Below are 57,671 nucleotides of genomic sequence, written 5' to 3'. Positions count from 1 at the left end.
ACCTATTAAACGGTTAAGATCTCGTTTTGGTATTTTATTATTGAATTATTCTAAGTTTTGCAAATTTAAGCAACAATTGTTTCTGCCCCAACTCTTTAAAGAAAATAGTTGCTTTTATATCTCCTTTGTTTCCTTCGAGGTTGACAACCTTACCAAATCCAAAGCGTTCATGTTCAACTTCCATGCCGACCTGAAGATTTGATGTGTCAGAAGGAGCAAAACCCGCAGTAGGTTTGTGGGCTTTTGGCAGTATCGACGTTGTTTTGACCATTGGCTTAGGCTTAGGTTTCGAAAACACATCGTCACTATCCTTTTGTTGCCATGCAATTCGTTCGCCCTGAAAACTGCCGGCTGAGGCGGAAGTTTGTCGTGGTTTAAAATCCAATGCAAGACAAGCAGGATTCAATTCATCCAAAAAACGACTGGGTTCGCAATTATTCAACGTTCCCCAACGATATCGCGAAGTAGCATACGAAAGTAGTAATTTTTTTTCAGCTCTGGTAACAGCAACGTAAAAAAGTCTTCTTTCTTCTTCCAATTCCGATCTGGAATTCAATGACAACTGAGAGGGAAACAAGTTTTCTTCAAGACCTACAATAAATACGATTGGAAACTCAAGTCCCTTGGAAGAGTGTATTGTCATCAAGGAAACCGTATCTGCATTTGGATCTTTATCGTTGTCATCATTGGTCAACAAAGCAATATCCTGCATGTATACATCAAGACCACGCTCTTCAATATCCTCGCGTTCCGAAAACTCCTTAATACCATTAAGTAGCTCCTGAATATTTTCATAACGCGCTAATCCTTCGACAGATTTATCTTCGTATAGTTCTTTCAATATACCACAATGCTGTGCGATATGCATGGCGGTATCAAATGCATTGTTATTTTTAGCCAATGCCTGAAAACTCTGTATCATCTGCGCAAAACCACCTACTGAGGTCGCACTACGACCATCCAGAAAATGCGCTGAATTGGCAACAACATCCCATATACGATATTGATTTTGATCTGCAGCAATCATAATCTTCTCTATGGTTGTATCTCCAATCCCCCGACGTGGGTAATTGATAACACGTTTCAGGGCCTCCTCGTCATTGGGATTAAAAGTAAGACGGAAATAAGCAATCAGGTCTTTAATCTCTTTTCTTTGGTAGAAAGATGTCCCGCCATAGATTTTATAAGGTATATTGATCTTCCGCAGGGCCTCCTCCATCGCCCTTGACTGCGCATTGGTCCGATAAAGAATCGCAAAATCTTTGTAATTGAGTCCCTTCAGAGATTTCTCTTCAATGATTTGGTCCGCAACGATTTTCCCCTCTTCGTTATCAGAGAAGGCGCGTGAAACCTTAATTTTCTCTCCTTCTTCATTATCCGAAAAAACATTTTTTTCCAGCTGGTTCTGATTATTAGCAATTACCGAATTGGCTGCATTAACGATCATTTTGGTGGATCTATAATTTTGTTCCAATTTAAAGATCTTCACATCTGGATAATCTTTCTGGAAATTCAGAATATTCTGGATATTTGCTCCCCGAAAGGCATATATAGACTGTGCATCGTCACCGACAACGCAGATATTTTCATTGACGGCCGCCAGTCGTTTTACAATCAGGTACTGGGAAAAGTTCGTATCCTGATACTCATCGACCATGAGGTAACGGAATTGATGCTGGTATTTGTGCAATACCTCAGGATGTTTGTTCAATAAAACATTTGTCTTGAACAGGAGATCATCAAAATCCATGGCACCTGCACGGTAACAACGCTGTGCATAGGTCATGTAAATCTGTCCCAATTGACCACGTCCATTCGAAATATCCTCAGCTAATATAGCTTCGTTCTTATTGTACTCCTGTGGCGAGATCAAGTTATTCTTGGCTTGGGATATCCGACCGTAAACATGATTGACATTATATAATTTGTCATCCAGGTTCATTTCCTTTAGGATCGCACGTAGCAGACTTTTGGTATCATCGGTATCGTAGATGGTAAAATTTCGGGGATATCCAATTAGTTCGGCTTCTACGCGAAGTATCTTTGCGAATACGGAGTGAAATGTTCCCATCCAAATATTTTTTGCTTCGCTTCCCACGACAGAAACAATACGCGCCCGCATTTCCTTGGCTGCTTTATTCGTAAATGTCAAGACCAAGATATTGAATGGATCAATTCCTTTTTGAATCAAATGTGCGACACGATAAGTAATTACCCGTGTTTTTCCTGAACCAGCTCCTGCAACAATCATGACAGGGCCTTCTGTTTGCTCTACGGCTCCTCGTTGTGAAGGGTTTAAACCCGCTAAATAATCCAAATTAACTCCTTAAATTTTAAAACCTGAGAATAGGGTATAAAAGTACAAATTTCCCCGCGATCACTGGAGCTATCTTGCTAATATTTTTACACAAAAAAACCTGATAATGCAAATTATCAGGTTTTATATAAATAAAGCCCAGTTTAGCCTCTGCTATTATAGTTAGGAGCTTCTTTTGTAATCGAGATATTATGTGGATGAGATTCTCTCAAACCGGCACCTGTAATACGGACAAATTGTGCTTCCTGTAGTTTTTCAATTGTTGCGGCACCACAATAACCCATTGAAGCGCGCAACCCACCGATATACTGATATACGACCTCAGCCAATGTACCTTTATAAGGAACACGACCAACAATACCCTCTGGAACCAGCTTTTTGATATCATCTTCCACATCCTGAAAGTAACGATCTTTAGAACCTTTTTCCATTGCTTCGATAGATCCCATACCACGGTAGGATTTAAATTTACGTCCTTCGTAGATAATAGTTTCTCCTGGAGCTTCCTCTACGCCGGCAAATAGCGATCCAGCCATAATGGTGCTCGCCCCTGCAGCAATCGCTTTTGCGATATCACCGGTTTGTTTGATCCCCCCATCAGCGATCAATGGTACTCCAGTACCTTTTAGCGCTTTAGCGACTTCGTAAACAGCGTATAATTGGGGAACACCAACACCTGCAATAATACGGGTTGTACAGATCGAGCCTGGTCCGATACCTACTTTTACAGCATCCGCGCCAGCTTCAGCTAATGCTGTTGCAGCCGCTCCTGTTGCAATATTTCCGACGATCACCTGTAGTTCTGGGAACTTGGATTTCACCAATTTCAATTTGTCAATTACACCTTTAGAGTGTCCGTGCGCAGTATCAATGGTTACTACGTCCACACCTGCCTTTACCAAAGCTTCAACCCGGTCCAATGTATCTGGGGTAACACCGACAGCAGCACCTACTAATAGACGACCATGGCTATCTTTAGCAGCATTTGGATAGTGCTTATATTTTTGTATATCCTTAAAAGTGATCAAACCTTTCAGGATACCTTCCTTATTCACAACAGGAAGTTTCTCGATTTTTTCGTTCTGGAGAATTTCTTCAGCTTTCACCAAATCCGTTCCTTCGGGGGCAACGACAAGATTATCTTTCGTCATCAGCTCATTGATCGGACGGCGCATATCTTTTTGAAAACGAAGGTCACGATTAGTGACGATACCCACTAACTGCCCTTTTTCGTTAACCACTGGAATTCCCCCAATTTTATGTTCTTTCATAATATTGAAGGCGTCGCCAACAGTTGCAGTAGCCAATAATGTTACCGGATCTTGGATCATGCCGCTTTCAGAACGCTTTACTTTACGCACCTCAGCAGCTTGCTCTGCAATAGTCATGTTTTTATGTAACATACCAATACCGCCCGCCTGTGCGATCGCAATTGCTAAATCAGCACCCGTTACTGTATCCATTGCCGCAGAAACCAATGGAATATTTAATTTGATTTTTTTTGTCAGCGAGGTACTCGTATCGACGTCACGGGGTAAAATTTCAGAATAAGCTGGAATTAATAAGACGTCATCGTAAGTGAGACCTTCTGCTACGAATTTTTGTGGATCTAATTGCATGGCAAATATGTATTGGGTTTTCTATTTGCCAGGCAAATTTAAGAAAAATAAGCAATATAAAAAAATAAAATAAACAAATTACAATCGTTAGACAAATTAGAACGGTTATGAATTGATACAAAAGGTTATTTCCCACCGTTACTTCTTTTTTTGGCAAGCTATTTGCTTTTGCTTACACGAAAAGTAATTTTAATTAATTGAAAATATAAGTAAAGATAATTATGAAAAAGACCTTACTCTCATTAGCTGCTGTTGCAGCATTAGCATTTGGTGCACAAGAAGCAAAAGCTCAATCTCCGCAACGTGCTGCTATCGGTGTTGTTTTCGATGGTTCAGGCGGTGACCTTTGGGGTGTTCAATACAAACAATCTATGGGCGGCGCCAATAATGGTCAGGCACAGGTGATGTTTGATGACAACGTTGTAGCTGTAGGTGCGGATTATCAATACGCTAGACCATTCCGTGGTGTAAACGGTTTGGGTTGGTATGCAGGTGTTGGTGCGCAGTTGACATTTGTTGATGCAGGTGACAACGTCACTTTCGTAGGTTTAAGACCACAATTGGGTCTAGAATTTAAAATCCCAGCTGCTCCTATCGGATTTCATGCTGACTGGAAACCAAACTGGACATTAAACCACGGTTCTGACTTTGACGCATCAACTTTCTCTTTCGGTATTAAATATACATTGAGATAGTATTAAAAAAAGATAAAAAGGCCCTGATCAAGTTAGATCAGGGCCTTTTTTTTATAAAATAAATGCGTTAAATATTTCTTTTTTTCCGCAATTATTCTAATTTTATGCCTTTGACCTAAATGGCATAAATAAAGCTTTTCATTCTACAAAAATTTTATACCTTTGCCATTCTTGGTAAAGTGTGATTAAACAAGAACTAATTATCAATTACATAAACAGTATTTAACATTAAAATTAATACAATTAATAACAGACGATGCAAGGTAAAGGGCTGATTAAACTTTTAGTGATAGTGGTGTCATTAGCGTGTCTATACTCCCTATCATTTACTTGGGTGACCCGCAAGGTGGAGCGAGATGCAGATAATTTTGCCAAAGGAGATTTGGTAAAGGAGAAACGCTATCTAGACTCAATGGCAGGTGAAGTAGTGTACAATTTAGGTTTTGCGAAATACACCTATCGGGAAGCAAAAGCAAATGAACTGGCTTTAGGATTGGATTTGAAAGGTGGTATGAACGTTACCATGGAGATCTCATTGGATGAATTGATCCGTAATCTGGCCAACAATCCAAAAGATGAGAAATTCAACAAAGCGCTGGAACAGGCGGTAGCAAAAAGCAAAACCAGTCAGAAAACGGTCGTAGCTTTATTCATGGAAGAATACAAATCCCTTGGAGCTTCTACCCCACTTTCGACATTCTTTTCAACAAAAGACAATGCTTCTTTGATTAAACCGGGTGATTCCGATTCAAAAGTTGAATCGTTCCTTCAAAAAGAAGCTGACAACGCCATTCAAAATTCATACAAAGTACTACGTACACGTATTGATAAATTTGGTGTTGCTTCACCGAACATCCAGATTCAACAAGGTACAAACCGTATCTTAATTGAGTTACCAGGTGTAAAGGACGAAAGCCGTGTACGTAATCTTCTTCAAGGTTCAGCTAAATTGGAGTTTTATGAAACTTTCACCAATCAAGAAGTTTATCCGTTATTAGAAAATATTGACAGAACATTAGCAAGCACTTTAAAAGCTGCTCCGGCGGCGAACAACAATGCTCCTGCTGACACAACGAAAAAGTCAGACGATTTACTTTCTAACCTAACCGGTGGTCAAAAAGACAATAAAGCTAAAAAAGACAGTGCGGCACTTAATCTAGGTCAGAAAAATCCATTATTTGAAGTATTACGTCCAACAGTTTATATGGGCGAAAACCAGCAAATGGCCCTTATGCCAGGCGCTATGGTTGGTAATGCTGCCTTAAAAGATACGTCCAAAGTAAACGCTTACTTGCAACGTCCAGAAGTAAAATCAATTCTTCCGGGCAACCTGAAGCTTTTATGGGCTGTAAAACCTGAGCAAAAGACACCAGAACAACTTTCTCTATATGCCATCAAAGCAGTAGGCCCGGATAATGGCGCCGTATTGACCGGTGATGTGATCACAGATGCTAACTCCAACTTTGATGAGAAAAACCAGCCTGTTGTTGGTATGCAAATGAACAGTGAAGGTGCACGTGAGTGGAAAAAAATCACGGCAAAAGCTGCTCAAAATAGAGATGCAATTGCTATCGTATTGGATAATGTGGTTTATTCTGCCCCTTCTGTTAACGGTGAAATTCCAAACGGAAGTTCATCTATCTCCGGTTCATTTACGGTAGAGGACACAAAAGATTTAGCAAACGTTTTAAAAGCTGGTCGTCTTCCAACTACGGCTAAAATCGTTGAAGAAGCGATTGTAGGCCCTACTTTGGGACAAGCAGCTATTGATGCTGGTATCAACTCAGCGGTAATCGGTATTATCGTGGTCATGATCTTCATGATTGCATATTACAACACTGCAGGTATTGTGGCTAACATTGCTGTATTGTTGAACGTATTTATTATCATGGGGGTATTAGCCTCACTCAATGCTGTACTGACCTTGCCTGGTATTGCCGGTATCGTATTGACAATGGGTACGGCCGTCGACGCCAACGTACTGATCTATGAACGTATCCGTGAGGAACTTGGCTTAGGAAAATCAATTCGTCAGGCAGTTGCGGATGGTTATAAACATGCTTTACCATCGATCTTAGATTCTCAGATTACGACATTCTTAATCGGTATTATCTTATTCTTATTTGGTAGTGGTCCGATCTTAGGTTTTGCTACTACATTGATGGTGGGTATCATTACATCATTGTTTACAGCAATACTTGTAACACGCGTTATTATCGAATGGATGCTGGAAAAAGATATTAAAATCAAAGTATCTTTCCCATGGTCTGCAAATACCTTGCATAATGCAAACTTCAAATTCGTTCAAAAACGTAAAGTATTCTATGCAATCTCTGTTGTAGCGGTCTTAATTTCCGCAGCCTCAATTTTCACAAAAGGTTTCAGCTTAGGTGTGGATTTCCAAGGTGGACGTACCTATACTGTTCGTTTCGATAAAACGGTTGATCCCGAAGCTGTTCGTACCAGTTTGGATGATATTTTCCAAAAAACAACGGAAGTAAAAGTATTTGGTGCATCAAACCAACTTCGCGTTACGACCACATATCATATTGAAGAAACTTCCGATGCAGCCGATAAAGAAGTATTGGATAAATTAAATCAAGGACTAGCTAAGGTAGATGCCTCCAACAAACATGAGATCCTGTCGTCACAAAAAGTAGGACCTAGTATCGCATCAGACATCAAGTCTAGAGCGACTAGCTCAGCAATCTTCTCCATTATCATCGTAGCGGCTTATATCTTAATCCGTTTCCGCAAATGGGAATACTCTGTGGGTGCAGCTATTGCAACCATCCACGATGCGATTATTCTATTGGGTTTATTCTCTATATTAGATGGTATTGTACCATTCTCCTTGGACATTGACCAACACTTTGTAGCAGCCATCTTAACGGTAATCGCATACTCGGTGAATGATACGGTTGTTGTATTTGACCGCTTAAGAGAGTTCGTAACAAAACCTAATGCGCATAATGAAGATCTTGGCGAAGTTGTTAATCACGCAATCAACTCAACATTGAGTAGAACAATCATTACTTCATTGACGATTATTTTCGTTCTTGCGGTCTTGTTCATCTTTGGTGGTGAGGTAATCCGTGGATTCTCTTTCGCGATCTTAATCGGTGTGATTGTAGGTACCTATTCTTCCATTATCTTAGCAGCACCTTCCGTATACGACTTACGTAAAGGAAAGCACCTAGCTGAAGGTAATACAGCAAAAAAAGCTGAAGTAGTAAGACCATAATCGATTTTAAAATATCGTAAAAAGGCGTTCAAAAATTTGAACGCCTTTTTTATTGCATTCAAATTACTTGTCACACTAAATATTTTAAATATATTTGTCATACTAAATATTTGTATGCTAAACGAAAAATTTGACCGTTATTCTTTTATCCTGGATCAAACAGCCAGGAAGGTAAAACAATTTGCTCAATCATCTTTTTCTGAAAAGGGATTTGACATTACAGTGGATCAATGGGCTGTCTTAAAGGCACTGTATGAAACCGAACAACTGTCTCAGAAAGAATTAGCCAAGCGCTGCGGCAAAGACCAACCCACCCTAACCCGTATCGTGGATATCTTATTGAAGAAAGGTTTGGCTGAACGTGTTATTGATGAGACAGATCGACGAAGCCTCTATCTTCATTTGACGGAAGAAGGTAAGCTTAAGGTTGCTTCCCTATCCCCCCTCGTCGCGGAGATCCGCATGAAAGCCTGGGAGAAATTAACGGAAAAAGATTTCGAGGATTTTACAAGAATATTAAATACGATTTACAACAATTTAAATGTATAATCACTATGATAAATACTGACATTTGTATCATCGGTGCTGGACCAGTAGGGTTGTTTGCTGTTTTCGAAGCCGGCCTTCTAAAAATGAGATGCCATCTGATTGATGTTTTACCTCAGGTGGGCGGACAGTTATCTGAAATATATCCACACAAACCGATTTATGATATACCGGGCTATCCGAGCATTACAGCACAGGAGCTTATCGATAATCAACTCGAGCAAATAAAACCTTTTGCACCCACTTTTACACTGGGTGAACGCGTAGAACAGATCGAAAAACAGGATGATGGTTCCTTTATCATCGCCACAAGTGATGATACCAAAGTGCATGCACAGGTTATTGTGATCGCCGGCGGGCTCGGTTGTTTTGAACCGCGTAAGCCAGAGATCCAAAATCTGCATCTATTTGAGGGGAAGGGCGTGGATTATATGGTAAAAGATCCTGCAAAATATGCTGGCAAACGGATTGTGATTGCCGGGGGTGGTGACTCAGCGCTGGATTGGACTTACCATTTAGCTGATATTGCACAACAGGTTACACTCATTCATCGCAGTGATTCTTTTCGCGGAGCGCCCGATTCAGCGGAAAAGGTCTTCAAACTGGCTCAACAAGGCAAAATCAATTTACTGTTATCCCATAACCTAAGCAGCATACACGGAAATGGTATCCTTACAGCTGTCGAGACGGTAAATAAAGAAAAGGAAACTATTACGATTGAAGCAGACTATTTCATTCCGCTATATGGTCTGACACCAAAACTGGGCCCTATCGCGGACTGGGGATTAAATATTGATAAAAATGCAATTGAAGTCAATACTTTTGATTATTCGACCAACGTCGAACGTATCTATGCCATTGGCGATATCAATACCTATCCTGGCAAACTAAAGTTGATTCTCTGCGGCTACCATGAAGCTGCACTGATGTGCCAAAGTGCATTCAAATTTGTTTACCCGGATCAAAAGCTAACATTTAAATATACAACCGTCAACGGTATAAATACCTTTTAGTCATGGAAGACAATTTGATACAATTAACTGTCGTGGATCGCGATGGCGCGGAAAATACAATCGAGATACCTACGGATATCAATCTCTCGTTAATGGAAATTCTGAAAGCGTCCGAATACGATATACTGGCCACCTGCGGTGGCATGGCGCTATGTGCTACATGCCATATTGAAGTTCTCGAAGGCCTGGAAAGTCTTTCCGAAGCCAGTGATCAGGAATTGGATATGCTGGACACATTGCCAAATGCAGATGGACAAAGCCGGCTCGCTTGTCAGCTCCACCTGCACCCAAATAACAATGGGATGAAAATCAAGCTCAAAGGTTCGTTGCAATAGCAAGGTCATTGTGTATTTTATACACAATGACCTTGCTGTCCATGCAAGTTTTTTTTAACCCCTTTTCGGGCCATAAAAGACTTAAAACCAAAACACTACAAAATATTTTATCAAAAGAATTGGCCTTATAACGATAAATTTCACAATGTATTGCCATAATAAATAAATATTTTTTAGCTTTTTGGTTCAAAATTTAAGATATTTGCAGCTTAATTCGATTGTACGAATTTTTACAACAAACTATTAAAAATATGCCAAGCAATAGTTCAAATAGAAAATTCCCAAGAGTAATCATTATTGGTGCTGGATTTGGAGGAATTGAAGTTGCTAAAAAGCTTAAAAATAAGGAAGTTGAAGTTCTCTTATTAGATAGAAACAACTTTCACACCTTTCAACCACTCATGTACCAAGTTGCTACCGGTACGCTTTCGGCGGACTCTATTTCCTTCCCTGTCCGTAAAATGTTCAAAAATCAGGATAACTTCCATTTTCGACTTGCCGATGTAAAAAGCATCGACAACGAGGCCAAAATAGTTAAAACTGATATTGGAGATTTTGACTACGATTATTTGGTTGTTGCCACTGGTGCCACGACAAATTTCTTTGGCAATCAGCAGATCACAAAATATGCCTTGCCAATGAAAAACATCCAGGAGGCACTCAATATACGAAGTTATGTTCTTCAAAACCTTGAAGAAGCCGTAATGATACCGAATCCCGAAGATCGTAAGCCACACCTGAACTTTGTGATCGTTGGAGGTGGTCCTACTGGAGTAGAACTTTCTGGTGCTATTGCAGAAATCAAAAATAACGTGCTGGAAAAAGACTATCCTGAATTGAAGAAATCAGAGATGTCTGTATACCTGGTAGAAGGCTTACCAAAGGTTCTGGCCAACCTATCAGAGAAAGCATCAAAAAATTCCGAGAAGTATTTAAAAGATTTGGGTGTTGAAGTACTATTGAATGTACAGGTAACCGGATATGATGGTAAATCGATCACCTTCGCCGATGGCAGAAGCATAGAAACCAAAACGGTAATCTGGGGCGCAGGTGTCGCAGGTCAATATCCGGATGGATTCAAAAAAGAAGTTATCCAGCGCGGTAACCGTATACAAACGGATGATCAATGTCGTGTCATCGACATGCCTGGTGTCTACGCGATTGGCGACGTATCTGCCTTTATTACAGATGATTTACCTCGTGGTTTACCCGGAGTTGCTCCAGTAGCACAACAACAAGGAGGTTATGTTGCCAAACACATCCTTCAAACGATGTCTAACCAGCCTACCGAAAAATTCAGCTATTTTGACAAGGGCTCAATGGCTACGGTAGGACGTAATAAAGCCGTCGTTGACATGGGCAAAATTCACTTCAGTGGTTTCTTCGGATGGATGACCTGGATGTTTGTTCACCTGATGTCTATTTATGGGTTTAGAAATAAGTTGATCACATTTGTCAACTGGTCGCTGAAGTTTTTTACCAAAAACAGTGGTGTTCGTTTAATTTTCCATAAATATGACGAGCCTAAGCCCGAAGAACAAACAACAACTGCTCAATAGAATTGATAACAAATAATTTAAGTGAAACAAGGAAGCCTGTTTCTTCAATCAAAAAAAGAATGCCGTTATTTTAGTATATAACGGCATTCTTTTTTTCCTGCCAACCTAAAACCACGTGGAATCAAGTTCTAAAAAATTCTCTGGCATAACATCCTCCCCATCCTTTATAAAATTATCGAAACTACAATTTCATTCTTATCAGCCCTTCTACGTATAAAAAAGATCTCAAAAGCAATTTTTTAACACCTACTTGGTATTGTATCCAATAAAAAATAAGTTGCTGCTGGACGTAACAATTGCAGATTATATTCGTTAAATTTAAAGACAGTTTTTTCCAGATAGAATTTACTTGCAGAATATAGTTTTTTTTGATGTAGAACCTCAAAAAGATTAATTTTTTTTGTGTAGGTTTGCATATTATTTTAAAATAGCTTAAGGATTAGCAAATGGGCTTATTTAATTGGTTTACGCAAGAAGTTGCGATTGACTTGGGTACTGCGAACACCCTGATAATTCATAATGACAAAGTAGTAGTGGATGAGCCTTCTATTGTTGCATTTGACCGCACCACAAACAAAGTGATTGCTATTGGTCGTCAGGCCATGCAAATGGAAGGTAAAACACACGATAATATAAAAACAGTACGACCTTTACGTGATGGTGTAATTGCTGATTTTACAGCGGCTGAACACCTGATCAGAGGGATGGTAAAATTGGTCAACAATGGTAAAAGTTGGTTTTTCCCATCCTTGCGCATGGTTGTGTGTATTCCGTCAGGCATCACCGAGGTGGAGAAGAGAGCGGTGCGCGATTCTGCAGAAATTGCAGGCGCGAAAGAAGTTTATCTGATCCATGAACCCATGGCTGCTGCCGTAGGTATCGGTATCGATGTGGAAGAGCCAATGGGTAACATGATTATTGATATTGGTGGTGGTACGACAGAAATTGCCGTTATCGCATTATCTGGTATCGTATGTGACCAGTCTATTCGTGTAGCGGGTGACAATTTTGACTCTGATATTGTTCAATACATCCGTAGACAGCATAATATCATGATCGGTGAACGTACAGCGGAGAAGATTAAGATTGAGGTAGGTGCTGCACTTCCTGAATTACAGGAGCCACCGGCAGATTTTGCGGTACAGGGCCGTGACCTGATGACGGGTATTCCTAAACAGATTACTGTTTCTTATACCGAAATCGCCCATTGTCTGGATAAATCAATTTCCAAAATCGAAGAAGCAATCCTAAAAGCGCTTGAAATCACGCCGCCTGAACTTTCGGCTGATATCTATCAAACCGGTATCTATCTGACTGGTGGTGGCGCCTTGTTACGTGGTTTGGACCGTCGTATTCAGGCAAAAACAAAACTTCCGGTGCACATTGCCGAGGATCCTCTTCGTGCTGTTGTTAGAGGTACTGGTATCGCGCTTAAAAACATTGGTCGATTCAAATTCTTGATGCAATAATTAGCGTTCGATAATTAACAAGATTTTATTAAAGAGCGATATAATATGCAAAATTATTATATCGCTTGCTTATTAAATACCCACAATAAAAGATGAGAAACCTTTGGTTATTCCTGAGACGATATAATGCATTCTTTTGGTTTATCCTATTTTTTGGATTCTCGTTATTTTTGGTCATTACGAATAACTCATTTCAACGCAACTCGGTCCTAAATTCTTCCAATAGCGTAATCGGAAGTCTCTATGCAAAAGTCAACTCCTGGAAAAGCTACTTACATCTCGGGGAGACAAATGATGCTCTAGCTAAAGAGAATGCGCAATTACGGAAAGACCTTCAATCCTATAAGTCAACAGATAGTATCAAGATCGGCCCCGTACCGGCCATCGACAGCAGCGAATTCGGACGTTACCAATTTCTTATTGCGAATGTAATCAACAATAGCATCCATCAAAAAGCGAATACGATCACATTGGATAAAGGCAGTAAAGACGGTATTGAAAAAGGAATGGGCGTCATCGCTCCAAATGGAGTTGTGGGTATTGTATTGAATGTATCACCTAATTTTTCTACTGTACAATCCTTATTACACCCCGACACACGTATATCTGTAACTTTGGGCCGCAGTGAAGTCTTTGGCTCATTGGTCTGGGGCAACAACATTGATTATCGGGCTGCAACAGTTAAGGAAATTCCGAATCATATCAAAGTAAATAAAGGCGACAAAGTCTATACCTCAGGATATTCGGGACATTTTCCAAAAGGCATTTTTGTAGGAACAGTGATTCAAACCGGTATCTCCTCGGGTGACGCGTTCCTTGATCTGCGCATTCTTTTAAGTACCAATTTCTCTAATCTACAACATGTATACGTCGTAAAGGATTTATTAAGTAATGAATTAAAAACATTGGAGGAATCGACAAAGGACAATGGCTAGGATTTTAATATTTAATTTTATTCGATTTATCGTCTTGATTGGAATGCAGGTATTTTTGTTCCAAAATATTGGCTATTACAATTTGGTTGCAGCGTTCCCCTATATTTTATTTATCTTTTTGCTCCCGACCGGAACACCTAATTTTTTGGTTTACCTAATCGCTTTTCTAACAGGACTGACCGTTGATTCTTTTTACGATACACTTGGGGTCAATACTGCTGCTTGTGTTGCATTAGCCGCCTTCCGTATTTTCTTTATGAAGATCACACTCGAAGTTGAGGAACGGGATTCTTTTCTTACACCAATGCTAGGATTGATGAATGTGAGATGGTTTTTTTCCTATATCTTTTTTGGCACGTTGATTCATCATACATTCCTATATCTACTGGAATCTTTCTCCTTCCAACATATTCAATACACACTGCTCAGTATTGTTTTAAGTTGTATATTTACGGTAATTATCATGCTGTTGTTTAGCATATTATTCTACAAAAAGAAAGATCGGTTGTAGTAGATCGGTGGATAGAAATTTATTTCTATGAATAGTTTTTTTGCTCGCAAGTACGTCGTTTCCGGAATTTTTGTTGCCATAGTTTTGACTTTGGTTGCCCGCTTATTTTATTTACAGATCATCGACGATTCCTATATACATTCAGCCAATAGCAATGTCATGCGCAAGGTCATTGTCTACCCTGCAAGGGGTGTTATTTTGGACCGAAAGGGAAAAGTATTGGTACAAAATGAGCCGGTTTATGATCTGATGGTCACACCGCGCGAAGTCAAAGAGATTGACACGGCCTTATTTTGTAAATTAATTGACATTGACAAAGAAGGTTTTATTAAACGCATGGCTAAAGCCCGTGCACATTCTCCGTATAGGGCATCGATTTTTGAGAAACAATTATCCGTCCGAACTTGGGCGCAATATCAGGAATATCAATATCAGTTTCGTGGATTTTATGTACAAAAGCGAACAATCAGAAGCTATCCCGATAGTATCGCGGCCCAATTCTTAGGTTATGTCAGTGAGGTAAACGACAAAGATATCGAACGATCCAATGGGTTTTATCGAAGCGGTGATTATATCGGAAGAAGTGGAGTCGAACGTTCCTATGAAGATCTCATTCGCGGTAAAAGAGGCGTTAATAATTTAATGGTGGATGCACTGAATCGTCCAAAGGGTATATTTATGGAAGGCAAGTACGACACCCTTGCCGTTGCTGGAGAGGGACTGGTCTCTTCCTTAGATAAGGATCTTCAAATATTAGGGGAAAACCTCATGAAAAATAAGCTAGGTTCTATTGTTGCCATTGAACCGGCAACGGGAGAAATATTAGCCTATGTAAGCAGCCCGAGCTACAACCCCAATCTTATGGTAGGTCGCCAAGTCGGCAATAATTACATGAAGTTGCTGAACGATGAGACCAAACCACTTTTCAATCGTCCTATTCAAGCATCATACCCCCCGGGATCTGTCTTTAAGGTTGTTTCAGCCCTTACAGCACAACAAGCTGGTGTCATTGACCGAAATACCGTATTTTTCTGTCCACATGGTTATAGCTATGGTGGCGGACGTGGCTGGATGGGATGTACCCACTACCACGGTTCTACCACATTACAGCGTTCTGTAGCAGTTTCCTGTAATACCTATTATGGATTTACCTATGCCAAAATGATTGATGGACGTGGCCTCTCAGGACCAAAAGCCTACGACTTATGGCGCAATGCAACCACAAAGTTCGGAATCGGTCACAAATTGGGTATAGACCTGCCTGGAGAAAAACCAGGATTATTGCCTACCTCGGAATTTTATACAAAACGATATGGTAATGACAAATGGCGTTCAAGTTTCAATATCTCCTTATCCATTGGTCAGGGAGAGATGGGGATAACACCATTACAAATGGCCAATATCATGGCTATTGTAGCCAATAAAGGTTTTTATTATAGACCGCATCTCATCAAAGGAATCGGAGCTCAAAAAATCGCCAAAAAGGAATTTACAGAAAAGATCAGTGCTGGCGTAGATGAAAAATATTATCCTGTAGTCATTCAGGGAATGAGCGATGCCGTGAATACACCCGAAGGAACTGCTTGGGCAAATCGTATTCCCGGTATTGAAATGTGTGGAAAGACAGGTACAGCCCAAAACCCGCACGGAGAAAATCACGCCGTATTTTTTGCTTTTGCCCCAAGAGAAAACCCGAAAATTGCAATTGCTGTATTTGTGGAAAATGCAGGTTATGGTGGTACATGGGCCGGGCCAATAGCCAGTATGATGGTCGAGAAATATCTTAAGGATACCATTACAACCCCAAAATATATTCAGGATCGGATCTATAAAGCGAACTTTCTCCCTGCACCAAAGAAAGTAATAGATCCCAAAACTAAAGAGGTCAAGAAAGCGGATTCGATCAAATCAAAAACAGACACTGTTAAATCAAAACGACAATTGGCTGCATTGGTAAAACCAAAAGAAACAATTGTTCACCATAGTGAGGTAAAAAGAAGATATGAATAATCAAAAAAATAGTTTCTTTGGAAAAATAGATTGGTTAACAATCATACTCTGGCTCTCACTCTGTCTGATCGGTCTGTTCAATATCCGTGCTGCCGTATTTAATCCGGAAATGCCCAGTTTTTTTACCTTAGGCACCAACTATGGAAAACAGTCTTTGTATCTGATTTCGGCAATTATACTAGGCATATCCATTTTGATTATAGATGCCAAATTTTTCAGTTCCGCTTCACCGATATTCTATGGAATAACAGCGATCCTGCTTGTTATTGTTTTGGTTGTCGGGCGAAATGTAGGCGGAAATCAGGCCTGGATTGATTTGGGATTTTTCAGGCTACAGCCTTCTGAGTTTGCCAAGCTATCCACCTGCTTGTTGCTGGCCAACTTTCTTAGTGCCCAGAGCAATAAAGCTCCTACCATGCAGACCCTGGCCATGGGCGCAGGTATTGTTCTATTCCCTGTATTCCTGGTGATGCTGCAGCCTGACACCGGTTCTGCATTGGCTTTCTTTTCCCTGATTTTTGTTTTTTATCGTGAGGGTTATGTAAACAACGAATTATTGATATTCGGTGGTCTCTGTATCTTACTTTTCGTCTTAGCGCTGTTATTCAATCCATGGATTCTTATTTTAGTCCTAGCGGCTATTATTGGATTTTTTATGTGGAGCTTCCGAAAAAAGAGAAAATATATCATTAATCTAAGTATCCTTTTTGCGGCCTGTTCTGCATTTATATTATGCGTAGACTTGGTTTACGACCATGTGCTGCAACCGCATCAACGGGATCGGATTGATATTATTCTGGGTAAAACACAAGATCTTAAAGATAAGGGATATAATCTAAACCAGTCTAAAATTGCTATTGGATCCGGGCAATTCTGGGGGAAGGGATATCTGCAGGGAACCCAGACAAAATATAACTTTGTCCCCGAACAGAGTACAGACTTTATTTTCTGTACAGTGGGAGAAGAATGGGGCTTTGTCGGTTCGGTAACTTTGCTCGCTATTTATCTGACGCTACTCCTGCGTATCATTCACATAGCAGAACGACAGCGCTCAGCTTTCGCCAGGATATATGCTTATGGCGTGGCTTCCATTTTGTTTTTTCACCTATTTATCAATATTGGAATGACCATAGGTATTGTTCCCGTTATTGGAATTCCATTGCCCTTTGTCAGCTATGGTGGATCTTCACTTTGGAGTTTCACGATACTACTCTTTATTATGCTCAAATTTGACTCCAATAGAAAAGGAGTTGTTTAATGCATATTGGTACCGGGGAGATTTTTCTAAATTCTTTCCAGCACCAGTTGAATAGCTTTTTCCACGACTGCTTCAGGATTCGGTGAAAATTTCCCCGCTACCCTACTCGCTAAAATGGCATTTATGGATAAGGCCTGGTGGCCAAACATTTTCGCCAAAGCATAGATACCCGCTGTTTCCATTTCCAGATTGGTCAACCGCAAATTGTCACATCGAAATGAATTTATCAGGGGAATCAAATCCGGAATCGTATTATCTGACCGCAGACAACGCCCTTGTGGTGCGTAGAATCCCGGTGCCGTCAAGGTCATCCCTTTGGGTAAATCAAATGCAATGCGGTCTAATAGACGCTCGCCAGCCTGTGCTACATAGGGTCTTAAACTCAATTGCGGAAAATACCGAATTAACGCCTGCTGGATATTCAGTTCAATCTCATCGTCAGGTTTTTGATAGAACTGCATCAGCGCATCAAAACCGACCCCATATTCCGAGGCCAATATAGTTCCCATTTCGACATCGGTCTGTACAGCACCGGAAGTACCGATACGCACGATATCCAAAGAGGTCAGCTCGCTTTTTACTTCCTTATGCTGAAAATCGATATTCACCAATGCATCCAGTTCATTCAACACAATATCAATATTATCTGTACCTATCCCTGTAGAGATCACGCTTAGCCGTTTAGTACCAATATATCCTGTATGGGTGACAAACTCACGCTTCCCTTTTTTGAGTTCGATACGGTCAAAATATTTCGACACCTTGGCGACACGATCCGGATCTCCTACCGTAATAATCGTATCGGCTAAATCCTCTGGCAATAAATTCAAATGATAAATACTTCCATCTGAATTTAAAATGAGTTCTGAATTGTTTATCATATCGTTCTTAAATAATTCAATTGACAACCTTCAATTTTTGAGAAACGTTCTACGACACGGTTTACCTGCATTTTACGCACCTCAAATTCCAGATAACAATTATTATCAAATTCCTGCTTTTCGATTTCCAGTCCTTCTTCCTTAATAATACGCATAACATCATTCATATTTAGATAGTCAAAAGTCAACCCATAGCTATCGTTAACTGTACGTTCGATGATCTGAGCTTGGTCCAATGCATCCTGTGTAGCCGATTTATAAGCATTAATCAAGCCCGGTACCCCCAGCAAGGTCCCGCCGAAATAACGGACAACAACGACGATTATATTGGTAATGTCTGCCGAAAGCAAAGCATTTAAAATAGGACGCCCCGCGGTGCCAGAGGGTTCACCATCATCGTTTATCCGAAATACATTTCGATCCGGAGTCAGCCGATAAGCCCAGCAGTGGTGTCTTGCTTTCGGATGTAGGGATTTCACCTCCTGTAGAACATCTTTTAATTTCTCCTCAGATTTAAAAGGAAATGCATAGGCAATAAATTTGCTCCCTTTATCTCTAAAAATTCCCTCATAGTTTGCATCGATCGTTCGATAAGTATCTTCAAATAAACTCACTGATATGCGATAATTAAAACTGAAACAATAGAAAGGACTATCCCCAGGTAATTCAACCATGAGAGTCTTTCTTTAAAAAATAATACACCCACCAAAGCGCCCAACGAGATAACACCAATATTCATTCCAGTAAATACGACGGAAGGGTTCTCGGGTAATGCCCGATGAGCTTTCATATAAAATAATATATTACAAAAATTGAAAGCGCCTAAAATCAGGCCATAGACGACAGCTTTACCTGAAAAGTTCTGCTTTTCAACAAAGATAAAATAGCCTAGTAAAGCAAATGCAATCAGCATGGCCATAACAAAGATTATAAACATCGAACTGACATAAGGTATCGTCACATGCAATGCCACCTGTTTAAAAAGGATATCAATAATCCCCATGCCAATAAAAACAAGCAATGGATAGAGACTATTTTTATAGCCTGTGTTTGACAGGGTTACTGTAGGGAGAGATTTTCGCCAACCGATGGAACATATTATCGCCAATAGACCTACCACTATTCCCAATAGTTTATTTCCCTGTAGCTTTTCGTGGAATAAAAAAAACGCCGCCAGCAAGGGAATAAATAAAGACAGTCGTTGGGCTACCTCCGTTTTTACCAAACCGCTATAACGGATAGATAATGCAATAAATACAAACATCCCCGGTAATAGTACGGCCAGAGCCAAATACAGCGGGAATGGTAAGGCATCCCAGCTTATTTCTTTTACTTCGGGCCGTAACATAAAGTAGGTCAAAGCAACCGCCATAGGATAATTCCAGACAATCACTTGTTTTGTTTCTACTCCATGCTGTTTTGCCATTTTTAACAATACAGCTACAGTGACACTACAGATAACACTTATAAGGACATAAATCATTGTTCTATTTATTACTAAATTAGTTCCAAAGCCCACAAATTACTTCCAAAGGCCACGCTTTGCCTGACGGGCCTGTCGTTCTAATTTTACAAAAAAATCAGCATACTGAACATTTGGGGCCAAGGTGTAGGTCATCGCATAGCCCTGCTCAATCAGCTCCGCGTTAACAAATTTCTCCCTAAGATACACATAAGCAAGAAGTCTTCCATAACGATCCTTTTTACCAACATCAAAGACTAGCTTTACATTTTTTCCAGTCAACATAGCTTGTAGGTATTCCTTTGCCTCCAGGCCATAGTAACCAACTTCCTTTCGTGCCGTTCTCCTTGTTTCGGGAGCATCAATCCCAATCAAGCGTACCCGCTCGCCTTTTTTACTACCATTTTCAATCACAAAGGTGTCTCCATCTATTACCCGCCGTACTTTTACATACCGTTCCTCCCCTTTATAAGAAAAACCTAAAAACAAGAAACAGATGATAATGGTACTCACCAAAAAATTAAATCGCTTTAGCATAAAAATCAAATTTGCGCAAAGGTAATAAAATACTTTTTCAGCAAACAGTGTATAAAACACAGCATATTTCAACAAAAAAAATCACTATTTCCAACATAAAAAACACCTAAAAAAACAGCCATTTTCAATATGTTTTTTATGTTAAAAAATCATTAAAAAAATAGATTCGTAAAAGACAATAAAAACCATAAAACTCTACACAAAAGAATATTACAAAAATAAAATCTTTAATAAAAGCTGCAAAAAGCACTTATTTTTGTCATAAAAAAATCAATAAAAACACAGAAAAAAAAACACTTATTATTGATAGATTTTTTATAAAAAAAATTATTTTTTCTTTGATATTTAAAAAACATTCGTACATTTGAAATGTCAAACAACACAAGGATGAACAGATCATATACATATTTCTATTTTAACTTCTTTTATTTTAAAAATAAGAGCCGGGATTAGATTGTGTATACATTAAAATATAACAAGAAAGAGTCCCGGTTTAGATCATCGGGACTCTTTCTTGTTTAAAGGCAAAATAGCAACAAAAAAATGAGTTTAAAAATTGCGATACAAGGAGCAAAAGCTTCATTTCACGAGGAAGCAGCATTTAAATATTTTGGACGCGAAGTCGAGATTGTTGAATGCGATTCATTCAAAAAAACCTGTGAATTGCTTAAGCAAAGAAAAGTAGATTACATTGTTATGGCGATCGAAAATTCGATTGCGGGTAGCCTACTACCAAACTATAATCTGCTTCGGGATTATAAATTTCATATCACAGGAGAAGTCTATCTCAACATTCAGCAGAATCTGATGGTATTGCCGGGTGTTAAACTGAAAGACATCAAACATATCGAATCACATCCGATCGCCATCCGCCAATGCGAGGAATTTCTTTCAGAACTGGAAGGTGTACGTATTACCGAAGGGTCAGACACAGCAGCCACAGCAAAGATGATTGCTGAACGGAAATTGACTGATACAGCTGCTATTGCAGGTACTTTAGCCGCCGAAATTTATGGGCTTGAGATTCTAGAGAAAAGAATCGAAACTAATAAAAAGAATGCAACACGTTTTCTGGTTCTATCGAATGAGGTGGTTGAACACAAAAATGCGAATAAAGCATCTTTATCGTTTCAAACGGGAAATACAGTTGGTTCCTTAGCGACAATTTTACAGTGTTTTGCTGAGCAAAATATCAACTTGAGCAAGATTCAGTCTATGCCTGTTATCGGAAAACGCAACGAATATGACTTTTTCGTTGATGTTGAATGGAAAAAACAATCAGACTATGAGGCTGCGATCCGAAAAGTACTCAAACATAGTATCAATTTCAATATTATGGGCGAATACATCAAAAACGAGAAACTATAATCAACAATTTAATAATTAAAAAAATCAACTTATCCTGAATCTGTTGGAGCTATAAAGACTTACAAAACAAGCATAACGGCTTAGCAGACTCAAATACCTTTAAAAATTTATTCCGATGAAAAATACATTAGAAATCACTCCTTTGAAATCATGGTTGGATACTGGAGACAAACCTTTAATTATCGCAGGCCCTTGTAGCGCAGAAACAGAAGAACAATTGGTATCTACAGCACACCTATTGGCAAACACTGGAAAAGTAAATATTTTACGTGCAGGAATCTGGAAACCACGTACTCGTCCAGGCGAATTTGAAGGTATCGGTTCCATTGGTTTGGAGTGGTTGAAGAGAGCGAAAGAAGAGACAGGTTTATTGACAGCTACAGAGGTTGCGACAGCAAAACACGTCGAAGAAGCTTTGGCAGCTGGTGTTGATGTACTTTGGGTAGGTGCACGTTCCACTGCAAACCCATTCACCGTACAAGAAATCGCTGATGCACTACAGGGAGTAGATGTACCAGTGTTCGTAAAAAACCCTGTTAACCCTGATTTATCGTTATGGATCGGTGCTTTGGAGCGTATCAATCGTGCTGGCATCAAAAAATTAGGTGCTATCCACCGTGGATTCTCTTCTTACGAGAAAACAGCATTCCGCAATGAGCCGATGTGGGATTTAGCTATCCAGTTAAAAACTGCTTGTCCTAATTTGCCGATCATCAATGACCCTAGCCACATCTGTGGTAACCGCGAATTATTACCGTACATCGCCCAAAAAGCTATGGATATGGATATGCAAGGTTTGATCATCGAATCACATATTGATCCTTCTGTTGCATGGACTGATGCCAAACAACAAGTTACGCCAGCAGCCCTAGCAGAGTTGATCAATCATTTGACATTGCGTAAAGCTGATTCTAACAACCCTTCATTCGAGGACAAATTAGCCGAATTGCGTAGCAACATTGACAAATTGGACGATTTAATTATCCAAAAAATCGGTGAGCGTATGAAAATTGCAGAGAAAATCGGTGAATACAAACGCGACAACAATGTAACCATCCTACAGGTAAACCGTTGGGATGAGATTGTTCAAAAACGCACAAAACTTGCTGAAGCGCTTTCTTTGGGCAGTGAATTTGCAACAAAATTCCTAGAATTAATTCACAACGAATCTATCCGTAAACAGAATGCGGTCATGAATTCACAGGAACAACCAACAGCAGAAGCATAATGAATCAACAAGTCATCAAGCTGACGCACCCATCAAAAAAAATAAAAGGCACGGTTCAACTGACAGGATCAAAATCCGAGAGCAACCGTGCTCTTATTATCCGCTCGTTGAGCAAGGGGCAGGTTGATATCGCTAATCTTTCTGAAGCCGCTGATACCGTTACGTTAAACCGTGTCTTACAGATCGCATCAGATCCTCAACCTGGCTACAACACGATTGACATCGGCCCTGCGGGTACAGCAATGCGCTTTTTAACGGCCTACCTCAACCTTGTTCAAGGAAACTTTATCCTTACGGGGACCGAACGCATGCAACAACGGCCAATCGGTATATTAGTTGATGCCATGAAGGAAATCGGAGCCGACATTCATTATGAAAAAAAAGCAGGCTATCCGCCCCTAAAAATAGAAGGCGGCATATTTCAAGGAAAGGACCGTGTCCGGATAAAAGGAAATATCAGTAGCCAATATATCTCTGCGCTGCTATTAATTGCTCCCGCATTGAAAAAAGGGCTTACATTGGAAATCGAGGGTGAACTGACCTCCAGGCCCTATGTATCCATGACCCTCGATATGCTAAAAAGCGTCGGCATACAGCATGAGTGGACAGCGAATGAAATACATATTGCCCCACAGACTTTTTCAAAAAGCACGATCTACGTGGAGCCAGATTGGAGCGCAGCTTCTTACTGGTACGCTATTGTAGCACTGGCAGAAGACGGCGCATCTATCGTCTTGCCTGGGCTTAAAAAAGACAGTCTGCAAGGAGATATTGCAATTGTCGATATCATGACCCATTTTGGCGTGCTATCCAGTTTTGAAGCCGATGGCTTGCATCTCCATAAAACAGCAATAGATTCGGAAAAAACGTTATTTGATTTCAAAGAATGCCCCGATCTCGCACAGACTGTCGTCGTCGTCGCTGCAGCTTTAGGTCGTGACGTTTCTTTTACAGGTCTTGAGACATTAAAAATCAAAGAAACGGACCGAATCGCAGCTCTCCAGACTGAAATAGCTAAATTTGGCGCTGAACTGATCGAAGATAACGAAATCTATCATCTTAAAACAGCAGGGGTATTCCGGCCGGAAGATGTGACCTTTAACACCTATGAGGATCACCGTATGGCAATGGCATTTGCACCCCTGGCATTGGTTTTTGACCAGATCAATATAGCGGAGCCAATGGTTGTAGAAAAATCATATCCTGATTTCTGGAAACATCTGCAGGCCCAATCTTTTAGCATTGACTAATATTTAAAAACCTGGGAGAATATAGTTTTATACTCCCAGGTTTTATAACCTATATACGCGCTATTAATAGCTTTAATGGCAACAAGAGAAATACTACCCGCAGGCAAACGCAGTCATGATTGAAAATAATCAACTTGATAAAGTTAGGTTTTACAGTAGTGTTTTCATTGCATTTAAAGGCAAATTTATCTAAGTTTATTGAAATTTAATTTTTATGGCAGGAAACTCATTTGGCGATTTATTCAGAATCAGCACTTTTGGCGAATCACACGGTAAAGCGATCGGTGTAATTATTGATGGTTGCCCCTCAAATATAACGATAGACGAAGAGTTTATACAGTCTGAACTAGATAAACGTAAACCCGGACAGTCCAGGATCACCACGCAACGAAAAGAAAGCGATACGGCCCAGATATTATCAGGCGTATTCGAAGGCAAGTCTACTGGAACACCGATTGCCATTGTTATACCAAATGAAGATCAACGTTCGAAGGACTATACCCACATTAAAGATATCTTCAGACCTTCCCATGCGGACTTCACCTACCAAATGAAATATGGCATCCGTGACTACCGCGGCGGTGGCCGTTCATCGGCCCGCGAGACAGCTGCCCGTGTTGCTGCAGGTGCTGTTGCGAAGAGCTTTCTACAACAATTTGGCATTGAAATCTTTGCCCATGTTTCCGGTGTAGGCACGATCGAAGCCCCGAATTTGGACACCAAAGATCTTAAAGCCTTGCTTGAACTACGCGAATCCAATATCGCGCGCTGCGCTGATCCGGCTACAGCCAATGAGATGGTCGAATTTATAGATACTGTGAGAAAAGCAGGTGATACAGTAGGTGGACGCATTTCGGCAGTGATAAGACATGTACCCGTTGGACTTGGGGAACCTGTATTTGACAAACTCCATGCTGACCTCGCCAAAGCGATGATGAGCATCAATGCCGTACACGGATTTGAATATGGATCAGGTTTTGCAGGTTCAGAGTTGCGAGGTTCCGAACATAATGATATATTTGTAGCAGATGACCATGATTTAAATCAAGTGCATACACATACCAATTTCTCTGGGGGAATACAAGGCGGTATATCAAACGGAATGGACATTACTTTTAAAGTAGCATTTAAGCCTGTTGCCACCATCATGAGAGATCAGGAAACAGTCGATATCCATGGTAACCCTGCCATCGCAAGTGGTAAGGGAAGACATGATCCTTGTGTTGTTTCAAGAGCGGTAATTATTGTAGAAGCCATGGCGGCACTTGTGATTGCGGATCATCTACTTAAACATCAAAGTTACAAACATGCTGCAAGATAATTATGTCGTAGGTGTTGACATTGGAGGCACTCATATTTCCGCCTGTATCATTGACACCAAACAATGGAATATACATTTAGAGAACGTGGTCAGAAACCACGTTTTTTCTCAAGGAGATGCTAAAACGATTTTACAGACCTGGGCCTCCACAGTACGGGACAGTATTGCTAGTTCACCGACTGCTATTCAGTTTATTGGCATTGCAATGCCAGGGCCTTTTGACTATGAAAACGGCATCTCTAAAATGTTAGGACAAAGCAAGTACGACAACTTGTACGATCAAGACATCAAAAGCCTTCTATCCGCTGAGCTAGGCTTACCTCCTACTGCTATTCACTTTATCAATGATGCGGCAGCTTTCTTACAGGGCGAAATATTTGTACAGCATCTTCAGTCCAATCCGAGAATACTAGGTATTACCCTGGGAACAGGTTTAGGTTCTGCGGTCTGGAATAAAGGAGAGAAAGCCTTCGATGCAGATTTATGGAATACTCCTTACCAAGAAAGTATTTTTGAAGAATACCTTGTGACCAGATGGTTTGTCAAACGATTCAAAGAGATCACTGGGAAAGATGTCACTGGTTTAAAAGAAATTTTGGATAATCATAGAGAAACAGCTGCATTTGCGACAATCAAGGATGAATACGCAACACATCTCTTTGATTTTATGCATTTTTTTGAAGGAAAATATCAGACTAATCTCTTTATTATTGGCGGTAATATCGCTAAAGCACTTCCTATCTTTATTGCTGACCGTGAAGAATTCAGTAGGTTCACCATCCACACAGCGATATTGGGAGAAAAGGCAGCTATGATTGGGGCTGCAAGTTTATTCAGCTAGAATACGGATAGCAAAACTGAAAAAGTACTCCAAAAATAAAATTATCATTAATAAATAAACAAAAAGCAAGCCCAGATAAGTTTCCGGGCTTGCTAAAGTATTCCCAAAAAAATGCTATTCAAAACACTCCCTATCGAGAGGCGCTTTGAATAGCATTTTTTTTATGATCTAAAAATAGCTATTTATTAAAACATCGATGGATATTTTTCCGGATTAGCCTCATGCATGATCGCATACACAGTTTCCACGACATCATCTGAAGATGGTTTCGAGAAATAATCACCATCCGAGCCATAGGGCGGACGGTGTGCTTTTGCTGTTAAGGTTCGAGGCTGACTATCAAGTAAATAATAACCATTTTGATTTTCAAGTATTTCCTGTAGTATAAACGCAGCAGCTCCCCCAGGCACATCCTCATCTACAACCAGTAACTTATTTGTTTTTTTCAAGGACTCTGCACATAACTGACCTTTGTCAAACGGCAGTAAGGTCTGCGCATCAATAATTTCAATAAATATCCCCAGTCGTTCCAGTTCCACTGCAGCTTCTTCAACAACACGTAGCGTCGAACCATAGGAAACTACCGTGATATCCTGTCCTTCCTTTATACACTCGGCATAGCCAATTGGCACAGTAAATTCACCGACATTATCCGGCAAACGTTCTTTGAGACGATAACCATTGAGACATTCGACAACAATAGCAGGTTCGTCTGAACGGAAAAGTGTATTATACATTCCGGCAGCTTGCGTCATGTTACGCGGTACGCAGACATGCAATCCCCTTAATGAGCCCAATATCACAGACATCGGGGATCCCGAATGCCATACCCCCTCCAGACGATGTCCGCGGGTACGGATAATAACCGGTGCTTTTTGCCCTCCAAAAGTACGGTAACTTAAACTGGCTAAATCGTCACTGGCAACGGTAATTCCATAAATTAAATAATCTAAATATTGAATTTCAGCAATTGGTTTTAACCCACGAATTGCCAATCCAATCCCCTTACCTATGATGGAATTCTCCCGGATTCCGGTATCAAACACACGATGCGCGCCGAGTTTTTCCTGTAGGCCCGCAAATCCTTGGTTGACGTCCCCTATCTTCCCCACATCTTCTCCGAAAGCCAACAAACGCTCATCACGTCGGAAATTTTCCTCAAAACAGAGATTCAACACTTCCCTTCCATCCACAATTTTAGCATCTTCTGTGTAATTTGCGGCTACCGTTGGCACGTTGAACGGTGAATCTACACCATCCGTAAATAATTTTGAATTATATCGTTTTTCGTTAATCTCCTGTTTAATCTTATACCAATTCAACAATTCCTGACGGCCTTCTGTGTCTTTTCCTTTTAGCTCATGCAATACCTTCCGGACTTGTCCATACACTTCCTTCAATGAAGGTTCGACCATTGACTGGAGTTTTTTAGCTGCAAAGTCCGCTTTTTCATTTGGAATAAGTAGCAATAAATCTATGGCTTCTTTTGCCTCAAGCGTCAGGGTTTTGATATAATCAGCCCAAGCTCGCTTTTGTTCCTGACGAACAAAATCTTTCGCTTCACGGTCCAACTGATCTAACTCTTCATCTGTAGCAATGCCCGAACTTTGTAACCATTCCTTCATTTTAGCGATACAGTCAAACTCCGATTCCCACTGCAAGCGTTCCTGAGATTTATAACGTTCATGAGACCCTGAAGATGAGTGGCCTTGAGGCTGTGTCAATTCGGTCACATGGATTAGACATGGAATATGCTTTTCTCTTGCAATGTTAGCAGCTTGTTCGTATGTCTCACACAAGCCCGCGTAATCCCAGCCTCTGACTTTAAAAATTTCGATTCCGTTTGTCAGTTCCTCTTTCTGAAAGCCTTTCAGAATTTCAGAAATATCGCCTTTTGTGGTCTGTATTTCATTCGACACTGAAATCCCGTAACCGTCATCCCAAATAGAAATAACCGCAGGAATCTGATGTACCCCGGCCGCATTGATAACCTCAAAAAACACTCCTTCTGAGGTTGCAGCATTCCCTATGGTACAGAAGGTAACTTCATTGCCCCTGTTTGAGAAATAGGACAGATAATCCAAATTCCTATTTTGTTTATATAATTTAGATGCTAATCCGAGCCCCAAAACCCTGGCCATCTGTCCACCTGTAGTAGAAATATCTGAAAAGGAATTCTTTTGAACCGTTTGATCAAGCCAATTCCCCCGATCATCCAATACACGTGTAGAAAAATGACAGTTCATTTGCCGACCAGCAGAAGAAGGATCCGCTTCAACATCTGGGTGTGCGTACAATTGAGAAAAAAAACGGTAGACATCACTGATCCCCGAAGCAAATATAAATGTCTGGTCACGGTAATATCCCGACCGCCAATCGCCATTCCTGAAGACTTTAGCCATCGCAATTTGTGCCAACTCTTTTCCATCGCCAAAAATACCAAACTTCGCCTTACCTGTAAGCACTTCCTTACGTCCCAATAAACTTACGTAACGACTTTCCAAGGCAGTTCGATAATCATTCACAATAATCTTTTTGAACTCGTCAAAGCTCAAAGTGGAAATAGATTCATTGTTTTGGTCAAATGCAGTATCAAACATATTCTTTTTTGTTTCAACAAATTTAACAAAAATATTATTCTATATAATTGGTGTTTGTCAAATAAATTGACAATCAATGGTTCGTATTTGAAATAGAATATTCTAATTTCTCAAATTAGTACTTTTTGAGAAAAATTCCTAATTTTTGTAGATTTTTAATTATTATACATATGGATTAAAGTCTAGCGATAGGGATCAGAAATTTATACTTTCCTTCTCTCATCAGATAGCAAACACAAGATTGCGATAGATCTTCTTTTTAATTTTATTTTTTTACTGTGAATTTTTCAGCACTTCAACTCAATAAGCTTCTTTTTTCCAACATGGAAAAACAAGAGCTTTCGGTATTAACAGCTATCCAGGAGCAGGTGATTCCTACCGTATTAGCAGGCAAAGATTGTCTGGCTATCGCCCCCACAGGGACTGGAAAAACCGAAGCTTTCGCTATCCCGCTCATACAACGTCTATTGGAAAAAGAGCAGAGAGAACATGCCGCTGTACTTATTCTGCTTCCAACACGCGAACTCTGTATCCAAACAAAGGACAGGCTTGCTAAACTGATCGAGGGCACAGGTCTCGATATCGCCTGCTTTTATGGGGGCGGAACTTACGAGAGTCAACTCGCGACCTATCCTAAAGCGCAATTCATCCTAGCAACCCCTGGTAGACTACTCGACTTTCTGGAACAACAGCTTGTTAATCTGAAAACCATAGATACTTTAGTCATTGATGAGTTTGATCAATTGCTTGATCTGGGCTTTACAATCGAAATCAATAAAATCATACAGGCGCTACCAACTGAGAGACAGTCTATTTTCGTATCCGCAACACGCACAGTGGAAATGGACAAAATCATTCACAAAAGACTGAAACACCCAATAGAAATAACCATAGACAATCAATTAAAAAAAGGAAAAATCACCGAGTACGTATTGTACGTCGATAAAAATGACAAGAAAAATTTAGTCCGTTACCTACTTGAAAATAGGATTAAATCACAAGTCCTTATTTTCACACGGACAGTACATGCCGTTGAACGGATTGAAGCAGATCTTCGTCGAAATAACATTTCAGCTCTCGCGCTATACGGCGATAAGTCCCAGGCCCAACGTGAAGATATTATCAACAAATTTAGAAGTCAAGAAAACAGGGTATTGATTACAACGGATTTACTGGCGAGAGGCGTAGATTTTCCTGACCTGGAAGCGATTATAAACTATGAAGTACCTGACTCGCCTGAGTTATATACACACCGCATTGGTAGAACGGGTCGTTCTCAGGCGGACGGTACAGCTATCACATTCTGTGACGCCGAAGATAACCAAAAATGGATCAAGCTACAGTTATCACTCCATAAACAAGTACCAATAGACGATCAACACCCCTTTTTACTGAGTTGGGAAAAAATGCTATCCAGCAGTCAGAACAATAGCCGAAAAGGGCAATCAAAATCAAGAAAACGTCGTTAAATTATAATTATTCTTTTACTTTTACCTGCAATTAACAAAATCACAGTCCAAGATGAGTACAATACATTTATTTGACGATAGTAACAATGCGAACGACAATCGGTTAGGAGACCTAGAAAAAACCATTATCGTTAACAATCTGATGGAGGTTCCTTTTGCAGAACGGGATGAATCATGGCGCGATACCTTCTTAAATAATATCGCTGAGTGTACATTGAAACTCGCCGAAACCGAAGTAGTCATCGGCCCGGACGGATTTCCTTATTTCCAACTGGAAAGCGTGCCCAAAGATCAAAATTTCCAGGCCTTTGTTATCAAAAACCGTTTAAAGGATTTTGTACTACCCAAAGGTTTTGGTATCGCTATTAATCCGCAAAATGAAAATCCAGATTGGATATTCACCTACGGCGATTTGGTCAATTATTTTCTGAATGAAGAGTTTTACACGGACCAGAGTATTTTTTCACCAAAAACCGAGCAAACTACAATTGGTAAAGATGAAGAAATCTTAGTTGGTCAACCATCGGAAACAATCCTACCCCAGCAGGTGCGCGCACAACTTCGTGAGTTTTTGGATTATTATGGCGTCAAGAATGCTAAAATTATGCTTATCGCACGTAATTATAAATACGAAGAAAAAGCATCTCAGGATCTGGTATTTAATATCGTCGCCAATCAATTTAGAACGGAGAAAGAATTCACGAATATCATGGAAGCAATTGGCTGGTTTCTGCCAAGACATTATTCCTATATAGGTTTAGATGAGTTTGCTGTTGAAAATGGTTTTATGCCATTGTAGAAGAAAAAATTGATTATAATAAATAGAGAATAAAGAATGTTTCCATTTAACGTAAGAGTATACGGGATACTGATCAATGAAAAGCAGGAAGTATTGATCAGTGATGAAAGAACGGAAAATGTTTCATTTACCAAATTCCCCGGTGGAGGGCTAGAGTATGGCGAAGGTCTATTGGAGGCCTTAATCAGAGAATATCAAGAAGAATGTGCATTTGACATTGCTGTTGTTAAGCATATTTATACAACTGATTTTTATGAGAAATCTAGCTTCAACGACAGCCAGATCATATCAATTTACTACCAGGTTAGAAATACATCAACCATTCAGATCAGAACGACGACCAAAGCGTTTGACTTTGATCCGAACGAGAAAGTTGAAGATAATAAACGGCAGTCTTTCCGTTGGGTTCCGGTACACGAACTTACAATAGCAGACCTAACGTTTAAAACTGATCAGGTAGCGTGGACAGAGTTTTTAAAAACAGTAAAATGATAATAAATTTTTAATTTTCGTCAATTTTATTTGTATTTAAAAAATAAACATATATCTTTACGTAAACCAATGGAAATACTTTGTTTTTTTGAAGTATTGACCTTAATAATTACATTTTATTATTTTTTTGATATCTCGACCAGACGGGATAAGTGAAGGGGAAGCGATATCAAACAGACATTGGTTTATTGAATTTGTAAATTCCTAGTCCTATAGGTTTTTTAATAGTTAGTGTGATTTTATGGCGATACTCCCCGTATCGCCTTATTTATTTTATGGTTTTTATCACATGAGAATACTATTTAAATGCGACAAAAGAAGCGAAACATAAATTCTTGTGTAACACATCTATATCTTTAAATCCGACCTTTGACAATAATTCAAGCTGATAGATCAGCGGCCGTGGTGTGTCCTCGTGCTCGATGTAGGCAAAAACATGGTCGCGATATGCCTGGTCTTTCAAGCTGATTAAATAAGCGCCATATTTTTCACGATAGATTAGGTGTTGGAGAGCGGTACTATTCTGTTCGATCAGATCAAAAATCCATACACTGCCTCCTTTTTTGAGAAGTTTAAAAAGTTTACGAAATGCGCTCTCCCAATCCTGATCGTCTCTCAAATGATGTAAAACCGCCGTCGCTATGATAACATCAAATTTCTCTTCGGGTAGATCGACCTCTCTAAAATCACCTTTAATCAAATTGATCGCCCCATTCGTAAGCACGCCGACTCGTGTTTTAGCCCGTTCTAACATGGGTAGGCTCAAATCGACCAAAGTAACATCCGGATTGGTTCTAACCTTCTGAAGCAATTTCACATCGTAGTTACCAGCGCCACAGCCGATATCCAACACATTCGCCAGATTCGGATAGAGCGATGAAATTGCATCCGTTATGAGCTCCATATTCCACACCGCATCCAGTGTCGTCGCTTGACCTGTTTCTAAATTGGAGAACCGTTCGACATCCTGGTCAAATCGCGTTTCAATTTCCTGTAATGTTGCCTTATTCATAGTCTAATAATTATTTAATACGCATAAATACACCTTTTATCACTCGGTGGATACCTATCGTATCCAAGTTATTTTCATTGGCGCTGTTTGCATTCTGACAGGAGTATCGCCTATAAATTTTAATTATTTAAAGGTAAGGTTAACCCAAATTCATTAAAAATATTTATTTTGTCATCGATTCATACCAAAAAAGTATCAATGGAAATCCGACATCTTATTTATTTCAAAACAGTGGCTGAGGAACTTCATTTCGGAAGGGCTGCTGAGCGGTTATTTATGTCCCAACCCCCTCTAAGCAGACAAATCAAGGATCTTGAAGATGAGCTGGGTGTTATTCTATTTTTTAGGACCAACAAAAGAGTAGAACTGACCGAAGCCGGTAAATACTTTTTGGAAGAGGTCATCGAAATCCTTCAAAATTTAGAGCATAGCAAAACAATCACAAAACAGATCCATAACAATATTTCAGGGGAATTTAAACTAGGTTATATCAGTTCCACACCAAAACAGATGTTGGCAACAGTATTGAAACAGATTCAGCAAAAATTCCCTTACCTACGGGTCAGTTTGTTTGAAACATCGACTCAAAAACAGAAAGCAGCATTGGAAAATGGAAAACTGGATCTCGGAATTATGCGCGCGCCTATTTACGCAAGCGAACTTCTTATCACCCCCCTGTTTGAAGACCCTATGGTTATTGTGGGATCCACGACTGTGGACTTTAACAACATCAATTTTTTCAATGAAAATTTTATTTCATTCAATCAAAAATATGCTTCTGAATACCATCGATTAACGATCAACACCTGCAATCGTATGGGGTTCGAACCCAAGATTGTGCATCAAAGTAATTCCATGTCCTCTATCCTAGAACTGGTTGCTCAGGGATTAGGCCTGGCTGTGGTTCCAGCATCGACGATTAAACAGTATCCACATCTAAAATTGAAAATGCTGAATCTTGGTGACATCGATAGCAAAACGGAGGTTATCCTTGTTTCGAATATAAAAAGCAAGAATAGTGCTCTTGGGGAATTTATTCAGTGTATTCAAAAAGAATATCTTAAATTCAATAAAAGTTAAAGCTAGCCCTGTTTATTTTTTCGCTTACACATCATGAAAAAGACTTTCATTTCCTTCCTCCTATTAACATTCTTGCTCCCTATACTATCATTTGGGCAGCAGGCTTCAGAAATCGATCAAAGATTGCTGGCAATTATGCAACGCTATCAAGCAGTAGGATTGAGTGTGGTACTTGTCAAAAACAACCAGATTGACTTTCATAATAACTACGGTTACAAAAACATAAAAGACAAAACCACCTTACAGGACAACGATATTTTCCGAATCGCTTCCATATCGAAGTCGTTTACCGCGACCTCTTTTATGCAACTTCTAAAACAGGGTCGCTGTTCGCTAGACGATGATTTCGGCGATCTTATCGGTTTTCCAATTAGAAATCCAAACTATCCCGAAGCAAAAATTACCCTTCGGATGGTACTTTCCCATACTTCCAGCATCAATGATAAAAACGGCTATTTTAATATGGATGTAATCAACCCATCCAAAAATCCAGGCTGGAAAGATTCATACAACAATTATGCACCAGGCAGCCAATATCAATATTGCAATCTAAATTTTAATATGGCAGGGGCCGTATTGGAGAAGCTGACACAGACGCGTTTTGATAATTATATTTCCAAAAATATTCTCAAGCCATTGCATCTTTATGGCGGATATTGTATTGATTCGCTGGATCAGACCAAGTTAGTCCCTTTATATTCATTTGACGATAAAGCCAATTTTATAGAGGAACAAAATGCCTATGCCCCTAGAAGGGATGAACTTGCAGCTTATCAGTTGGGGTATACAACGCCTACACTTTCCCCGACCGGCGGAATGAAAATATCAGCACTCGATCTTGCAAAATATATGCTCATGCATATGAACTATGGAATGGGAAACGGGAAGAAAATAATGGATAAAAAGTATGCGAAGATTATGCAAACAACTGTTAACAGCGATTCAGGATATGGTCTGGCCATGATGAATGAAGATACGGTCATTCCGGGAATTACATTAACGGGACATACAGGTTCTGCTTATGGTTTATACAGTGCAATGTTTTTCAATCCGAAGAAAAAATATGGATTTGTCGTAATCACAAATGGCTGCAACATACCTGATAGTGAAGAGTTTAATCCGCTATTGAAAGACTGTATCCGTGCCTTATATGACACGTACCTAAAATAGGTGAAAATTCAGTAAAAAAGTTTCACAATTTTTATTTTCCAACTAGGAAAAAAGGCTTGATAAGCAGAACAGTTGGAGCACAATGAGAATCATCCCGCTGTCTTTCACCCATAAAAATACCCCCAAATAGTAGCGAACTTTTTGAGGGTATCATATTTTGAGTCTTAACTGATTTATTTTTTATTTCCCGCCCAGTTTACAATCGCTGGGTCTAACGGATTTGTAGCCGATCGAAAACGATGCACCAATTTACCATTTTCGTCGATCAGGAATTTTTCAAAGTTCCATTTAATTTCTCCTGTAAAATCAGGATTATCCTGTGTGGTCAGATATTTAAATAATGGGGAAATTTGATCTCCTTTGACTTCCACTTTTTCAGCCATTAAAAAGTCTACACCGTAGTTCCGTTCACAGAATTCTTGAATCTCCGTATTAGATCCCGGTTCCTGTTGTCCAAAGTTGTTTGCCGGAAAGCCGATGATCACCAATTTATCGCCAAATGTCTTGTGGAGTTCTTCAAGATCCTTATACTGTTTCGTAAAACCACATTTAGAAGCTGTATTGACGATCAATATCTTCTTTCCTTTAAAATCGGACATCTTCACCTCTTGCCCTTCCAGCGTCTTAAAAGTGAAATTATAAATGTCGGGATTGCCAAATAACATTGACATATACACCATAATAGTTGCAACAATCATATTTATTTAATTTTATAGACTTAACAATGAGTTACTCTCTCTTTCCAATACTGCATTGAACAGTTCGTTAATAGGTGATTTTAGTATTGTTCCGACCTTGATCTGATGTGTTTCACACACTTCACGCAATAATAAATCAAAACTGTACGCAATAGAACCTACAAAATGGCATTCATACTGTGTATAATCGGCATAAGTCAAAATAGACGCCTGAACGAACTCTTCGAAACCACTTTTTACTAGGTCAATAATAAATGGATGGGTAATATTATCAGACATAAACGGCGCAAAAGAGGCTAAAAAAGCATTCGGACGTTCTTTCTGATAGACATTTTTTATAACCACCTCTTTATTTATCCGGTATTTAACGGCGAATTTCTCGTTTAGATCTTTCGGCATACGCCCGTATAGAAATAAACGTAGAAGCTTTTTACCGAAATAGGCGCCAGAACCCTCGTCTCCCAGCACATAGCCATTTCCATTGTGGGAAGGCATAAGCTCTTCTCCATCAAAAAAGCTCAGATCCGACCCTGTACCCAGTGTAGCTACATAGCCTTTCTTATTACCACAGGTTGCTAGCGCGCTACCAAACAGATCATTCTCTACTGCGATATATGCATTTTCAAATAAAGGGGTCAACGCATTTGAAACCATTTCACGACGGTCTGGGGTAATACAGCCCGCTCCAAAAAAATAAAGCTCCGTTACCTCATCAGCATAGGGTATTATTTCAGGTATTTCTTTAATAACGCGTGTGATTTCTTTTTCATTAACAAAAAAAGGATTGAGTCCATTAGTACTGAACGAAATTGGAGCACTATCAGGCAATTCCAATTTCCAATCTGACTTTGACGAGCCACTATCAACAACTAAGATCATACAAATTCTTTGATTATTTTCCCCTTATAAACTAGTGTATCAAATATACAAAAATTACCTCCAAACTGAAATGACGATTCTTAAAGAAAATATGTATCTTGGATTTCTTATGTAGCATCCGGCCAATCCAATGAAACTTTTTGAATCAATCAAAGTTCAACGGGTTTAATGAACTATTGAAGAACCAACAAAACATTTTTTTGTTTGATTTAAGCATAAGATACTTTTAATTTTGTAAGCGCATACTAAAATTATTTTTCATGGATAGTGACCATTTAAATGTACCCACAATAAATTTTGAGGTATCATTTCCAGAAGTACAAGCTCATTACATTAACGTGAAGATGAGCCTAAAAAAACTCAACCAACCTTATGTTGATCTAAAAATGCCCGTTTGGTCACCAGGTTCCTATTTGATTCGTGAATATGCAAAAAATGTAGAGCGATTTAAAGCTGTTGACACAGATGGAAATCCTGTTCCTTTCAGCAAAATATCAAAGAATACCTGGCGTGTGACGACGAATACCTTGGATCAGATCGATGTACACTATTCAGTATATGGCTTCGAAGTCTCTGTCCGTACAAATTTTTTCGACAGTGATCATGCATTTATAGTCCCAACAGCAACATTTCTATACCTTGAAGGTTCTCTTCATATCCCTTCCACGATCGCTATTGTACCGAAAGAAAACTGGAAGAGTATATCCACGGGACTTGAACGCTTGACGCAACATACTTTTCATGCGCCAAACTTTGACGTTTTATACGACAGCCCGATTGAAGTAGGCAACCAGGATATCTGGAAGTTTCAGGCTGCTGGTGTAGAACATGAATGCGCTATGGTTGGTGGCGGTTGCTATGATAAAGAACGTCTTACAAAGGATATTACTCGTATTGTGGAAGAAGAAACCCGTATTTGGGGATCAAATCCCAATAAACGTTACGTCATCATCACGCATAATTATCAATCCGGTGGTGGTGGGCTTGAACACCTTAATTCAACCGTGTTAGGAGCTTCGAGAAATGCTTATCGCAATGAACATAGTTACAAAACATACCTGAGCCTGGTCGCCCATGAATATTTTCACCTGTGGAATGTAAAGCGGCTTCGTCCCAAGGCATTAGGTCCCTTTGACTATGACGCAGAAAACTATACCACAGGCTTGTGGATCATGGAGGGCTTTACCTCTTATTATGACAATTTAATCATCAAGCGCTGTGGCTTCTACGATGAAAAGGAATACCTTTCATTATTGGCCAATGATTTCAATATTGTACTGAACCGTCCTGGGCATGAAATACAGTCTGCGGCTGCTTCGAGCTTTGATACCTGGATCAAATATTATAGACCGGATGAAAATGCCATTAATTCGGCTATCTCCTACTATAACAAAGGCGCCATGCTTACCGCACTGTTAGATATCAAAGTAATCGCTGCTACAGAGGGAAAGGTCAAATTGGACGACATCATCCGTGCTGCCTATGAGGAATTTTTCTTAAAGCTTGACCGCGGTTTTGAAGAGAAAGAATTTCAGAGCTTAGCGGAGCATATCGCAGGAACCTCTCTGGATGATATATTCCAAGCCGCGCATCAAGACGGCGAACTCGATTACAATGCGTATTTTAACTTGGTAGGCTATGAAATCGTTGATACCAATAAAGATAACGACAGTTTAACGCTGGGCATCACCACCAACAAAGTGGAGGGTATCATCAGTGTTGCGACCGTTGAAAAAGGAACGGGTGCCTACGATGCGGGACTAAATGTCAGGGATGAATTAATTGCTATAAATAACGTCAGATTGGATCCCAAAGACAAAGAGATCGATTTTATCATCCAACATGCTACGGAAGGAGAAATATTGAATTTCCTGATTGCAAGAGACGGCTTGGTACGAGAAATACCCGTTGAAATCAGACGAAATAACAGGAAGATCCATGAAATCCGCCCACTTAAAGACCAAACGTTCTTACAGGAGCTCTTGGGAAAAATCTGGATGGCTTAAAGAGGATGTTTATCAAATATGTAACGATTAACATCAAGAGCAGAAAGATCTTTCTGCTCTTGATGTTAATTCTAAAACTTATATCTTACCGAAAATCCGATCGGATCAAATATTTTGATACTGGATTCATTCAGAAAGTCAAAATAAGGTTTTACATCCAGTGAAATCTGGAACGGTGCCTGTGGAATATTATACTCAATCCCGACAATACCGTCTATACTTAAATTAAGATGTGAATCAAACGAGTGACGTTGACCATTTATAATTTTGTCTTTTTCTTTGTACGACCCGATACTTCCACCAAAACCATAGTACCAATTTAGACCAGTCGCTAAAGGTTTGTAAATCTCATACAATCCCACAACACGAAACCGGCGGAAATCAGAATTGCTTTGAATACTCATAATACCTTCCAACGCATGGTTCGAATTAAGCGTGTGACGATAAGTAATCCCCTGCGCAGAACCAAATCGCCCACCAATAGCGCCTTTATTATCCAACTGAGCGACAGCTTTATTGGATAATGCAGCAAACATCAGCATTCCACCGACAGCCAAAAATATTTTTCTCATAAAAATTGAACGCTTTATATACTACTTTATATCTTTCAAAAGTAACAATTACAGCTATAACGACACAATGTTTAATTTGTTATGACATTAATCCCAATATCTCCAACTTTATTCTGATATTTTTTTTATATTTAAGTCAATAGTGATAACCAAAATAAACTCACGTGATATGGGCAGAATTTTTGACTTTATAACCTTGTATAAAGAAAAATACGCAAAGGACATTATGGTAGCAGGCAGAGATTCCGGTGGCAACTGGAAAACTTACTCTACCAAAGAATATACAGGGGCAATTGATTCCTTGAGTCGGGCGCTATTGAAATTGGAGCTTAAGAAAGGGGATCGCGTCGGGATAATGTCCGGTAATAGACCGGAATGGAACCTGGTTGATTTTGCCTGTAATCAAATTGGGCTTGCAACAGTTCCGCTCTATCCAACGTTATCAGCACAGGATCTTTCTTTCATTGTTAACGATTCGGATGTCAAAGTATTATTTGTAAGCAATAAAGATTTGACTGCCCGCATTGAACAGGCGATCAAAGAACATGGCATACAGCCCCGGGTATATACATTTGACCACATTGAAAACCATACCCCTTTGACCGATTTAATTGCGAGTGCAGACGAAGATAGGACCGATCTGTCCTCACATCGCGACAGTGTCACTGAAGATGATCTGTTGACCTTGATTTACACCTCAGGCACCACAGGTCGCCCTAAAGGGGTCTATTTATCACATAAAAATGTCTATAGCAATGTCACAGCCTGTAATTACCTGATACGTGAGGATTTCAAAACAGCGCTTAGTTTTCTGCCGCTATGCCATATTTTTGAGCGCATGGTCGTGTATATGTACTATTCAAAGGGTATTCAAATTTACTTCTCGGAGACCCTGGACAATGTGGTTAACGACATTAATGATGTAAAACCAGATGTCTTTACGACCGTACCACGCGTACTGGAAAAGGTCTATGACAAGATCATAGAAAAAGGTAAAGCACTGACCGGAATCAAAAAGAAGCTATTCTTCTGGGCCGTAGACTTAGGACTAAAATATCAGGAACCCGGCAAAAATGGCCTGCTTTATTCGATTAAATTGGGTATTGCCCGCAAACTGATCTTTTCAAAATGGCAGGAAGCATTAGGTGGGAATATTAAGATTATCGTATCGGGTGGTGCGGCTCTTCAAGAGCGTTTAGCACGTATATTTTGGGCTGCCGACCTCAAGGTCCTTGAAGGCTATGGATTAACGGAAACTTCCCCTGTTATTGCCGTGAACTCTTATCTACCCAATGGGCTAAAATTCGGAACAGTCGGCAAACCGCTTAAAAACCTTGAAGTAAAAATTGCCGCAGATGGTGAAATCCTCGTGAAAGGCCCTAGTATCACAACGGGCTATTATCAAAACGAGGAAGCAACGAAAGAAGCTTTCGATGAAAACGGTTTCTTCAAAACCGGAGATATTGGCGAAATCACGACGGATGGTTTCCTGAAAATCACCGACCGTAAGAAAGAGATGTTTAAAACAGCGGGCGGAAAATACATTGCACCGCAGTCAATTGAAAACAAATTAATGGAATCCACCCTGATTGGTCAGGTAATGGTTATCGGCGAAAACCGCAAATTTCCAAGCGCTCTAATCGTACCGGCTTTTGATGTCCTTTCCAAATGGACGGCTCAAAAGGGAATATCCGCCAGTTCTAACGGAGAACTTATCAAAAATCCTGAGGTAATTCAAAAATATCAAGAGGAAATAAACCGATTATCAGGTAACTTTGGCCATTGGGAAATTGTCAAGAAGTTTATACTTCTCCCAAAAGAATGGACGATAAACGAAGGTCAATTGACCCCAAAATTGAGTTTAAAAAGAAAAGTTATTTTAAAAGAGAACGAATCTGCCATCGATAAACTATATGCAGAACAAAGTCAGGAATAACAATTTGCACGATTATTGGAGCGGATAATCTGATTATGAAGCACGTTACACTAAGGGATTTATTTACATTCGAATACTGGAGAAATATTGGGCAGGTCATGGTGGACGCCTTTAACGGGTTTAATGATGACAAATGCATGAAAAAAAGTGCTTCATTAGCCTATTATACAATCTTCTCGATCGGTCCGTTGCTGATGATTGTCATCTGGTGCATCGGTTTCTTTTATGGTGAACATCTCCAAAGCGGTTCTTCTGCGCAAGATGAAGTACTGGATGAAGTGATGGTTCTTTTTGGCCAAGATGTGACCATGCAGATTCAATCTTATCTCCAAAAAATTACTTTTGAGAACAAATCCAATATAGGCATTACAGTGGGTATTATTACCCTGGTTGTTTCCTCCACCACGTTGTTTGTTGATATTCAGGATTCCATAAATAATATCTGGAAAGTAAAACCCAAACCCAAGAAGGGTTGGCTCAAATTGATTATCAATCGACTGATTTCGTTCTCCATCGTTATCGCTTTAGGCTTCCTGTTAATTGCATCATTGATGATCAATGGCGTTATCGTCGCGGTGACCAATCTGGTTATGACTTATTTCCCCATTATTCCAATTGCATTGATTTCCTGGGTGAATACGGGGATCACGTTTTCTGTCATTGTTATTCTTTTCGGATTTATCTTTTCGTTTCTACCCGATGCTAAAGTAAAGTTCCGTGATATGCTCGGTGGAGCGATCTTCACCGGTCTACTGTTTATGTTAGGCAGGTACGGTATTTCACTTTACCTCAACCTCTCTTCGACCGCCAGTTTTTATGGTGCAGCAGGATCTATCATTATTATGTTATTGTGGATTTACTACTCCGCCGCAATACTTTATTTTGGGGCAGAGTTCACTAAGTTCTATGCCATCAAATTTGGTGCAGGTATTGTTCCATCTGCTTTTGCCGTTGCTGTTGAACAAACTGAAAAAGTTAAGAAAATGGGTTCCGACGCAGAAGCTCATATCGGGGATACCATCCGGGTATTAAAATAATCAGATTATTTTTTTTCTTTTTTCCCGCTAATCGATCCATCTATCCCGATCACATCGATGACTTTATCACCAATTTGCGTGATATCTGATTTCAGACCGACCATTATTGTAAAAATATTGACCGGAGTATCCTGTATCTTACTGAAATTATGCAGATAACCTAGCTCAAGCCCAAGGAAAAATCCGTTGAATTTATAATCCGCTCCGGCTCCTAGTTTACTGGACAGGTTAAAACGATTTATACTTTCCATCTTGACCAGTTTCTGATCGGCCATCACATTCGCACGAGGCTCACTGGTCAGCCCTATTCCAGGCCCTATAAAACCATAAACATTCAAACGTCGCATCTGCTTTCGTACCCCGCCCGAAAAAGCCAGCGTATAAAAGTTTGTATTAGCATCCTCAATACGGTAAGCAAAATCAGGGTCAGGTAAGCGCTGTTTATATTTGAATGACAGGGTATACAAGGTGGGCGACACAAAAAACATGGAGTTTTTAAGCGAAATATCCAGCCCAATACTGCCTGAAAATTTTGGAGAAAGGATATCTTTGGTTTTGCCTATGGGAAATCCCATTCCGGTTGTTCCCCAATAATAAACTTTCCGATAATGTATCGTATCCACACCCCCTTGGGCATAGCTAGCAATACTAAAAAATGGAAGGAGAATGGAAACAAGAAAAAGTCTTTTCATTTAAAAGCGTTTAATATTGAATATAAAAACAATATTAAACGCAGAATGTTCAAGGTAACTAAAATAATTTAGAGATAGCTTTTGGACTGTGGTCCCTGATTAAACAGCAGATCGATAATACTTAGATCCGGATAAAACCCATTTTTGTCCGAGAACACCTGATAATATTCTTTTGGGGCTATCAATATACTCTCTTTTTTCGGGTGTATGATTTCCCGGTAGTCTATCGCATCCGAATTATTGGCCACATATTCTTCGGTAAAAGAAACTGTTCTTTTTAGCTTAATTGATTTTAGTATCAGCTCCAGCTGTGCGACGTTGAAATCTAACAGATAATCGAACTTTTCCTGATAAAAACGACTAAAATCATCTTCATAAAATTCAAAATACGCAGAACTTCTATAGGCTGTCTGAATACTTAGCCAATGCAAACGTTGCCAGTCAAATTCATAACTTATCCGGATATCTTTCATCGGTACGCGGTCCTTGTTTCCATGTTGGATAGGAACAATTAAGTCCTGTACCCCATTGGCAGAGGCAATTCGTGCCCGTGTACGATAGCTCTGTTTCTGAAAATGTTCATATTTTTCAATAACAAGAGGAAGATTATTCTCCTGAATGGTATGAAAATAAGAGATCGGCGGAAGATAACATGCTGGAAGTAATAACTGCGATTCCATAAAAACTGATGATTTTTGTTATAAGTGACGCAAAAATAACTTAAATTAAGGATATTTGTAAAATACAACTGGGAATTTTAGCTATAGCATGAGACAAAAAGCGTTAAACGCATTAATCTATATCATCTCTCTTCTCCCCTATTGGTTTCTATATTTGATTTCCGATGGGCTTTATTATATCCTTTATTATATTATAGGATATAGAAAGAATATTGTATTTCAAAATTTAGAGAATGCTTTTCCCGAAAAAACGGAGGCTGAAAGACTGGTAATCGCAAAAAAATTCTACCGCTTTTTTCCGGATTTACTGGTGGAATCCATTAAGCTAAAAACGATTTCGGCCCAAGAAGTCAAACGGAAAATGACGCTGGACAATGAAGAGGAACTCACACGCCACCTTGCTGCAGGAAAAAATGTGATTGGAGTAACCTCACATTATGCCAACTGGGAACTCGGGATACACCGTTTGAGCTTGATCACTGATTTCCCAACGTTAATTGTATACAAGCCATTAAACAACAAGGATATTGATACGGTATACAATACTATGCGTGGTCGCTTTGGAGCGGAAATGATTCCAATGAAACAAATTCTCAGGCATATTGTAAAATTAAGAGGGCAGCCCAGTGTCAGCATGCTGGTCGCGGATCAGACCCCATTATATTCGGATTCGGACTATTTTATCAATTGGTTGAATCAGGAAACATTGGTTTATACCGGAGCTGAGCGGCTTTCAAGAATAAGTAAAGCCCCTGTTGTATTTTGTTATATCGGACGGAAAGCAAAAAGAGGACAATACTTCTGTAAGTTTTCCACCCTAGTGGAAGACCCTTCCGAATTTGCTGAACATGAAATAACCGATTTGCACAATCGTTTTGCGGAGCAAATGATTCGTGAAAATCCCGAATATTGGCTTTGGTCACATAATCGCTGGAAAAGGAAACGTAGAAAATGAGTAAATTACCAAAAGTAGCTGTTGTCATCCTGAATTGGAATGGTCGTTTCTTCTTAGAGAAATTCTTACCTTCCGTCTACAACAGTTCTTATCCAAATATCGAGTTCGTCATCGGTGACAATGCATCGGATGACGATTCTATCCTGTTTGTCAAGCAGTACTATCCTACCATTACCATCCTTGAAAACGACAAGAATTATGGTTTTGCAGGTGGTTATAATAAAGTGCTGGAACGCGTAGATGCGGATTATTATGTCCTGTTAAATTCAGATGTAGAAGTTAGCCAAAACTGGATAGAGCCTGTGATTGCTTATATGGAAAGAAATCCCGGCATTGCAGCTGCACAACCCAAAATCTTATCCTACCATAACAAAGGGCAATTTGAGCATGCCGGCGCTGCCGGAGGCTATCTGGACTATTTCGGTTTCCCTTTTTGCAGAGGAAGGATTTTGCATGAGGTCGAGGAAGACCAGGGGCAGTACAATCAAGAATCCGAAATTTTTTGGGCGTCAGGAGCGGCGCTTTTTATCCGACAAAAAGCCTGGAGAGAGGCCAATGGCCTAGATGAAGATTTTTTTGCTCATATGGAGGAAATTGATTTATGCTGGCGATTGAAAAAGATGGGCTATGCTATAGGCTACTGTCCTACATCTGTGGTTTATCATGTAGGCGGTGGCACGTTAAACACGAGCAACCCGAAGAAGACCTACCTGAATTTCAGGAATAATCTGGTCATGTTGCAAAAGAACTTACCTTTGGGTAAAGCAATTTGGATAATTTCATTACGTTTTTGGTTTGATCTGGCTGCATTGCTGAAATTTCTAATAGATCGCAAACCAAAAGATGCCTGGGCGGTCAGCCGCGCGCATCAGTATTTCTTCCTAAATATTTTTAAAAATGCTAGAAAACGAAAGAAATACACGGCGACAGAAAATCAGGCAGGACAGTATAGCAAGGCTATTGTTATTGATTTTTACACGAATAATAAACATAAATTTTCCCAATTGAATCCGAAAGATTTCAAATAAGGCATTTGAAGTCTTGATTCGCAAAATGCACAAAAACGCATTTTAAAAATAAGACAGTCTTTACAACAAGATTCTTTATTTATTTTATTTAAACGTACTTTTTATTTGTAATTTTGCAACATGTTGGCAATGGATATTGAAAAAAAGATAAAAGACTTAACGGCAGAACTTAATCATTACAACTACCAATACTATGTATTGGCGAATAGTCTTATTTCAGATTACGACTTTGATCTCAAATTAAAGGAGCTCGAAGCACTGGAACGTCAATATCCAGAATATGCTGACCCAAACTCACCGACCCAACGTGTTGGAGGAGACATCACCTCTAAATTTAAAACCGAAAAACATCGTTGGCCCATGCTTTCACTGGGCAATACGTACAGCCAGGAAGAGCTCTTTGATTTTGATCAGCGCATCCGCAAGATTATTGGCGATCAGTTTGAGTATGTCTGTGAATTAAAATTTGATGGTCTTTCCATTAGCCTCACGTATGAAAACGGCCTGTTGAGCAAAGCCGTCACCCGTGGTGATGGAACTCAAGGTGATGTAGTGACAAGCAATGTCAAAACCATTCGCTCCATTCCCATCAGGCTCAAAGCCGGCGACTACCCCGAGCAGTTTGAAATTCGGGGGGAGATATTTATGCACAAATCCGCTTTTCTTCGCCTGAATAAAGAACGGGAAGAGAACGAGGAGCAGACTTATGCTAATCCGCGTAATTTTGCTTCGGGAACAATAAAACTTCAAGATTCAGCAGAAGTTGCAAAAAGGCCATTGGACTGTTTTCTTTACTTTTTGTACTGTGATAATAGGACTAATTTATTTCACGATCACTGGAATAGTTTGGAGCATGTGAAAAGCTGGGGATTCCCTGTCTGCGAACATACACGAAAATGCAGTTCACTGGCAGATGTCTTCGAATTCATCGGCTATTGGGATACCGAAAGACATAAGCTCGGATATGAAATCGATGGTATCGTGATCAAAGTAAATGATTATGCACAGCAGGAAGATCTGGGTTTCACAGCCAAGAACCCTCGGTGGGCAATATCTTATAAATTCAAAGCTGAACGTGTTGAAACAACACTCAATAGCATTAGCTACCAAGTGGGCCGTACAGGTGCGGTCACTCCTGTAGCAAACCTTCAACCTGTACTATTGGCGGGCACCACGGTCAAACGTGCCTCACTGCATAATGCCAATGAAATTGCGCGATTGGATTTACATCAAGGTGATACCGTCTATGTAGAAAAAGGCGGCGAGATCATTCCAAAAATCATTGCTGTAAATCTTGAAAAAAGATTAGCAGATACGACAGCTTTTGTCTACCCGGAAAGTTGTCCGGAATGTGGCACAGCATTAATTAGACAGGAAGGCGAAGCCGTTCACTATTGCCCTAATGAAACCGGATGTCCGCCACAGATCGTCGGAAAAATGCAACATTTTATTGGCCGTAAAATGATGGACATCGAGGGGATGGGCGATGAAACCGTGGAAACCTTTTTCAAAAAAGGACTACTACATACTATAGTTGATATCTATGGTCTAAAGAACCATCAGGAAGACTTACAGCAATTGGAACGTTTTGGCCAGAAGTCTATCGATAACATGCTTGCCGGCATTGAAAAATCAAAAGAAAAACCTTTTGAGAAAGTGTTATTCTCTCTGGGGATACGTCATGTCGGCGAAACAATCGCTAAAAAACTGGCACAGCATTTTAAGAATATTGACGCTCTTGCCCAGGCGTCGACAGAAGAAATCGAGGCCGTACCGGATATCGGACACCGTATTGCTGTGAGTGTTAAAGAATACCTGGACAATCCCATTCACCAACAACAGATCATTAGTCTCAGGAATTATGGTTTAAATCTGGAAATTGAGGAAAGAGAGATTATTCTGGCCAGCGAAAATCTCAGCGGAAAAACGTTTTTGATTTCAGGAGTATTTGCAGATTATTCCAGAGAGCAGCTTGCAGAACTAATCGAGAGCAACGGTGGAAAGATGCTCTCTTCCATTTCTGCAAAACTGAACTACTTGGTTGCAGGCGATAAAATGGGGCCTTCTAAACTAGCTAAGGCAGAGAAACTGGGCATCCCCATGATTAATGAAAAAGATCTATTAGACCTTATTCATTCCAAATAGGATTTTTTAATTAAATTTATATAAATACAAAAACAAGATGAACGAGCTTCACGGCGCAGGAGTAGCATTGGTCACTCCTTTTAACTCAGATGAATCTGTTGATTTCGAGGCATTAGGCCAACTTATTGACTTGCAAATTAACGAGGGTATGGATTATTTGGTTTCTTTGGGTACAACTGGAGAAGTTGCCACATTGACTAAAGAAGAACGAAAGCGTATCTGGGATTTCACTGTCAAGCGCGTGAACGGTAGACTCCCTTTGGTCGCTGGCATCGGTGGCAATAATACCGCTGAGATTGTAGAACAGATCAAAGCTTTCGACCCAACGGGTTTCTGTGCCATTTTATCCGTATCGCCTTATTATAACAAACCGACACAGGAAGGAATTTATCAACATTATAAAGCGATTGCACAAGTATCCCCTTTACCTATTATACTGTATAATGTACCGGGTCGTACTGGCAGCAACATGACCGCACAAACAACATTACGTCTGGCCAATGATTTCGCGAATATCGTAGCCATCAAAGAGGCCTCCGGCAATTTTGCCCAGTTCAGCGAAATCTTACGTGATAAGCCAGCTGATTTTCTATTGATCTCCGGTGATGATCCAGTGACCCTACCCATGATGGCACTCGGTGCTGCAGGTATTATTTCTGTAGTTGGAAATGCCTATCCGCAACGCGTTGCTACATTGGCAAAATTATGTACCGAAGGCAAGTATACCGAAGCGCGGGCAATACATAACGATCTACTTCAGATAACTGACCTTTGTTTTGTGGAAGGAAATCCTGCCGGTGTCAAATACATTCTTAAAAAATTAGGTATCGGTAACGATATTTTACGTCTTCCATTGGTCGGCATCAGTGAAAAAACACAGTTAGCTATAGCTGAAGAAATGCACAAATTGAACTAGACGATCAATATATCTGCTATAAAAAAGTTTAGATCTCGTTTGGGTCTAAACTTTTTTATTTTAAGGCATTGCAATATAATAATATAATACCTACCTTTGCACTTCCACAAATGTGGAAATTTAAATAACAAAATTAATTAACAAATGCAACAGTACGAATCTGTAATCGTTCTTACCCCGTTGCTTTCTGAAGATGCTGCGAAAGAAGTAATCGCAAAATTCAAAAACATCTTAGCAGAAGGCGGAGCCGAGATTGTCGCTGAAGACAATTGGGGTTTGAAAAAATTAGCGTATCCAATCCAGAAAAAAACTACTGGATTTTATCACTTAACTGAATTCAAGGCTCCAGGTGAATTAATTAACAAATTAGAGGTTGAATACAAACGTGATGAGCGCATTATGCGTTTCTTGACTGTAAGCTTAGACAAACATGCTAGAGCTTACAACGAGAAAAAACGTAGCGGTGCATTCAACAAAAAAGCTGAAACTAAAACTGAGGAGGGCGCAAACTAATGGCTAACGAAAATATCCAATACGTAACTGCTCCTAAAGTAGAGGACAACCGTAAAAAATACTGTCGTTTCAAAAAGAATGGTATCAAATATATCGATTATAAAGATGCTAACTTCTTAATGAAATTTGTAAATGACCAAGGTAAAATCTTACCTCGTCGTTTAACTGGTACATCTTTGAAATTTCAACGTAAAGTAGCTCAAGCTGTTAAACGTGCTCGTCACATCGGTTTGTTACCTTACTTAGCTGATGCAATTAAATAAGGAGGACGATAGAAAATGGAAGTAATTTTAAAACAAGATATCAAAGGCTTAGGTGAGCAAAACGATATCGTTAATGTAAAACCAGGTTTCGGTCGTAACTACTTAATCCCTCAAGGATTTGCTATCCAAGCGACTGAGTCTGCAAAAAAAGTTTTAGCTGAGAACATCAAACAAGCTCAGTTCAAACAAGAGAAAATCAAAAAAGATGCTACCGAATTAGCTGGTAAATTGGAAGCTGTAAAACTTTCAATCGGCGCTAAAGCAGGTGAGTCTGGTAAAATCTTCGGTAAAGTAAATAGCATCCAAATTGCTGATGCATTGAAAGCAAAAGGTTTTGACGTAGATCGTCGTCGTATTACATTCGAGGTTGAGCCTAAAGAATTAGGTGAATACATCGCTAACTTAAACTTACACAAAGAAGTTAAAGTTCAAGTTCCTTTCGAAGTAATCGCTGAGTAATTAAAATTATTTAGCACGATATACAAAAGCGGCTATCCAAATGGATAGCCGCTTTTTTTATATCTTATCTTACCTCCAAAAATAAAAAACTCGCGCTGCTGAGAACAACGCGAGGCATAATCTAGGGTATTTGAAAGGGAAAAATCTTATTATATATCAAATTATTAACAGAAAATCATAAATAAAACATATAAAATTCAAAAAACAATGATTTTATTTCGTTTTCATACCCAAAATAAGTAAAAAATATCCGATTATCAAAATAAAATCGATAAATTTTTATAAAAAGTATAAAAAACATAAAATAAACCAAAAAAATCAACACAAAAACACCAAAATACCTTAAACAAACTTAAATCAACATAAAATACAAAGTAAACAACAGCAATAAATGACAAAAAACAAGAATAAAAACAAAAAAAAGACCTGAAATAAGAATATTCCAGGTCTTTTATAAAAAAAACAATTAATTAAGCCAATTGTTTCTCTAATTTCTCATTCAAAACTGACTTTGGAACTGCTCCGATTTGTTTATCAACAATTTCTCCATTTTTGAAGAACAATAACGCGGGGATATTACGGATTCCGTAACGAACTGAAATCTCTGGATTTTCATCTACGTTTACTTTCCCTACCACAGCCTTACCTTCGTAATCTTTAGCTAATTCTTCAACAACAGGACCAACCATACGACAAGGACCACACCATTCTGCCCAAAAATCAATTAATACGGGTTTGTCCGCTTTCAAAACAACTTCTTCAAAGTTGCTATCTGTAATTTCTAATGCCATAATCTTTTAATTTTATAAACCGAAGTTATATTTATGATACTACTTAATTGCTAAAATCAATAAACAAAGATAGTAACAACTGTCAATGTATTTGTAATCTTAATTACACAAAATCTAATCCAAATTAGTTCAATCGATAATTAATACCCTCAAACTTATCTATACAATCCAAAAACTCATTTGTAAGGTTTATTTTCAGACTTTTAGCTGGCATTTCGACAGATATTTCATCCTGAGGGTCCCAGATTTTAAATTTCAATTGACAATTTGGCACTACCCCTTCAATTTCATTCTGCGCCAATATATCTTTAATCCCATCCAGAAATTCCTCATTCAGCTTGGGCAAAGGGATATTAATTGTAAAACTCTTTGCCATCTTCTCACGGAGCTCGGAAAGCAATTGTACGCTTCTCAACTCAAAGCCCCAATTTCCGACCTGTCTAAAACGTTCCTGAACCAATCCACGTAATTGAACAAAATACCCCTCCTGTAAATAACCTTTCAACTTCACATATTCTTCACCAAATACAGCCATGTCGTAAGAATCGCTGTAATCTTCGATAATAAAAGACGCAAATGGTTTTCCATTTTTAGTCAGGCGATGACTGGCCGACGCTATAATTCCTCCAATGACCAGTTCTTTGTTTTTGATACGGTTAAATTCAAGCAATGTTTCTTCATCTACCTCAGCAGCCTTTACTTTATTAATCAGGGACAGATCAGACACCGGATTATGGCAAAAATGCTCGATCTCAAATCGATAGGTATCCAAAGGATGACTTGTCAGGTATATACCGATAACATCTTTTTCGTATTTAAGCTTCTCGATCAGTCCCCACTGCGCACAAGGTGCCAGGACAGGCTCTGGCAGTTCAGCAGCTTCACCGGCACCAAATAAACTGGCCTGAGCAGAGTTTTCATTCTCTTTATAGCGCTGTCCAAATCGGATCGCCTTCTCCATCCCCGTAGAATTATCCTCGGAATGGAAATACTGCGCGCGATGCGTATTTTCAAAACTATCAAACCCTCCGGCATAGGCTAAACTTTCAAAAGCTTTTTTATTGACAGCGCGTAAGTCTATCCGCTTCGCCATATCAAAAACAGATTTATACAATCCCGATTGCCTTGTTTGAACAATAGCATCCACCGCACCAGCACCGACTCCCTTGACGGCACCAATACCGAAGCGGATCGCTCCGCGTTCATTGACCGTAAATTTGTAGTAAGATTCATTTACATCTGGCCCCAGTACCTCCAAGCCCATGCGTTTACATTCCTCCATAAAGAATGTCACTTGCTTAATGTCATTCATATTATTGGAAAGTACCGCAGCCATATATTCGGCCGGAAAATGTGCTTTTAAATAAGCCGTCTGATAAGCCACCCATGCATAACAGGTGGAGTGCGATTTATTGAATGCATAACTGGCAAAAGCCTCCCAGTCAGTCCAGATTTTCTCCAGCACTTTAGCATTATGACCTCGCTCTTCTGCCTGCGCTATAAACTTAGGCTTCATTTTATCAAGCACGGCTTTCTGCTTCTTACCCATTGCTTTACGCAAAACATCGGCATCACCTTTGGAAAAACCCGCCAGTTTTTGCGATAAAAGCATTACCTGCTCTTGATATACTGTAATCCCATACGTTTCCTTTAAATATTCCTCACAGGCGTCCAAGTCATAGACAATAGGATCAATCCCATGTTTACGTTTGATGAAACTTGGAATATACTCTATTGGTCCGGGACGGTATAAGGCGTTCATCGCAATTAAATCGGCGAATACAGTTGGCTTTAGGTCCCGCATATATTTTTGCATCCCAGGAGATTCATACTGGAATACACCGATAGTCTCACCGCGCTGGAAGAGCTCGTAGGTCAGAACATCGTCTATTGGAAATTTATCGGGATCTAAAATTATACCATGACTTAACTTAACATTCTCAACAGTATCCTTGATAAGCGTCAGGGTTTTCAATCCTAAAAAGTCCATTTTCAATAGACCGGCACTTTCAACAACGTGGTTATCAAACTGCGTCACATACAGATCGGAATCCTTTGCCAAAGACACCGGGACGAAATTGGTAATATCATCCGGGGTGATTATCACACCACAGGCATGAATCCCTGTATTGCGGACAGAACCTTCCAATACGCGCGCCTGACGAATCGTTTCGGCCTCGAGACCAGCACCATCAGCGATTGACTTTAGACGATTGACAGCCTCTATCTCTTCTGCTCGCAACTTCTCCTTTAAGCCCGCATCATCCAATGTAAAGATTTTGGACAGCTTCAGGTTGGGGATCAACTTGGCAATTTCATTGGCATCTCCCAAAGGCAGATCCAGCACTCGGGCTGTATCTTTAATGGAAGACTTGGCAGCCATTGTACCATAAGTAATGATCTGAGCCACCTGACTGGCACCATATTTATCGATTACATACTGCATGACCCGACCACGCCCTTCATCATCAAAGTCAATATCAATATCGGGCATGGAGACACGATCGGGGTTTAGAAAACGCTCAAATAGCAAATCGTATTTGATGGGATCAATATTCGTAATACCAAGGCAATACGCAACAGCAGATCCTGCTGCAGATCCCCGCCCAGGCCCGACCGAGACCCCCATATCACGTGCAGCAGCAATAAAATCCTGTACAATCAAAAAATATCCAGGATATCCCGTTTTTTCTATCGTTGCCAATTCAAAGTCCAGCCTTTCACGAATATCAGGCGTTATCTCTTCGTAACGTTTCTCAGCACCAACATAACACAAGTGGGCAAGATATTTATTTTCCCCTCTTTTTCCGCCATCTTCATTGTCCTCGGCAACCTGAAATTCCTCTGGTATATCAAATTTAGGTAACAAAACGTCCCGGTTCAATTTGAAGATCTCTACCTTATCCACGATCTCCTGTATATTAATAATCGCTTCGGGTAAATCTTGGAACAGCGCCTTCATTTCATCAGAAGATTTAAAATAATACTCCTGATTCGGCAATCCGAACCGAAAGCCCCTTCCCCTACCTTTAGGCGTCGAAAGCTTCTCACCATCCTTTACACATAAAAGGATATCATGCGCATGGGCATCCCCTTTTTTCTCATAATAGGTGTTATTGGTGGCAACAACTTTAACATCGTATTTCCGGGCAAACTTCAATAAAGTTTGATTTACCCGGTCCTCATCTTCCTGTCCATGCCGCATTAACTCCAGATAGAAATCTTGTCCAAAATGCTCTTTCCACCATTGCAAAGCTTCCTCCGCCTGATTTTCACCGATATTCAGCACCTTGCTAGGTATCTCACCCTGAAGATTTCCTGAAAGCACAATCACATCTTCCTTATACTGTAGAATAAGGTTTTTATCTATACGAGGGACGTAATAGAAACCTGCTGTATATGCAAAAGAAGCCAGCTTGGCTAAATTATGATAACCCCGTTTATTTTTAGCCAGAAAAACAACCTGGTACCCATTATCTTTTCTGGTCTTATCTTTATGATCCACACAAACAAAGAATTCACAGCCCACAATAGGCTTTAGAATTTGACCTGTAGGCTCCTGTCCATTGGCCATAGCTTCAGCATTTTGCGCCTCCACTTCCTTATTATGCCCTATAACCCTCGAAACGAATTCAAATGCCCCCATCATATTACCATGATCGGTAAGCGCAACAGCGGGCATATTGTCTTTTACTGCTGCCGAGACCAACCTGTCATATGACATTGTTGACTGTAGAATAGAAAATTGCGAATGGTTATGTAAGTGGGCAAATTTTGCTTCCTTAAACGCTGATAACGTATTTGCATCTACGACAACTCGAACGTCATCCGGTTCAGCCCGTTTTCTGATCTCTTCAGAAGCCGCCTTTAGATTAATATGTTTAAGTCCGGCAGTAGGGACGGGACCCGGATTATTCGTTTTGAAATCAACGAAATAGCCAGTGTCAACCTGTAGTTCCTCCGCTGTAAAGACTTCTCTTCTGACCAACTCCAGAAAACAGCGTGTTGTCGCCTCAACGTCGGCAGTCGCATTATGGGCCTCCGCAAATGGAACCCCAAATAAGTAGGAGTGCAATTCAGTCAGATTGGGCAACTTATATCGACCACCACGACCGCCGGGAATTTTCAATAGTTCTGCCGTCACCTCGGTACAGGTATCCAAAACTGGCATGCTGGCCATTTTAGACTCCACACCATAACGATAAAATTCACAGCCCATAATATTGAGGTCGAAACCAATGTTCTGTCCGACCACAAACTTTGCCCGGTTTAATGCAGTATTAAATTTCTCCAAAGCAACTTGTAAGGGTACACCCTGCTCCTCCGCCAATGCAGTGGATATGCCATGTATTTTTTCAGAATCATAAGGTATATCAAATCCATCAGGCTTGATCAAAAAATCCTGATGTTCGACCAAATTTCCCATCTCATCATGAATCTGCCAGGCCAGCTGTATACAACGTGGCCAATTATCCGTATCTGTAATTGGCGCGTCCCAACGCTTAGGCAAACCCGTCGTCTCCGTATCGAAAATAATATACATAAATCTCTAAACCCCTTTAATACAATAGATTAAATGTAAACATATTTACATTTATTTGAACTTGAAATTTACGAAATTCTTAGAGAAGATTATGTCAGATTTTTGCGAAAAATAATAGCAGCTATTTAATATTGTACTAACCACACTATCCCAGTTATTTGTTATATTTGAATCTGACTCCAATTTCTATGATTAAAGCGATTTTTTTTGATATAGACGGAACACTATTAAGTTTCAAAACGCATCAGGTCCCCGACTCCACACAACAAGCATTTCGATTACTAAAAGAAAAAAATATAAAAGTCTTCGTTTCAACCGGCCGTTCCTTCAATCAATTGGGACATATCCGCTATCTTGATTTTGACGGTTTTATAACATTTAATGGTGGCTATTGTGTTACCAAAGACGAACAGGTTATTTATAAAAATAACATCGTCGAAAAGGACATTCGCTCATTACTTGATTATGCAAAACAGCATCCCGAGCTTACTTTTTCGTTTATGTCCGAAAAAGAAATCTCCTTAAATCAGGTCACACCCGAGGTATTAAAAATGTATCAACAGGTGAATGTAAAAACGCCTCCTATACGTGATTACGAAGATAACTTCGATCTAGAATCGGTCATGCAGATCAATGTTTTTATCAATCCGGAAGAAGAAGCTGCCTTTATGGAAAACATTATGCCCAATTCCATCGCGTCCCGGTGGACGCCTATTTTTGCCGATATTAACCCGATGGGCCAGAGCAAAAAAGTAGGTATCGATGTTTTTTTAGAACATTATGGCATCGAACTTTCAGAAACCATGTCATTCGGTGATGGCGGCAATGATATTACCATGCTCGCCCATACACAGATTGGTATTGCCATGGGAAATGCGAATCCCGAGGTAAAAGAAATCGCCAATTATATCACCGACGATGTAGATAATAATGGTATATGGAATGCCTTAAAACATTTTGGTATTCTCTAGAAGTGAATACTGAGTGTCGCACGACAGGTATTGCTATTGCTATTCAATAGCAAACTATGCCGTTCCGGGAAAAGATATTCCAATCGGCCCTGAAAATCCGCTATTAAAGTATGCTTAAATTGGCCATCCAGATAATGATTCATGCGGTGGCTCACTTCAAATAACATGATTTTGGACGATCCCGAGAGCCGGATTCGGATTGGATGTGAAGACATGCTATTATATCCGTTTGCAACTGCATTTTGTATCATCGGAAAAAGTAGAAGTGCTGGTACCGTCACATCATTTTCCGGCTGAAAACGATTTTCCCATTTCAGGGAGAAACCCGCGGGCATCAATCTCTTGACAATTTCGAAATATTGGTTCAACAGGTCTAGCTCGACTTTCATTGCATGGCAGGTTCCCGGCTCCAGTAGCAACAACTTTTTCTGAAATAGTCGATATTCCGGTACAGCCTCTTGGCCTAACATCATTTCCATAAGAAAATGATCTATCTGACTGTTGCCAAATGACAATCTATCGGACAGAGCCAACGCCGCCTCGTTTCTTACAGACTTTTTACGTAGAATGCGATCAATTATACTTGACATTTCTTAAATTGCTCTAGATTAGACACACAAAAATAAGGAAACATTATGTCAAATATCGCAATAGTTATTGAAGAAAGAGCCGCAGATATAGGCAATTTCCTGGTAGGAAGGCTCCTTCCTTTCAGACAAAAAAGGATGGTCGGTCCGTTTATATTTATTGACCATATGGGACCTGAAAAGATCTCCGATCCTCAGTTCATGGATATTGCACCCCATCCGCACATTGGATTGTCAACATTGACCTACCTCTTTGAAGGAAGTATCATGCACCGCGATAGTCTCGGAAATGAAGTCGAAATAAAACCAGGAGCGGTAAACTGGATGACTGCCGGAAAAGGTGTAACCCATTCCGAACGAACTCCAGACTATCTAAGATCTACCCCTCATCAACTACATGGCCTACAGATTTGGGTCGCATTACCAAAGCATCTGGAACAGATGGAACCAAATTTTGTTCATATTGAAGAGCCTCAGCTTCCCCATTGGACGGAAGACGGTGTCAACTACCGTCTGATCGCAGGGCAGATTAGCAATCATCGTTCAGAAGTTCCCGTATACAGCCCTTTGTATCTTATTGAAATTAAAGCTGACAAAGACAGCACCATTAAATTGGGTGAACACCTCTACGGAGAAAGCGGTCTATATATCCTTCATGGTTCGGTATATGCCGAAGGTCAGGAATTTGGGCCGAAACAAATCCTCGTTGCAAAAGATGCCAAGTTATGTGAATTCGAAATCAAAGCTGGCACCTCGGTATACATCTTTGGCGGAGAGCCTTTCCCCGAACAACGTTATATCGACTGGAATTTTGTGGCTTCAGACATAGAGACGCTCAAAATCGCCAGGACTAAATGGGAACAACATGAATTCCCTAAAGTTCCCGGAGATGATGGTTACATCCCAATTCCTCCCGTAAACCCGACTTTAGGGCAAAAGAAAGCTTAAAACAGCATAAACCTTGGTTGAATGATATAAA

49 protein-coding genes are annotated in these 57,671 nt (G+C 39.8%); 33 read left to right on the top strand and 16 right to left on the bottom strand.

What is annotated here, in order from left to right; genetic code table 11:
• Window positions 1-37 precede the first annotated feature (37 nt).
• Window positions 38-2,317, bottom strand: a complete 2,280-nt coding sequence (locus ACK8HY_RS17175; protein ID WP_077437409.1) for an ATP-dependent helicase — start codon at window positions 2,315-2,317, stop codon at window positions 38-40.
• A gap of 143 nt (window positions 2,318-2,460) precedes the next feature.
• Window positions 2,461-3,936 (bottom strand): IMP dehydrogenase, encoded by a 1,476-nt coding sequence (gene guaB, locus ACK8HY_RS17170; RefSeq protein ID WP_077437410.1) that lies wholly within the window; start codon window positions 3,934-3,936, stop codon window positions 2,461-2,463.
• A 221-nt stretch (window positions 3,937-4,157) separates the two neighbouring features.
• Between guaB and ACK8HY_RS17165 the strand changes: the two genes are divergently transcribed.
• The 11 genes from ACK8HY_RS17165 (at window position 4,158) to rodA (ending at window position 17,511) form a co-directional block, all read left to right on the top strand.
• Complete coding sequence (locus ACK8HY_RS17165) at window positions 4,158-4,631, top strand: hypothetical protein (protein ID WP_077437411.1); 474 nt, start codon at window positions 4,158-4,160, stop codon at window positions 4,629-4,631.
• Between the two features lie 256 nt (window positions 4,632-4,887).
• Window positions 4,888-7,875: a protein translocase subunit SecDF gene (gene secDF, locus ACK8HY_RS17160; protein WP_416134308.1), complete on the top strand. Its 2,988-nt coding sequence runs from the start codon at window positions 4,888-4,890 to the stop codon at window positions 7,873-7,875.
• A 114-nt stretch (window positions 7,876-7,989) separates the two neighbouring features.
• A complete protein-coding gene (locus tag ACK8HY_RS17155; RefSeq protein WP_077437413.1) occupies window positions 7,990-8,424 on the top strand; it encodes a MarR family winged helix-turn-helix transcriptional regulator in 435 nt (144 codons plus the stop codon).
• Between the two features lie 5 nt (window positions 8,425-8,429).
• Window positions 8,430-9,434, top strand: a complete 1,005-nt coding sequence (locus tag ACK8HY_RS17150; RefSeq protein ID WP_077437414.1) for an NAD(P)/FAD-dependent oxidoreductase — start codon at window positions 8,430-8,432, stop codon at window positions 9,432-9,434.
• A gap of 2 nt (window positions 9,435-9,436) precedes the next feature.
• The gene (locus tag ACK8HY_RS17145) at window positions 9,437-9,769 is read left to right on the top strand and encodes a 2Fe-2S iron-sulfur cluster-binding protein (RefSeq protein WP_416134307.1); all 333 of its coding nucleotides are present in this window, start codon (window positions 9,437-9,439) and stop codon (window positions 9,767-9,769) included.
• A 251-nt stretch (window positions 9,770-10,020) separates the two neighbouring features.
• On the top strand, window positions 10,021-11,328 hold the full coding sequence (locus tag ACK8HY_RS17140; RefSeq protein ID WP_077437416.1) for an NAD(P)/FAD-dependent oxidoreductase: 1,308 nt from the start codon (window positions 10,021-10,023) through the stop codon (window positions 11,326-11,328).
• 446 nt (window positions 11,329-11,774) lie between these two features.
• Complete coding sequence (locus ACK8HY_RS17135; protein WP_077437417.1) at window positions 11,775-12,797, top strand: rod shape-determining protein; 1,023 nt, start codon at window positions 11,775-11,777, stop codon at window positions 12,795-12,797.
• 92 nt (window positions 12,798-12,889) lie between these two features.
• Window positions 12,890-13,732, top strand: coding sequence for a rod shape-determining protein MreC (mreC, locus tag ACK8HY_RS17130; RefSeq protein WP_077437418.1), 843 nt, complete (start codon window positions 12,890-12,892; stop codon window positions 13,730-13,732).
• A 43-nt stretch (window positions 13,733-13,775) separates the two neighbouring features.
• Entirely contained in the window at window positions 13,776-14,243 is a 468-nt protein-coding gene (locus tag ACK8HY_RS17125; protein WP_223585203.1) for a rod shape-determining protein MreD, read from the top strand.
• Window positions 14,244-14,270: 27 nt separating this feature from the next.
• Window positions 14,271-16,253: a penicillin-binding protein 2 gene (gene mrdA, locus ACK8HY_RS17120; RefSeq protein WP_416134306.1), complete on the top strand. Its 1,983-nt coding sequence runs from the start codon at window positions 14,271-14,273 to the stop codon at window positions 16,251-16,253.
• Window positions 16,246-17,511 (top strand): rod shape-determining protein RodA, encoded by a 1,266-nt coding sequence (gene rodA / locus ACK8HY_RS17115; RefSeq protein ID WP_416134305.1) that lies wholly within the window; start codon window positions 16,246-16,248, stop codon window positions 17,509-17,511. The genes mrdA and rodA overlap by 8 nt, the downstream gene beginning before the upstream one ends.
• A 26-nt stretch (window positions 17,512-17,537) precedes the next feature.
• On the opposite strand, the gene ACK8HY_RS17110 is transcribed toward rodA, so the two are convergent.
• Genes ACK8HY_RS17110 through ACK8HY_RS17095 form a run of 4 tightly spaced genes read right to left on the bottom strand, consistent with a single transcriptional unit; the run spans window position 17,538 to window position 20,391 of the window.
• Window positions 17,538-18,392, bottom strand: coding sequence for a nucleoside phosphorylase (locus ACK8HY_RS17110; RefSeq protein WP_416134304.1), 855 nt, complete (start codon window positions 18,390-18,392; stop codon window positions 17,538-17,540).
• The gene (locus tag ACK8HY_RS17105) at window positions 18,389-19,006 is read right to left on the bottom strand and encodes an IMPACT family protein (protein WP_077437423.1); all 618 of its coding nucleotides are present in this window, start codon (window positions 19,004-19,006) and stop codon (window positions 18,389-18,391) included. The genes ACK8HY_RS17110 and ACK8HY_RS17105 overlap by 4 nt, the downstream gene beginning before the upstream one ends.
• On the bottom strand, window positions 19,003-19,875 hold the full coding sequence (locus ACK8HY_RS17100; RefSeq protein ID WP_416134303.1) for an EamA family transporter: 873 nt from the start codon (window positions 19,873-19,875) through the stop codon (window positions 19,003-19,005). The genes ACK8HY_RS17105 and ACK8HY_RS17100 overlap by 4 nt, the downstream gene beginning before the upstream one ends.
• A gap of 39 nt (window positions 19,876-19,914) precedes the next feature.
• The gene (locus tag ACK8HY_RS17095) at window positions 19,915-20,391 is read right to left on the bottom strand and encodes a thermonuclease family protein (RefSeq protein WP_077437747.1); all 477 of its coding nucleotides are present in this window, start codon (window positions 20,389-20,391) and stop codon (window positions 19,915-19,917) included.
• 543 nt (window positions 20,392-20,934) lie between these two features.
• Between ACK8HY_RS17095 and ACK8HY_RS17090 the strand changes: the two genes are divergently transcribed.
• The 5 genes from ACK8HY_RS17090 to ACK8HY_RS17070 all read left to right on the top strand — a co-directional run bounded on the left by ACK8HY_RS17090 (window position 20,935) and on the right by ACK8HY_RS17070 (window position 26,399).
• Window positions 20,935-21,759, top strand: a complete 825-nt coding sequence (locus ACK8HY_RS17090; protein ID WP_077437425.1) for a prephenate dehydratase — start codon at window positions 20,935-20,937, stop codon at window positions 21,757-21,759.
• 115 nt (window positions 21,760-21,874) lie between these two features.
• Window positions 21,875-22,987, top strand: a complete 1,113-nt coding sequence (locus tag ACK8HY_RS17085; protein WP_121126455.1) for a chorismate mutase — start codon at window positions 21,875-21,877, stop codon at window positions 22,985-22,987.
• Window positions 22,987-24,237 carry a 3-phosphoshikimate 1-carboxyvinyltransferase gene (gene aroA / locus ACK8HY_RS17080; RefSeq protein ID WP_416134302.1) on the top strand — a complete coding sequence of 417 codons (1,251 nt, stop codon included), beginning with the start codon at window positions 22,987-22,989 and terminating at the stop codon, window positions 24,235-24,237. The genes ACK8HY_RS17085 and aroA overlap by 1 nt, the downstream gene beginning before the upstream one ends.
• 214 nt (window positions 24,238-24,451) lie before the next feature.
• Window positions 24,452-25,558, top strand: coding sequence for a chorismate synthase (gene aroC, locus ACK8HY_RS17075; RefSeq protein ID WP_416134301.1), 1,107 nt, complete (start codon window positions 24,452-24,454; stop codon window positions 25,556-25,558).
• On the top strand, window positions 25,545-26,399 hold the full coding sequence (locus ACK8HY_RS17070) for an ROK family protein (RefSeq protein ID WP_077437429.1): 855 nt from the start codon (window positions 25,545-25,547) through the stop codon (window positions 26,397-26,399). Before aroC ends, ACK8HY_RS17070 begins: the two co-directional genes overlap by 14 nt.
• Before the next feature lie 185 nt (window positions 26,400-26,584).
• Here the strand turns inward: ACK8HY_RS17070 and ACK8HY_RS17065 are convergent, their stop codons facing one another.
• The gene (locus ACK8HY_RS17065) at window positions 26,585-28,999 is read right to left on the bottom strand and encodes a thiamine pyrophosphate-dependent enzyme (protein ID WP_416134300.1); all 2,415 of its coding nucleotides are present in this window, start codon (window positions 28,997-28,999) and stop codon (window positions 26,585-26,587) included.
• Between the two features lie 323 nt (window positions 29,000-29,322).
• On the opposite strand from ACK8HY_RS17065, the gene ACK8HY_RS17060 reads away from it, so the two are divergent.
• The 3 genes from ACK8HY_RS17060 to ACK8HY_RS17050 are packed head-to-tail and all read left to right on the top strand — an operon-like array spanning window position 29,323 to window position 31,759.
• A complete protein-coding gene (locus ACK8HY_RS17060) occupies window positions 29,323-30,468 on the top strand; it encodes a DEAD/DEAH box helicase (protein ID WP_077437431.1) in 1,146 nt (381 codons plus the stop codon).
• A gap of 52 nt (window positions 30,469-30,520) precedes the next feature.
• Window positions 30,521-31,267, top strand: coding sequence for a hypothetical protein (locus tag ACK8HY_RS17055; RefSeq protein WP_416134299.1), 747 nt, complete (start codon window positions 30,521-30,523; stop codon window positions 31,265-31,267).
• A gap of 36 nt (window positions 31,268-31,303) precedes the next feature.
• A complete protein-coding gene (locus ACK8HY_RS17050) occupies window positions 31,304-31,759 on the top strand; it encodes an NUDIX domain-containing protein (RefSeq protein ID WP_077437433.1) in 456 nt (151 codons plus the stop codon).
• A 298-nt stretch (window positions 31,760-32,057) separates the two neighbouring features.
• Here the strand turns inward: ACK8HY_RS17050 and ACK8HY_RS17045 are convergent, their stop codons facing one another.
• Window positions 32,058-32,771 carry a class I SAM-dependent methyltransferase gene (locus ACK8HY_RS17045; RefSeq protein ID WP_077437434.1) on the bottom strand — a complete coding sequence of 238 codons (714 nt, stop codon included), beginning with the start codon at window positions 32,769-32,771 and terminating at the stop codon, window positions 32,058-32,060.
• 198 nt (window positions 32,772-32,969) lie between these two features.
• Between ACK8HY_RS17045 and ACK8HY_RS17040 the strand changes: the two genes are divergently transcribed.
• Together ACK8HY_RS17040 and ACK8HY_RS17035 are read left to right on the top strand one after the other, a co-directional pair.
• Window positions 32,970-33,851 (top strand): LysR family transcriptional regulator, encoded by an 882-nt coding sequence (locus ACK8HY_RS17040; protein ID WP_077437435.1) that lies wholly within the window; start codon window positions 32,970-32,972, stop codon window positions 33,849-33,851.
• Window positions 33,852-33,884: 33 nt separating this feature from the next.
• Window positions 33,885-35,021: a serine hydrolase domain-containing protein gene (locus ACK8HY_RS17035; protein WP_077437436.1), complete on the top strand. Its 1,137-nt coding sequence runs from the start codon at window positions 33,885-33,887 to the stop codon at window positions 35,019-35,021.
• A gap of 173 nt (window positions 35,022-35,194) precedes the next feature.
• Here ACK8HY_RS17035 and ACK8HY_RS17030 read toward each other — a convergent pair whose 3' ends face one another.
• Both ACK8HY_RS17030 and ACK8HY_RS17025 read right to left on the bottom strand, forming a co-directional pair.
• On the bottom strand, window positions 35,195-35,719 hold the full coding sequence (locus ACK8HY_RS17030; protein WP_077437437.1) for a glutathione peroxidase: 525 nt from the start codon (window positions 35,717-35,719) through the stop codon (window positions 35,195-35,197).
• A 12-nt stretch (window positions 35,720-35,731) separates the two neighbouring features.
• Window positions 35,732-36,598 (bottom strand): N-acetylglucosamine kinase, encoded by an 867-nt coding sequence (locus tag ACK8HY_RS17025; RefSeq protein WP_077437438.1) that lies wholly within the window; start codon window positions 36,596-36,598, stop codon window positions 35,732-35,734.
• A gap of 260 nt (window positions 36,599-36,858) precedes the next feature.
• On the opposite strand from ACK8HY_RS17025, the gene ACK8HY_RS17020 reads away from it, so the two are divergent.
• Window positions 36,859-38,604, top strand: a complete 1,746-nt coding sequence (locus tag ACK8HY_RS17020) for a M61 family metallopeptidase (RefSeq protein WP_416134298.1) — start codon at window positions 36,859-36,861, stop codon at window positions 38,602-38,604.
• 71 nt (window positions 38,605-38,675) lie between these two features.
• On the opposite strand, the gene ACK8HY_RS17015 is transcribed toward ACK8HY_RS17020, so the two are convergent.
• Window positions 38,676-39,176: a hypothetical protein gene (locus ACK8HY_RS17015; protein ID WP_416134297.1), complete on the bottom strand. Its 501-nt coding sequence runs from the start codon at window positions 39,174-39,176 to the stop codon at window positions 38,676-38,678.
• Window positions 39,177-39,345: 169 nt separating this feature from the next.
• On the opposite strand from ACK8HY_RS17015, the gene ACK8HY_RS17010 reads away from it, so the two are divergent.
• Together ACK8HY_RS17010 and ACK8HY_RS17005 are read left to right on the top strand one after the other, a co-directional pair.
• Window positions 39,346-41,112: an AMP-dependent synthetase/ligase gene (locus ACK8HY_RS17010; RefSeq protein WP_416134296.1), complete on the top strand. Its 1,767-nt coding sequence runs from the start codon at window positions 39,346-39,348 to the stop codon at window positions 41,110-41,112.
• Window positions 41,113-41,147: 35 nt separating this feature from the next.
• Window positions 41,148-42,149 carry a YihY/virulence factor BrkB family protein gene (locus ACK8HY_RS17005; RefSeq protein WP_416134295.1) on the top strand — a complete coding sequence of 334 codons (1,002 nt, stop codon included), beginning with the start codon at window positions 41,148-41,150 and terminating at the stop codon, window positions 42,147-42,149.
• A 5-nt stretch (window positions 42,150-42,154) separates the two neighbouring features.
• Here the strand turns inward: ACK8HY_RS17005 and ACK8HY_RS17000 are convergent, their stop codons facing one another.
• Both ACK8HY_RS17000 and ACK8HY_RS16995 read right to left on the bottom strand, forming a co-directional pair.
• Window positions 42,155-42,841 (bottom strand): outer membrane beta-barrel protein, encoded by a 687-nt coding sequence (locus ACK8HY_RS17000; RefSeq protein WP_416134294.1) that lies wholly within the window; start codon window positions 42,839-42,841, stop codon window positions 42,155-42,157.
• Window positions 42,842-42,909: 68 nt separating this feature from the next.
• Window positions 42,910-43,521: a WbqC family protein gene (locus ACK8HY_RS16995; RefSeq protein WP_416134293.1), complete on the bottom strand. Its 612-nt coding sequence runs from the start codon at window positions 43,519-43,521 to the stop codon at window positions 42,910-42,912.
• 88 nt (window positions 43,522-43,609) lie between these two features.
• Here ACK8HY_RS16995 and ACK8HY_RS16990 point away from each other — a divergent pair, with 88 nt between their 5' ends.
• The 7 genes from ACK8HY_RS16990 to rplI all read left to right on the top strand — a co-directional run bounded on the left by ACK8HY_RS16990 (window position 43,610) and on the right by rplI (window position 49,800).
• Window positions 43,610-44,476, top strand: a complete 867-nt coding sequence (locus ACK8HY_RS16990) for a lysophospholipid acyltransferase family protein (RefSeq protein ID WP_416134292.1) — start codon at window positions 43,610-43,612, stop codon at window positions 44,474-44,476.
• On the top strand, window positions 44,473-45,504 hold the full coding sequence (locus ACK8HY_RS16985; protein ID WP_416134291.1) for a glycosyltransferase family 2 protein: 1,032 nt from the start codon (window positions 44,473-44,475) through the stop codon (window positions 45,502-45,504). The genes ACK8HY_RS16990 and ACK8HY_RS16985 overlap by 4 nt, the downstream gene beginning before the upstream one ends.
• 120 nt (window positions 45,505-45,624) lie before the next feature.
• The gene (gene ligA / locus ACK8HY_RS16980) at window positions 45,625-47,649 is read left to right on the top strand and encodes an NAD-dependent DNA ligase LigA (RefSeq protein WP_416134290.1); all 2,025 of its coding nucleotides are present in this window, start codon (window positions 45,625-45,627) and stop codon (window positions 47,647-47,649) included.
• 37 nt (window positions 47,650-47,686) lie between these two features.
• The gene (dapA, locus tag ACK8HY_RS16975) at window positions 47,687-48,565 is read left to right on the top strand and encodes a 4-hydroxy-tetrahydrodipicolinate synthase (protein ID WP_077437453.1); all 879 of its coding nucleotides are present in this window, start codon (window positions 47,687-47,689) and stop codon (window positions 48,563-48,565) included.
• A gap of 144 nt (window positions 48,566-48,709) precedes the next feature.
• Complete coding sequence (gene rpsF / locus ACK8HY_RS16970; protein WP_077437454.1) at window positions 48,710-49,078, top strand: 30S ribosomal protein S6; 369 nt, start codon at window positions 48,710-48,712, stop codon at window positions 49,076-49,078.
• Window positions 49,078-49,341, top strand: coding sequence for a 30S ribosomal protein S18 (rpsR, locus tag ACK8HY_RS16965; RefSeq protein WP_028071347.1), 264 nt, complete (start codon window positions 49,078-49,080; stop codon window positions 49,339-49,341). The genes rpsF and rpsR overlap by 1 nt, the downstream gene beginning before the upstream one ends.
• A 15-nt stretch (window positions 49,342-49,356) precedes the next feature.
• Entirely contained in the window at window positions 49,357-49,800 is a 444-nt protein-coding gene (rplI, locus tag ACK8HY_RS16960) for a 50S ribosomal protein L9 (protein WP_077437455.1), read from the top strand.
• 470 nt (window positions 49,801-50,270) lie between these two features.
• On the opposite strand, the gene trxA is transcribed toward rplI, so the two are convergent.
• Both trxA and dnaE read right to left on the bottom strand, forming a co-directional pair.
• On the bottom strand, window positions 50,271-50,591 hold the full coding sequence (gene trxA / locus ACK8HY_RS16955) for a thioredoxin (protein WP_046671752.1): 321 nt from the start codon (window positions 50,589-50,591) through the stop codon (window positions 50,271-50,273).
• Between the two features lie 124 nt (window positions 50,592-50,715).
• The gene (dnaE, locus tag ACK8HY_RS16950; RefSeq protein WP_416134289.1) at window positions 50,716-55,134 is read right to left on the bottom strand and encodes a DNA polymerase III subunit alpha; all 4,419 of its coding nucleotides are present in this window, start codon (window positions 55,132-55,134) and stop codon (window positions 50,716-50,718) included.
• 188 nt (window positions 55,135-55,322) lie between these two features.
• On the opposite strand from dnaE, the gene ACK8HY_RS16945 reads away from it, so the two are divergent.
• Complete coding sequence (locus tag ACK8HY_RS16945) at window positions 55,323-56,105, top strand: Cof-type HAD-IIB family hydrolase (RefSeq protein ID WP_416134288.1); 783 nt, start codon at window positions 55,323-55,325, stop codon at window positions 56,103-56,105.
• Here the strand turns inward: ACK8HY_RS16945 and ACK8HY_RS16940 are convergent.
• Complete coding sequence (locus tag ACK8HY_RS16940; RefSeq protein WP_077437458.1) at window positions 56,102-56,695, bottom strand: hypothetical protein; 594 nt, start codon at window positions 56,693-56,695, stop codon at window positions 56,102-56,104. The genes ACK8HY_RS16945 and ACK8HY_RS16940 overlap by 4 nt on opposite strands.
• A gap of 45 nt (window positions 56,696-56,740) precedes the next feature.
• Here ACK8HY_RS16940 and ACK8HY_RS16935 point away from each other — a divergent pair, with 45 nt between their 5' ends.
• Window positions 56,741-57,640, top strand: a complete 900-nt coding sequence (locus tag ACK8HY_RS16935; RefSeq protein WP_416134287.1) for a pirin family protein — start codon at window positions 56,741-56,743, stop codon at window positions 57,638-57,640.
• Window positions 57,641-57,671 lie beyond the last annotated feature (31 nt).

It is taken from the genome of Sphingobacterium sp. NGMCC 1.201703 (assembly GCF_047784615.1).
GTDB lineage: Bacteria > Bacteroidota > Bacteroidia > Sphingobacteriales > Sphingobacteriaceae > Sphingobacterium.
Note: the sequence above shows the minus strand (reverse complement) of the source record. Positions and strands in the feature narration are given on the sequence as shown.

Coding starts and splice junctions, on each gene's coding strand:
- guaB (WP_077437410.1), bottom strand. CDS start 3,936: ATGCAATTAGATCCACAAAAATTCGTAGCAGAAGGTCTCACTTACGAT.
- ACK8HY_RS17165 (WP_077437411.1), top strand. CDS start 4,158: ATGAAAAAGACCTTACTCTCATTAGCTGCTGTTGCAGCATTAGCATTT.
- secDF (WP_416134308.1), top strand. CDS start 4,888: ATGCAAGGTAAAGGGCTGATTAAACTTTTAGTGATAGTGGTGTCATTA.
- ACK8HY_RS17155 (WP_077437413.1), top strand. CDS start 7,990: ATGCTAAACGAAAAATTTGACCGTTATTCTTTTATCCTGGATCAAACA.
- ACK8HY_RS17150 (WP_077437414.1), top strand. CDS start 8,430: ATGATAAATACTGACATTTGTATCATCGGTGCTGGACCAGTAGGGTTG.
- ACK8HY_RS17145 (WP_416134307.1), top strand. CDS start 9,437: ATGGAAGACAATTTGATACAATTAACTGTCGTGGATCGCGATGGCGCG.
- ACK8HY_RS17140 (WP_077437416.1), top strand. CDS start 10,021: ATGCCAAGCAATAGTTCAAATAGAAAATTCCCAAGAGTAATCATTATT.
- ACK8HY_RS17135 (WP_077437417.1), top strand. CDS start 11,775: ATGGGCTTATTTAATTGGTTTACGCAAGAAGTTGCGATTGACTTGGGT.
- mreC (WP_077437418.1), top strand. CDS start 12,890: ATGAGAAACCTTTGGTTATTCCTGAGACGATATAATGCATTCTTTTGG.
- ACK8HY_RS17125 (WP_223585203.1), top strand. CDS start 13,776: ATGCAGGTATTTTTGTTCCAAAATATTGGCTATTACAATTTGGTTGCA.
- mrdA (WP_416134306.1), top strand. CDS start 14,271: ATGAATAGTTTTTTTGCTCGCAAGTACGTCGTTTCCGGAATTTTTGTT.
- rodA (WP_416134305.1), top strand. CDS start 16,246: ATGAATAATCAAAAAAATAGTTTCTTTGGAAAAATAGATTGGTTAACA.
- ACK8HY_RS17110 (WP_416134304.1), bottom strand. CDS start 18,392: ATGATAAACAATTCAGAACTCATTTTAAATTCAGATGGAAGTATTTAT.
- ACK8HY_RS17100 (WP_416134303.1), bottom strand. CDS start 19,875: ATGATTTATGTCCTTATAAGTGTTATCTGTAGTGTCACTGTAGCTGTA.
- ACK8HY_RS17095 (WP_077437747.1), bottom strand. CDS start 20,391: ATGCTAAAGCGATTTAATTTTTTGGTGAGTACCATTATCATCTGTTTC.
- ACK8HY_RS17090 (WP_077437425.1), top strand. CDS start 20,935: ATGAGTTTAAAAATTGCGATACAAGGAGCAAAAGCTTCATTTCACGAG.
- ACK8HY_RS17085 (WP_121126455.1), top strand. CDS start 21,875: ATGAAAAATACATTAGAAATCACTCCTTTGAAATCATGGTTGGATACT.
- aroA (WP_416134302.1), top strand. CDS start 22,987: ATGAATCAACAAGTCATCAAGCTGACGCACCCATCAAAAAAAATAAAA.
- aroC (WP_416134301.1), top strand. CDS start 24,452: ATGGCAGGAAACTCATTTGGCGATTTATTCAGAATCAGCACTTTTGGC.
- ACK8HY_RS17070 (WP_077437429.1), top strand. CDS start 25,545: ATGCTGCAAGATAATTATGTCGTAGGTGTTGACATTGGAGGCACTCAT.
- ACK8HY_RS17065 (WP_416134300.1), bottom strand. CDS start 28,999: ATGTTTGATACTGCATTTGACCAAAACAATGAATCTATTTCCACTTTG.
- ACK8HY_RS17060 (WP_077437431.1), top strand. CDS start 29,323: ATGGAAAAACAAGAGCTTTCGGTATTAACAGCTATCCAGGAGCAGGTG.
- ACK8HY_RS17055 (WP_416134299.1), top strand. CDS start 30,521: ATGAGTACAATACATTTATTTGACGATAGTAACAATGCGAACGACAAT.
- ACK8HY_RS17050 (WP_077437433.1), top strand. CDS start 31,304: ATGTTTCCATTTAACGTAAGAGTATACGGGATACTGATCAATGAAAAG.
- ACK8HY_RS17045 (WP_077437434.1), bottom strand. CDS start 32,771: ATGAATAAGGCAACATTACAGGAAATTGAAACGCGATTTGACCAGGAT.
- ACK8HY_RS17040 (WP_077437435.1), top strand. CDS start 32,970: ATGGAAATCCGACATCTTATTTATTTCAAAACAGTGGCTGAGGAACTT.
- ACK8HY_RS17035 (WP_077437436.1), top strand. CDS start 33,885: ATGAAAAAGACTTTCATTTCCTTCCTCCTATTAACATTCTTGCTCCCT.
- ACK8HY_RS17030 (WP_077437437.1), bottom strand. CDS start 35,719: ATGATTGTTGCAACTATTATGGTGTATATGTCAATGTTATTTGGCAAT.
- ACK8HY_RS17025 (WP_077437438.1), bottom strand. CDS start 36,598: ATGATCTTAGTTGTTGATAGTGGCTCGTCAAAGTCAGATTGGAAATTG.
- ACK8HY_RS17020 (WP_416134298.1), top strand. CDS start 36,859: ATGGATAGTGACCATTTAAATGTACCCACAATAAATTTTGAGGTATCA.
- ACK8HY_RS17015 (WP_416134297.1), bottom strand. CDS start 39,176: ATGAGAAAAATATTTTTGGCTGTCGGTGGAATGCTGATGTTTGCTGCA.
- ACK8HY_RS17010 (WP_416134296.1), top strand. CDS start 39,346: ATGGGCAGAATTTTTGACTTTATAACCTTGTATAAAGAAAAATACGCA.
- ACK8HY_RS17005 (WP_416134295.1), top strand. CDS start 41,148: ATGAAGCACGTTACACTAAGGGATTTATTTACATTCGAATACTGGAGA.
- ACK8HY_RS17000 (WP_416134294.1), bottom strand. CDS start 42,841: ATGAAAAGACTTTTTCTTGTTTCCATTCTCCTTCCATTTTTTAGTATT.
- ACK8HY_RS16995 (WP_416134293.1), bottom strand. CDS start 43,521: ATGGAATCGCAGTTATTACTTCCAGCATGTTATCTTCCGCCGATCTCT.
- ACK8HY_RS16990 (WP_416134292.1), top strand. CDS start 43,610: ATGAGACAAAAAGCGTTAAACGCATTAATCTATATCATCTCTCTTCTC.
- ACK8HY_RS16985 (WP_416134291.1), top strand. CDS start 44,473: ATGAGTAAATTACCAAAAGTAGCTGTTGTCATCCTGAATTGGAATGGT.
- ligA (WP_416134290.1), top strand. CDS start 45,625: ATGTTGGCAATGGATATTGAAAAAAAGATAAAAGACTTAACGGCAGAA.
- dapA (WP_077437453.1), top strand. CDS start 47,687: ATGAACGAGCTTCACGGCGCAGGAGTAGCATTGGTCACTCCTTTTAAC.
- rpsF (WP_077437454.1), top strand. CDS start 48,710: ATGCAACAGTACGAATCTGTAATCGTTCTTACCCCGTTGCTTTCTGAA.
- rpsR (WP_028071347.1), top strand. CDS start 49,078: ATGGCTAACGAAAATATCCAATACGTAACTGCTCCTAAAGTAGAGGAC.
- rplI (WP_077437455.1), top strand. CDS start 49,357: ATGGAAGTAATTTTAAAACAAGATATCAAAGGCTTAGGTGAGCAAAAC.
- trxA (WP_046671752.1), bottom strand. CDS start 50,591: ATGGCATTAGAAATTACAGATAGCAACTTTGAAGAAGTTGTTTTGAAA.
- dnaE (WP_416134289.1), bottom strand. CDS start 55,134: ATGTATATTATTTTCGATACGGAGACGACGGGTTTGCCTAAGCGTTGG.
- ACK8HY_RS16945 (WP_416134288.1), top strand. CDS start 55,323: ATGATTAAAGCGATTTTTTTTGATATAGACGGAACACTATTAAGTTTC.
- ACK8HY_RS16940 (WP_077437458.1), bottom strand. CDS start 56,695: ATGTCAAGTATAATTGATCGCATTCTACGTAAAAAGTCTGTAAGAAAC.
- ACK8HY_RS16935 (WP_416134287.1), top strand. CDS start 56,741: ATGTCAAATATCGCAATAGTTATTGAAGAAAGAGCCGCAGATATAGGC.